This is a genomic window from Microbacterium sp. Marseille-Q6648 (assembly GCF_943181415.1).
Taxonomy (GTDB): domain Bacteria; phylum Actinomycetota; class Actinomycetes; order Actinomycetales; family Microbacteriaceae; genus Microbacterium.
Map to the genome: position 1 here is coordinate 287,589 of NZ_CALPBZ010000005.1, position 56,417 is coordinate 344,005.

52 protein-coding genes, 1 tRNA gene and 1 pseudogene (2 of these 54 cut by a window edge) are annotated in these 56,417 nt (G+C 69.5%); 20 read left to right on the top strand and 34 right to left on the bottom strand.

The annotated features are described in order from the left end of the window. The 4 genes and pseudogenes from NFR93_RS13455 to NFR93_RS13470 form a co-directional block, all read right to left on the bottom strand. Window positions 1–1,373, bottom strand: the 5' portion of a protein-coding gene (locus tag NFR93_RS13455) for a type I restriction-modification system subunit M (protein ID WP_251454156.1). The gene continues 679 nt to the left of window position 1, outside the view; the window shows 1,373 of its 2,052 coding nt (coding positions 1–1,373); the start codon lies at window positions 1,371–1,373; its stop codon lies off the left edge, out of view. 655 nt (window positions 1,374–2,028) lie between these two features. Continuing rightward, entirely contained in the window at window positions 2,029–2,394 is a 366-nt protein-coding gene (locus NFR93_RS13460; protein ID WP_251454159.1) for a DUF2255 family protein, read from the bottom strand. 15 nt (window positions 2,395–2,409) lie between these two features. Next, window positions 2,410–3,282 carry an aldo/keto reductase gene (locus NFR93_RS13465; RefSeq protein ID WP_251454162.1) on the bottom strand — a complete coding sequence of 291 codons (873 nt, stop codon included), beginning with the start codon at window positions 3,280–3,282 and terminating at the stop codon, window positions 2,410–2,412. 41 nt (window positions 3,283–3,323) lie between these two features. Continuing rightward, window positions 3,324–4,310: pseudogene (locus NFR93_RS13470) on the bottom strand (aldo/keto reductase). 123 nt (window positions 4,311–4,433) lie between these two features. On the opposite strand from NFR93_RS13470, the gene NFR93_RS13475 reads away from it, so the two are divergent. Further along, window positions 4,434–5,318 (top strand): helix-turn-helix transcriptional regulator, encoded by an 885-nt coding sequence (locus NFR93_RS13475; RefSeq protein WP_251454165.1) that lies wholly within the window; start codon window positions 4,434–4,436, stop codon window positions 5,316–5,318. A gap of 200 nt (window positions 5,319–5,518) precedes the next feature. On the opposite strand, the gene NFR93_RS13480 is transcribed toward NFR93_RS13475, so the two are convergent. Further along, complete coding sequence (locus NFR93_RS13480) at window positions 5,519–6,433, bottom strand: DUF2510 domain-containing protein (RefSeq protein ID WP_251454168.1); 915 nt, start codon at window positions 6,431–6,433, stop codon at window positions 5,519–5,521. Window positions 6,434–6,895: 462 nt separating this feature from the next. On the opposite strand from NFR93_RS13480, the gene NFR93_RS16075 reads away from it, so the two are divergent. Next, window positions 6,896–7,789 (top strand): G5 domain-containing protein, encoded by an 894-nt coding sequence (locus NFR93_RS16075; RefSeq protein WP_353049918.1) that lies wholly within the window; start codon window positions 6,896–6,898, stop codon window positions 7,787–7,789. Here the strand turns inward: NFR93_RS16075 and NFR93_RS13495 are convergent. Next, the gene (locus tag NFR93_RS13495) at window positions 7,717–8,436 is read right to left on the bottom strand and encodes a potassium channel family protein (RefSeq protein WP_251454181.1); all 720 of its coding nucleotides are present in this window, start codon (window positions 8,434–8,436) and stop codon (window positions 7,717–7,719) included. The two genes, NFR93_RS16075 and NFR93_RS13495, sit on opposite strands and share 73 nt — an antisense overlap. Window positions 8,437–8,594: 158 nt before the next feature. On the opposite strand from NFR93_RS13495, the gene panD reads away from it, so the two are divergent. The 3 genes from panD (at window position 8,595) to NFR93_RS13510 (ending at window position 10,307) form a co-directional block, all read left to right on the top strand. Further along, window positions 8,595–8,978, top strand: coding sequence for an aspartate 1-decarboxylase (gene panD / locus NFR93_RS13500; RefSeq protein WP_251454183.1), 384 nt, complete (start codon window positions 8,595–8,597; stop codon window positions 8,976–8,978). Window positions 8,979–9,087: 109 nt separating this feature from the next. Then, entirely contained in the window at window positions 9,088–9,336 is a 249-nt protein-coding gene (locus tag NFR93_RS13505) for a hypothetical protein (protein ID WP_251454185.1), read from the top strand. Beyond that, window positions 9,333–10,307 (top strand): zeta toxin family protein, encoded by a 975-nt coding sequence (locus NFR93_RS13510; RefSeq protein ID WP_251454187.1) that lies wholly within the window; start codon window positions 9,333–9,335, stop codon window positions 10,305–10,307. The genes NFR93_RS13505 and NFR93_RS13510 overlap by 4 nt, the downstream gene beginning before the upstream one ends. A gap of 293 nt (window positions 10,308–10,600) precedes the next feature. Here the strand turns inward: NFR93_RS13510 and NFR93_RS13515 are convergent, their stop codons facing one another. The 4 genes from NFR93_RS13515 to NFR93_RS13530 are packed head-to-tail and all read right to left on the bottom strand — an operon-like array spanning window position 10,601 to window position 12,409. Beyond that, on the bottom strand, window positions 10,601–10,852 hold the full coding sequence (locus NFR93_RS13515; RefSeq protein WP_251454189.1) for a hypothetical protein: 252 nt from the start codon (window positions 10,850–10,852) through the stop codon (window positions 10,601–10,603). 22 nt (window positions 10,853–10,874) lie between these two features. Further along, on the bottom strand, window positions 10,875–11,858 hold the full coding sequence (locus NFR93_RS13520; protein WP_251454191.1) for a hypothetical protein: 984 nt from the start codon (window positions 11,856–11,858) through the stop codon (window positions 10,875–10,877). Window positions 11,859–11,864: 6 nt separating this feature from the next. Next, complete coding sequence (locus tag NFR93_RS13525) at window positions 11,865–12,167, bottom strand: glutaredoxin domain-containing protein (protein ID WP_502846298.1); 303 nt, start codon at window positions 12,165–12,167, stop codon at window positions 11,865–11,867. Beyond that, complete coding sequence (locus NFR93_RS13530) at window positions 12,164–12,409, bottom strand: helix-turn-helix domain-containing protein (RefSeq protein ID WP_251454194.1); 246 nt, start codon at window positions 12,407–12,409, stop codon at window positions 12,164–12,166. The genes NFR93_RS13525 and NFR93_RS13530 overlap by 4 nt, the downstream gene beginning before the upstream one ends. Before the next feature lie 112 nt (window positions 12,410–12,521). On the opposite strand from NFR93_RS13530, the gene NFR93_RS13535 reads away from it, so the two are divergent. Together NFR93_RS13535 and NFR93_RS13540 are read left to right on the top strand one after the other, a co-directional pair. Then, window positions 12,522–13,124 (top strand): hypothetical protein, encoded by a 603-nt coding sequence (locus NFR93_RS13535; RefSeq protein ID WP_251454197.1) that lies wholly within the window; start codon window positions 12,522–12,524, stop codon window positions 13,122–13,124. Next, entirely contained in the window at window positions 13,117–14,283 is a 1,167-nt protein-coding gene (locus NFR93_RS13540) for a site-specific integrase (RefSeq protein ID WP_251454200.1), read from the top strand. The genes NFR93_RS13535 and NFR93_RS13540 overlap by 8 nt, the downstream gene beginning before the upstream one ends. A 109-nt stretch (window positions 14,284–14,392) precedes the next feature. Here NFR93_RS13540 and NFR93_RS13545 read toward each other — a convergent pair whose 3' ends face one another. From NFR93_RS13545 to NFR93_RS13560, 4 genes are all read right to left on the bottom strand, one after another. Further along, on the bottom strand, window positions 14,393–17,914 hold the full coding sequence (locus tag NFR93_RS13545; protein WP_251454203.1) for a DEAD/DEAH box helicase: 3,522 nt from the start codon (window positions 17,912–17,914) through the stop codon (window positions 14,393–14,395). A gap of 81 nt (window positions 17,915–17,995) precedes the next feature. Next, window positions 17,996–18,086 (bottom strand) — tRNA-Ser (locus NFR93_RS13550). A 57-nt stretch (window positions 18,087–18,143) separates the two neighbouring features. Next, a complete protein-coding gene (locus NFR93_RS13555; RefSeq protein WP_251454206.1) occupies window positions 18,144–18,599 on the bottom strand; it encodes a pyridoxamine 5'-phosphate oxidase family protein in 456 nt (151 codons plus the stop codon). Further along, window positions 18,599–19,351, bottom strand: coding sequence for an SDR family NAD(P)-dependent oxidoreductase (locus NFR93_RS13560; RefSeq protein ID WP_251454209.1), 753 nt, complete (start codon window positions 19,349–19,351; stop codon window positions 18,599–18,601). Before NFR93_RS13560 ends, NFR93_RS13555 begins: the two co-directional genes overlap by 1 nt. A gap of 172 nt (window positions 19,352–19,523) precedes the next feature. Between NFR93_RS13560 and NFR93_RS13565 the strand changes: the two genes are divergently transcribed. The 5 genes from NFR93_RS13565 (at window position 19,524) to radA (ending at window position 25,651) form a co-directional block, all read left to right on the top strand. Then, window positions 19,524–20,345 carry a universal stress protein gene (locus tag NFR93_RS13565; protein ID WP_251454211.1) on the top strand — a complete coding sequence of 274 codons (822 nt, stop codon included), beginning with the start codon at window positions 19,524–19,526 and terminating at the stop codon, window positions 20,343–20,345. A 70-nt stretch (window positions 20,346–20,415) separates the two neighbouring features. Then, complete coding sequence (locus NFR93_RS13570; RefSeq protein ID WP_251454214.1) at window positions 20,416–22,056, top strand: sensor histidine kinase; 1,641 nt, start codon at window positions 20,416–20,418, stop codon at window positions 22,054–22,056. Continuing rightward, a complete protein-coding gene (locus NFR93_RS13575) occupies window positions 22,053–22,703 on the top strand; it encodes a response regulator (protein WP_251454216.1) in 651 nt (216 codons plus the stop codon). The genes NFR93_RS13570 and NFR93_RS13575 overlap by 4 nt, the downstream gene beginning before the upstream one ends. Window positions 22,704–22,814: 111 nt before the next feature. Continuing rightward, window positions 22,815–23,768 carry an L-lactate dehydrogenase gene (locus NFR93_RS13580; RefSeq protein ID WP_251454218.1) on the top strand — a complete coding sequence of 318 codons (954 nt, stop codon included), beginning with the start codon at window positions 22,815–22,817 and terminating at the stop codon, window positions 23,766–23,768. A 515-nt stretch (window positions 23,769–24,283) separates the two neighbouring features. Then, on the top strand, window positions 24,284–25,651 hold the full coding sequence (radA, locus tag NFR93_RS13585) for a DNA repair protein RadA (protein ID WP_251454220.1): 1,368 nt from the start codon (window positions 24,284–24,286) through the stop codon (window positions 25,649–25,651). Window positions 25,652–25,710: 59 nt separating this feature from the next. Here the strand turns inward: radA and NFR93_RS13590 are convergent, their stop codons facing one another. The 4 genes from NFR93_RS13590 to NFR93_RS13605 form a co-directional block, all read right to left on the bottom strand. Continuing rightward, the gene (locus NFR93_RS13590; RefSeq protein WP_251454222.1) at window positions 25,711–26,115 is read right to left on the bottom strand and encodes a dehydrogenase; all 405 of its coding nucleotides are present in this window, start codon (window positions 26,113–26,115) and stop codon (window positions 25,711–25,713) included. Window positions 26,116–26,152: 37 nt separating this feature from the next. Beyond that, the gene (locus tag NFR93_RS13595; protein ID WP_251454224.1) at window positions 26,153–26,890 is read right to left on the bottom strand and encodes a hypothetical protein; all 738 of its coding nucleotides are present in this window, start codon (window positions 26,888–26,890) and stop codon (window positions 26,153–26,155) included. Window positions 26,891–26,939: 49 nt separating this feature from the next. After that, on the bottom strand, window positions 26,940–27,443 hold the full coding sequence (locus tag NFR93_RS13600) for an amino-acid N-acetyltransferase (RefSeq protein WP_251454226.1): 504 nt from the start codon (window positions 27,441–27,443) through the stop codon (window positions 26,940–26,942). A gap of 141 nt (window positions 27,444–27,584) precedes the next feature. Then, a complete protein-coding gene (locus NFR93_RS13605) occupies window positions 27,585–30,110 on the bottom strand; it encodes an ATP-dependent Clp protease ATP-binding subunit (protein WP_251454228.1) in 2,526 nt (841 codons plus the stop codon). A 178-nt stretch (window positions 30,111–30,288) separates the two neighbouring features. On the opposite strand from NFR93_RS13605, the gene NFR93_RS13610 reads away from it, so the two are divergent. Then, the gene (locus NFR93_RS13610) at window positions 30,289–30,906 is read left to right on the top strand and encodes a hypothetical protein (protein ID WP_251454231.1); all 618 of its coding nucleotides are present in this window, start codon (window positions 30,289–30,291) and stop codon (window positions 30,904–30,906) included. Further along, window positions 30,903–31,139, top strand: a complete 237-nt coding sequence (locus NFR93_RS13615; protein ID WP_251454248.1) for a helix-turn-helix domain-containing protein — start codon at window positions 30,903–30,905, stop codon at window positions 31,137–31,139. Before NFR93_RS13610 ends, NFR93_RS13615 begins: the two co-directional genes overlap by 4 nt. A 48-nt stretch (window positions 31,140–31,187) precedes the next feature. On the opposite strand, the gene NFR93_RS13620 is transcribed toward NFR93_RS13615, so the two are convergent. From NFR93_RS13620 to NFR93_RS13635, 4 genes are all read right to left on the bottom strand, one after another. Then, the gene (locus NFR93_RS13620) at window positions 31,188–31,937 is read right to left on the bottom strand and encodes a hypothetical protein (RefSeq protein ID WP_251454251.1); all 750 of its coding nucleotides are present in this window, start codon (window positions 31,935–31,937) and stop codon (window positions 31,188–31,190) included. Between the two features lie 115 nt (window positions 31,938–32,052). After that, window positions 32,053–33,069, bottom strand: coding sequence for a MauE/DoxX family redox-associated membrane protein (locus NFR93_RS13625; RefSeq protein WP_251454254.1), 1,017 nt, complete (start codon window positions 33,067–33,069; stop codon window positions 32,053–32,055). 26 nt (window positions 33,070–33,095) lie between these two features. Further along, the gene (locus NFR93_RS13630; protein ID WP_251454257.1) at window positions 33,096–34,331 is read right to left on the bottom strand and encodes a glycosyltransferase family 4 protein; all 1,236 of its coding nucleotides are present in this window, start codon (window positions 34,329–34,331) and stop codon (window positions 33,096–33,098) included. Next, entirely contained in the window at window positions 34,328–34,984 is a 657-nt protein-coding gene (locus NFR93_RS13635) for an arsenate reductase/protein-tyrosine-phosphatase family protein (RefSeq protein ID WP_251454260.1), read from the bottom strand. The genes NFR93_RS13630 and NFR93_RS13635 overlap by 4 nt, the downstream gene beginning before the upstream one ends. A gap of 82 nt (window positions 34,985–35,066) precedes the next feature. Between NFR93_RS13635 and NFR93_RS13640 the strand changes: the two genes are divergently transcribed. Genes NFR93_RS13640 through NFR93_RS13660 form a run of 4 tightly spaced genes read left to right on the top strand, consistent with a single transcriptional unit; the run spans window position 35,067 to window position 41,540 of the window. Beyond that, window positions 35,067–37,031 (top strand): glycosyltransferase, encoded by a 1,965-nt coding sequence (locus NFR93_RS13640; RefSeq protein ID WP_251454263.1) that lies wholly within the window; start codon window positions 35,067–35,069, stop codon window positions 37,029–37,031. Then, window positions 37,028–38,188, top strand: coding sequence for a glycosyltransferase (locus NFR93_RS13645; RefSeq protein WP_251454267.1), 1,161 nt, complete (start codon window positions 37,028–37,030; stop codon window positions 38,186–38,188). The genes NFR93_RS13640 and NFR93_RS13645 overlap by 4 nt, the downstream gene beginning before the upstream one ends. Then, window positions 38,185–40,416, top strand: coding sequence for a glycosyltransferase family 4 protein (locus NFR93_RS16010; RefSeq protein ID WP_285814605.1), 2,232 nt, complete (start codon window positions 38,185–38,187; stop codon window positions 40,414–40,416). The genes NFR93_RS13645 and NFR93_RS16010 overlap by 4 nt, the downstream gene beginning before the upstream one ends. Further along, window positions 40,416–41,540, top strand: coding sequence for a glycosyltransferase (locus NFR93_RS13660; RefSeq protein WP_251454596.1), 1,125 nt, complete (start codon window positions 40,416–40,418; stop codon window positions 41,538–41,540). Before NFR93_RS16010 ends, NFR93_RS13660 begins: the two co-directional genes overlap by 1 nt. Window positions 41,541–41,586: 46 nt before the next feature. On the opposite strand, the gene NFR93_RS13665 is transcribed toward NFR93_RS13660, so the two are convergent. Continuing rightward, complete coding sequence (locus tag NFR93_RS13665; RefSeq protein WP_251454270.1) at window positions 41,587–42,183, bottom strand: hypothetical protein; 597 nt, start codon at window positions 42,181–42,183, stop codon at window positions 41,587–41,589. A 199-nt stretch (window positions 42,184–42,382) separates the two neighbouring features. On the opposite strand from NFR93_RS13665, the gene NFR93_RS13670 reads away from it, so the two are divergent. Continuing rightward, entirely contained in the window at window positions 42,383–44,194 is a 1,812-nt protein-coding gene (locus NFR93_RS13670; protein ID WP_251454273.1) for an ABC transporter ATP-binding protein, read from the top strand. A 9-nt stretch (window positions 44,195–44,203) separates the two neighbouring features. Here the strand turns inward: NFR93_RS13670 and NFR93_RS13675 are convergent, their stop codons facing one another. From NFR93_RS13675 to NFR93_RS13725, 11 genes are all read right to left on the bottom strand, one after another. Then, window positions 44,204–45,175, bottom strand: coding sequence for a glycosyltransferase family 2 protein (locus NFR93_RS13675; protein WP_251454276.1), 972 nt, complete (start codon window positions 45,173–45,175; stop codon window positions 44,204–44,206). After that, a complete protein-coding gene (locus tag NFR93_RS13680; RefSeq protein ID WP_251454279.1) occupies window positions 45,172–46,131 on the bottom strand; it encodes a glycosyltransferase family 2 protein in 960 nt (319 codons plus the stop codon). The genes NFR93_RS13675 and NFR93_RS13680 overlap by 4 nt, the downstream gene beginning before the upstream one ends. After that, entirely contained in the window at window positions 46,121–47,176 is a 1,056-nt protein-coding gene (locus NFR93_RS13685) for a glycosyltransferase family 4 protein (protein ID WP_251454282.1), read from the bottom strand. The genes NFR93_RS13680 and NFR93_RS13685 overlap by 11 nt, the downstream gene beginning before the upstream one ends. After that, window positions 47,173–48,258: a glycosyltransferase WbsX family protein gene (locus NFR93_RS13690; protein WP_251454285.1), complete on the bottom strand. Its 1,086-nt coding sequence runs from the start codon at window positions 48,256–48,258 to the stop codon at window positions 47,173–47,175. The genes NFR93_RS13685 and NFR93_RS13690 overlap by 4 nt, the downstream gene beginning before the upstream one ends. Beyond that, window positions 48,255–49,283: a glycosyltransferase gene (locus NFR93_RS13695; protein ID WP_251454288.1), complete on the bottom strand. Its 1,029-nt coding sequence runs from the start codon at window positions 49,281–49,283 to the stop codon at window positions 48,255–48,257. The genes NFR93_RS13690 and NFR93_RS13695 overlap by 4 nt, the downstream gene beginning before the upstream one ends. A gap of 14 nt (window positions 49,284–49,297) precedes the next feature. Beyond that, window positions 49,298–50,902, bottom strand: a complete 1,605-nt coding sequence (locus NFR93_RS13700; RefSeq protein ID WP_251454299.1) for a tyrosine-protein kinase domain-containing protein — start codon at window positions 50,900–50,902, stop codon at window positions 49,298–49,300. Window positions 50,903–50,969: 67 nt separating this feature from the next. Beyond that, the gene (locus tag NFR93_RS13705) at window positions 50,970–52,337 is read right to left on the bottom strand and encodes an O-antigen ligase family protein (protein ID WP_251454301.1); all 1,368 of its coding nucleotides are present in this window, start codon (window positions 52,335–52,337) and stop codon (window positions 50,970–50,972) included. A 59-nt stretch (window positions 52,338–52,396) separates the two neighbouring features. After that, window positions 52,397–52,657 carry a hypothetical protein gene (locus NFR93_RS13710; RefSeq protein WP_251454303.1) on the bottom strand — a complete coding sequence of 87 codons (261 nt, stop codon included), beginning with the start codon at window positions 52,655–52,657 and terminating at the stop codon, window positions 52,397–52,399. Then, entirely contained in the window at window positions 52,654–53,529 is an 876-nt protein-coding gene (locus NFR93_RS13715) for a nucleotidyltransferase family protein (protein ID WP_251454305.1), read from the bottom strand. Before NFR93_RS13715 ends, NFR93_RS13710 begins: the two co-directional genes overlap by 4 nt. A gap of 6 nt (window positions 53,530–53,535) precedes the next feature. Next, complete coding sequence (gene cls / locus NFR93_RS13720; protein WP_251454598.1) at window positions 53,536–54,990, bottom strand: cardiolipin synthase; 1,455 nt, start codon at window positions 54,988–54,990, stop codon at window positions 53,536–53,538. 59 nt (window positions 54,991–55,049) lie between these two features. After that, window positions 55,050–55,265, bottom strand: coding sequence for a hypothetical protein (locus tag NFR93_RS13725; protein WP_251454308.1), 216 nt, complete (start codon window positions 55,263–55,265; stop codon window positions 55,050–55,052). Window positions 55,266–55,394: 129 nt separating this feature from the next. Between NFR93_RS13725 and NFR93_RS13730 the strand changes: the two genes are divergently transcribed. Beyond that, window positions 55,395–56,417 carry the 5' portion of a DUF4192 family protein gene (locus tag NFR93_RS13730; RefSeq protein WP_251454311.1) on the top strand. It continues 93 nt past the right edge of the window, so only the first 1,023 of its 1,116 coding nucleotides appear in the window; the start codon lies at window positions 55,395–55,397; its stop codon lies beyond the right edge, outside the window.

The following is a 56,417-nucleotide window of genomic DNA, read 5'->3' on the forward strand; positions in this document are numbered from 1 at the left end:
GCCTTAACGATCAGATCGCGGTGTCGCTCGCTGATCTGAACGGCCTTGTCGCCAAGCTTCTTTCGCATCTTCGTGCCGAAGCCCGTCGCGTCGACCAACCGCACTCGTCCGCGGCGCTCATCAGTCTTCGTGTTCGTCAGGATCCACAGGTATGTTGCGATTCCTGTGTTGTAGAACATGTCGTTCGGGAGCCCGACGATCGTCTCCACAAGGTCATTCTCCAGGAGCCATCCGCGTATGTTAGACGGCCCCGAACCTGCTGCGCCATTGGTCAGTGGCGAGCCGTTCAGGACAATTCCCACACGTCCTCCCCGGCCAAACTCGTCGACGGCCCGCATTTTAGAGATGGCATGCAAGAGGAACAACATGGCGCCGTCACTAACAGAAGGTAAGCCGGGGCCGAACCGACCCACGAAGGGCTGCTCAAGCACACCGGGCTGGAAGGACTGGCCGGCGTTCTCTTTACGGACCGCCACTTCCGACTTCTTCCAGTCCTGCCCGAACGGAGGATTGGACAGAACGTAGTCAAAATTCCGGTCTTCGTGCTGGTCAGACGAGAGCGTGTCGCCCTTAGCGATGCTCGCGATGTCCTGGCCCTTGATCAGCATGTCCGCCTTGCAAATCGCGTACGAATCGCCGTTGATCTCCTGCGCGTAAAGCCGCAGCTCCGCATCCGGGTTCATCAACTTGACGTGTTGCTCGGCTACCGAGAGCATTCCACCGGTCCCAGCTGCTGGGTCATATACACTCCGCACCGCATGACCGCGAAGCCCATCCGTATCCTCGGAAAAGACGAGATCGACAAGGAGCTGAACTGCGTCCCGCGGAGTGTAAAAGTCACCTGCCTCCTCATTGGACGCCTCAGCGAACTTAAAGATCAGGTGCTCAAACAGGTCACCCATTCCGGCGTTGTCTACTCTTGCCGGACTGAGGTCGAGCTCCGCAAACTCACGTGTGACCAGCGCGAGCAGCCCGTTCTCGTCCAGCTTCCGGATCGTGGGCTCGAAGCCGTCCTCCCCGAAATGCTTGAACATATCGACATCCGAAGAAAACCCGTTGATGTAGTCGATCAGGTTGGCGGCCAGGTTCTCTGGATCCTGCAACGCCTTGGCAAGTGTGTACGACGACGTGTTCCAGAAGGTGAGGCCGGGGTCCGCTTCACTCCGCGTTGCCTGTCGGAGCAACGACCGACGAGCAGTGTCGTTCCTCGCCTTGCGAAGCACCTCGCTCATCACGTTCCGATGGGGTTCAATCACACACTCGAGACGCCGAAGGACCGTGAACGGAAGGATGACGTTCCCGTACTGCTTGGGCTTGTACGGGCCGCGAAGCAGGTCCGCGATGCTCCAGACAAAGCCGCTCAGGTCACTCATGTTTTGTTGTCCTCCTGATCATGATGCCTGCACTATTCTCCCGACTGAGTGCAGATGCGTCGGCCGACGGTCCGAGCGACCACAGACTCATGCCTCGACAACTCCGCAGGGATCGCCGTGGACTCGGGTCCGGGGCGCGCACGCCGAGAACGCTGATGTCGTGGAGGCGGGCTGTGCCATTCTTCTTGGCGACGATGCGGACGTCCGTCATGTCTTGAGTGGGCTTAGTTCTGAGCAACGCGAGCAGATGGCGGGACGGCCAATCTGGGCGCTAACTGGGCTGCCCGATGATTCTGCGCTCGGTGCGGTGGCCGTCGTGTAGGTGCCTGGCTCGAACATTCGCTACCAAGGGCAGGTCTTCGACGGACGGATGGTGGAGAACTGCTCGTACCGTATTGCACGCCGTGCAAGGCACACGAGCGCGCGACTGTCAGCGACCTTGAGCAACTGGTCGCCGGGAGCGGAGTAGCGCTCGGATCCGTGTGCGACTCGTGCGCCAGGTTCCTGTTCGGGCAGGCCCGTGGGAACGATGTGTAGTGATCGTATGGTTACTGACGCTGAGTAACTCCGCCTCACCGACCGCGAGAAGCGCGATGCGCGATAGAGCTGCGGCTTTCGTCCGATGCCCGCTTGGGGATCGTCGTTCCGGGGAGGGTTATCGGGGGGCGACACGCAGTGTGGTCTGCCGTGCGAGCGCGCTGGTGATCGAGCGGGAGGGCGCGCCTCGGCCGTACTTGGCGAAGTAGGCGTCATCGATCGCGTTGTCGTGGGTGTGGTCGAGGGTGAAGACCACCGGGCGGGTGGTGCCGGCGCTGTGGAGGAAGCCTTCGAAGTGGCGGGCGACGCCCCGGTACCACTGCCCCTCGGGCCCTTTCACGGATCGCAGGTACAGGTTCCCGTCGACGACGACGTGCCACACGATCGTGAGGGTGCGCGATGAGCCGTCCGCGCGGCGCCCGGCGACCCGTACCTCGGACGCGCGGGCGAGCCCGGCCAGCTCGGTGGGAGTCCATGCGGTCATGACCGTCTCCGTGGTTCAGGCTTCGGGGATGTCGCGACCGAAGGTCTCGAGCGTGATGTCCGCGGGTTCGGGGCCGCGGCGGATCCCGGTGTCCAGTGCGTCGATGGCGTCGAGTTCGTCTGCGGTGAGTTCGAAGTCGAACACGTCGAAGTTCTCGCGGATCCGGTCCGGGCGCACCGACTTCGGGATCGCGGAACGGCCCTGCTGCAGGTGCCAGCGAAGCATCACCTGCGCGGGGGACTTACCGTGCGCGGCTCCGATCGCGGTGATCGTCGGGTCCTGGAGGGCGTTCGCGCCGCCGCCTCGGTAGGCGGTGATCCCGCCGATCGGGGACCAGGCTTGGGTGAGCACGCCGGCGGCAGCATCCGCGTCCTGCACCGCGCGCTGCGCGAAGTACGGGTGCACCTCGACCTGGTTCACCGCGGGCACGATGCTGGTCTGGTCCAGGAGGGCGGCGAGGTGGTCGGGCATGAAGTTGCTGACCCCGATCGACCGCACCCGCCCCTCGGCGAGGAGGGTCTCGAGGGCGTTGTACGCACCGCGGGTGAGGTCGAACCGGGACGGCAGTGCCTGGTGCAGCAGGAGCAGGTCGATCCGTTCGACGCCGAGCTTGCCGGCGCTCTTGTCGAAGGCGTGGAGCGTCTGGTCGTACCCGTAGTCGCTGATCCATACCTTCGTTTCGATGAACACATCGTCCCGTGCCAGACCCGAGCGGCGGATTCCTTCGCCGACCTCACGTTCGTTGCCGTACGCAGCGGCGGTGTCGATGAGCCGGTATCCGGTCTCCAGGGCGGCCTGCACCGCCGCGACGGTCTCGTCGGGCGGGGTCTGGAATACTCCGAACCCGAGTGCGGGCATCATGATGTCGTTGTTGAGCGTGAGTTCCATTTCTTCGCCTTCCCAGCAGTAGATGATCCTGTGGTCGCCGACTACCGGCCGACCATTCCCATGCCGGCGTCGTCGTATCGGTTTCCGGCGACCCCCAGCCGATCGACCAGGCTGTTCAGGTCGGCGATGTCATCTGCGGACAGCCCGACGGTGGTGGCTGCGGCGTTCTCATCGATCCGATCCCGCCGACGGGTCCCCGGGATCGGGAGGATGTACGGTCGCTGGGCGAGGAGTCATGCCAGCGCGACCTGCGCGGGGGATGCGGCGCGCGTGGCGGCGAGCGCCGTGACGTGGTCGATGAGAGTCTGGTTCGCGGCGAGGTTCTCCGCCTCGAACCGGGGCACCCGGGCTCTGATCTCGCCCGGCGCGAAAGTGGCGTCGGGTGTGACCGTCCCGGTGAAGAAGCCCTTGCCGAGCGGGCTGAACGGCACGAACCCGATGCCCAGCTCGTCGCACACCGGCAGCACCGCGGCCTCTGGGTCCCGGGTCCACAGCGAGTACTCGCTCTGGAGCGCCGTCACCGGAAACACCGCGTGCGCGCGGCGAATCGTGTCAGCGCCGGCCTCGGACAACCCGAAGTGCTTCACCTTCCCCGCCGCGACCAGCTCCCCGACCGTCCCGGCGACGTCCTCGATCGGGACGTCCGGGTCGACACGGTGCTGGTAGAACAGGTCGATCGCCTCAACGCCCAGGCGTTTCAGGGAAGCATCGGCGACGCGGCGGATCTGCTCCGGCCGCGAATCCGTGCCCTGCATCGTCCCGTCGACAATGCGCCACCCGAACTTGGTCGCAACCACGACCTCGTCCCGGACCGGGGCGATCGCATCACCCACGAGCTCTTCGTTCACGTACGGGCCGTACACCTCGGCGGTGTCGATGAAGGTGACGCCCTGCTCGACCGCGTACCGGAGCACGCCGATCATGTCGTCCCGGTCGCCCGGATTCGGGCCGTACGACATCGACATGCCCATCGCCCCCAACCCGATCGCCGAGACCTCAAGCCCCTGGCCCAGTGTCCTGGTGTGCATTCCGGTCCGCCTTTCGTCGGTGTGGTTCCAGACAACCGCGTCCGTGCGTCATGTGGGAGTGGCGGCCGTAACCGGTACTGCCAGCCCCTCCCTCGGCCACGGCGACCGGCGTACGGTCATGGCATGGACAATCGCAGCGAGGTGAAGGAATTCCTCACCACCCGCCGCGCACGCATCACCCCCGACGTCGCGGGGCTCCCCGCCTTCGGGGGCAACCGGCGCGTCCCCGGGCTGCGCCGCGAAGAAGTCGCCCTGCTATCCGGAATGAGCGTCGACTACTACACCCGCCTCGAACGCGGCGACCTTTCCGGCGTCTCCCCCGGCGTCCTCGACTCCCTCGCCCGCGCCCTCCACCTCGACGACGCCGAGACCGCGCACCTGCACGACCTCGCCCACGCCGCGAACACCTCCCCCGTCGCGCGGAAACCGCGCAAGAGCACCACAACGCTTCGACCCAGCATCCAGCGTCTTCTCGACGCCATCACCGAAGCACCCGCGATCATCCGCAACAACTACTACGACTACGTCGCAGCGAACCGCCTCGGCCGCGCCCTCTATTCACCCGTGTTCGCCGAACCCGCTCCCAACAGCGCCCGGTTCGCCTTCTTCAACCCTGCCGCGCACGACTTCTACCCCGACTGGGACAAAGTCGTGCAGGAATTCGTTGCCGCCATGCGCGGCGACGCCGGCCGCAACCCGTTCGACAAACGCCTCACCGACCTCGTCGGCGAACTCGCCACCCGCTCCGAAACGTTCCGGACCCTCTGGGCCGCACACGACGTCCGCTACCACCGCACCGGCGTCAAACGCATCCACCACCCCCTCGTCGGCGACCTCGAACTCACCTATGAAGCGTTCGAGCTGCCCGCCGACCCCGGCCTGCAACTCTCGACCTTCACCGCCGAACCCGGCTCACCATCCGAAGACGCCCTCACACTCCTCGCCACCTGGGCCGCCACCATCAAGACGCCAGCGGAACAAGCACCACCGTCCTCCCAGAGAACCTGACTCCCGAGCGCAAACAACCCCGCTCGATTCGACCGCTCGCCCGCCCTCGCCGGCCCCTCCACGTCCCCTCCACAGCGGCCAGAACCCACGGCCAACGGCAGCCCGCCCAGGTCCCGCATGCGCGCAATGCCCGCAAGGGGATCCCGCGTGGCGCGCGCTGGAGTGCTCTCTCGCACGTCTACAGAGCTCGGCGCGACGCCTCAACCGGATATGAGGCGAGCCTTCATAGCCTCAGCTTGCTCCGAGCTGATCTGACCGCTCTGCTGCAGCGCAACAATCCGCTCGATCTGCGCCACGAGGTCAATCTGCTCCGGCACTGATCGATGCTGGGCTTGCGCTCGATCCTGCATTGCCGACGCAATCTGGTTCACCTGCTGCGCCAGCATCCTCGGTCCTGAAACATTTCCGGGGTGAATGAGCATGGAGAACGACCAAGTCGTGCCTCCCACTTGGAACTCAGCCACGCGCATGTCGTTCACAGTCTTCTTCGCTGTCGCAAGGCCCGCCCCGAGGGTGCTTCCCGGAAGTGGCGAGAGCAGCGCCATGCGTGTCAGGGTGGGCCGAGTCGTGATCTGGGTCTGGCCGTCCACGTAGACCTGCGCTTGCGTGTAGGGGTCGATGCGGTGAGCAACACTCCCCTGCACGATTCGATCCTCGTAGACGACGATCGGTGGTCCAGGTACGTACCTCCACAATCCGATGGCACGTCTGCGCGCCTTACTCATCAACTCTGGCTGCACCTGGCCGATCAACCGCGGATACGGTACACCGGTCGGGAGTCTGGTCTCGTGGAGTTGAGTGTTGAGCCGGTCGAGTGCGTCTCGTCCGCCATGGAGCCGTGTGAACTCAAGCAAGTACGCGTAGATCTGCGCTTCACGTCCGACATCGCCCGATCTCAGAGCAGCGGCATAGTCGGGAAGGACACGTGCGACCGTCGTGCTGTACTCGTCGACAGCAGGCAGTGTTTCCGACCCCACGACAGCAAGATCGGCACCAGGGACGTTCGCCGGATGTCGGTGATCTGTCCACGCTGAACCGTCCCAGTAGCGGAGCCAACCGGGACGCTCAGAGTCGGGATACCAGTCGGATGGCGGATTCCCAGCCGATGCGGTCATGGTGCCTCGTTCTTCGTCGCGCGTCGAGTACTGACTGCACGTTATCGGTGCACCGCCCATTGCGGCATTATTCGTCCGCGTCGATGGCGGTTCCGCGAAACGGCTTATCGCCCAAACGGAAGGAATGGGGACCGCTCGGGGCGGGGACTTTGTCTCTCGAGTGTCTTCAGCGGGCATTTCGTTCGCCGCGACGACAATTCAGCCCGCAGAGGGATGAGGAGCGAACGAAGCGAGCGGGGGAATGCTTCGTCACGTGGCCGGCAACCGACCTGAACGGTAGGTTCGCTGAGGTGGACGAACCCTGCAGATTCTCGTACCTCTTCTGGTTGCCGTGGTCGGAGTAGGCGGGACGCTGGGCGGTATCCCGGCATTCTCTTCTTCTGCAAAGTCCAGATCGTCAGTGTCGAACGCCACCCCAAGCCCCAGTCTCCGCGCCCATCCTCAATGGATGCGCATAATCGCATGCTATCGGGGAGGCGGTGGGGTGCGGCTCGCGCACCGGCAAGCTGCCGTCAACTGCCCGCGGCATGCAACGGAATCAGTTTGCGAGGGGTGTCGGCAGCGGCGTTCTTGGTGTTCGGTGGGGCCGCAGCAGCAGTGCAACCCGACGGATCGGAAGCGCAGCTCGATGCTGCCCGGTTGGCGGACTCGGACTCCTTCACGAGTGGCCGGGACACCGAATCCGAAAGGGCGACGACCTCATCGCCAACGCCGACACCGACGCCGACACCGGTCGCGACGGTGGAGGAGGACATCGTCACGGAGTCAGTAGCGTTCGAAGAGACGACGATCGACGACGCCGACCTCCCGAAGGGGCAGACGCAGGTCACGACACCGGGGCGGGCGGGGGAAAGAACGCTGACCTACCGGGTTACTGTCGTCGACGGTGTCGAGACCGAGCGGGAGCTCGTTTCAGACGTCGTGACCACCGAGCCGGTCACGCAGGTCACCGCCGTCGGCACCTATGTTGAGCCGCCGCCTCCCCTCGCTCCGGAGCCAGAGCCAGCTCAACCGTCCGGTTGCGACCCGAACTACGCGAATGAGTGCGTCCCCGTCTCCAGCGACGTGGACTGTGCGGGTGAAGCGGGAACGGTCCGGCGTATTTCGACGGGATCGCGCACGTGGTCGGCTCAGACATCTACCAGCTCGACCGAGACGGCGACGGTTTCGCCTGCGAACCCAACTGAGCCAGCCTCGGTCCGCCGGCCTTCTCCAGACCACGGCGCCGCCGCTTCGCGACGACGAGGTCGCGATCCCTTGCCGAGGGGCTTTGTGGACCGTTGTCAGCGCGGTGCGCGAAGGTCGAGGATCAGATCCTTCAGTTCCGCGACCTCTTGGCGGAGTTGTTCGACCTGAGATTCCGTGGCCGCGGCCGTCTTCGTTGATTGGTCAGCGACTCGCTCAACGATCCACGATGCCAGCGTGGCTGTGACGACACCGATCAAGGCGATGCCCCCGACCATGAGTCCGACAGCGACCACCCGTCCTGTGACGGTGACGGGGTAAAGGTCCCCATACCCCACGGTGGTGATGGTGACGAAGGCCCACCAGATCGCGTCGGGGAAGCTCTCGATACTCCCGGCTTCACGTTCGGCGTCCAGCACCGCGAGCCCGGCGATGAGGATGGTGAGGGCCGTCGCTCCCACCGTGTACAGGACGACTCGGCCGCGCAGCATGTTGCCGGTGTTGCGTCCGATCAGCGCGAGCACCGTCAGGAATCTCATCAGCCGCAACGGTCGCAGCATCGGGAGCACGACGATGGCGAGGTCAAGCAGATGCCGGGAGAACCAGCGCGATCGGTTGTGCGCGATGGTGAGCCGCACGATATAGTCCGCCGCGAAAAGCGCCCACGTGACCACGAGGATCACCTCACACAAGGTGTTCAGCGGCCCGTTCGGGCGGGCGATGATCTGGGTGGCGTAAGCCAAGAGAAAGAGGATGGCGGTGATCGTGAGCGGCCACTCGACGCTCTTGTCCCACCTCTTGATGCGTTCGCCATACATCCGGCGATTATCCCAACGACTCCGGGCGCAGCAGCAGACGGCCCACTCGGCGACTTGCGCCGACCACGTTGGCGGCAACAATGTCCGCTCGCATTTCTTTGGACCGTCACGGTCCTGACATATTTGTTGAACTCGGTCAGAGAATTGAGGAGTTGCCCATGCTGCGCACGTTGTTGAAGTCCAAGCTGCATCGCGGCGTGGTGACCGGAAGCGACCTAAACTATGTCGGGTCGATCACGATCGATTCCGACCTCCTCGATCTGGCGGACATCGTCGAGCACGAGCAGGTCCATGTGGTTGACGTGAACAACGGCGCGCGGTTCGAGACCTACGCGATCGCGGGAGAGCGTGGGTCGGGAACGATGCAGATCAATGGTGCCGCCGCGCGACTGGTGCACGCCGGCGACATCGTCATCGTGATGTCCTACGCCACCTACGACTCCGCTGAAGCCGAAGGGCATCAGCCGATCGTCGTGGACCTGAGCACCTCCAGTCCTGACCAGCCCAACCTGGCCACGCGCGTTCTCAGCACCGCCGGCTGACAGCTCACGGCGTGGCGCCCTGTCTCCGCCGCTCGTCGCATTGGCGCGGACCCTCGTCCACCGCACTGGTCCAACCCCGAGAACGGCCGCCCAAAACTAGACTGGAGGGATGGGCCCTGTAGCGCGGAGTAACTCGATGGCGTGGCTCGTCGGGGATGTCGCCGCGTTCGACTCGGCCCGGGATCTCAGGGATCGTGTGATCGCGCGCACCGCAGCGCAGACCACGACGAACGAGTCGCTCGCGGACGACATCGTGGAGGTTCGCCGGGTTCTCCGCGAACTCGATCCGCAAGACCCGGATGCTGTGGCGGCTACGGTCGACGAGTTGCGGGCCAGGGAAGCGCAGCTGCCCGCGTGAGTGCCGTCGATCCGGTCTCTGTTGTCTTCGCGGGGGTTGAGCCGCGTTCAGATCCGGAGCTTGTGCTCGTGGTGGGACAGCCGGGCTCCGGCGCCACCCGCCTCGTGTCGACCCTTATGGATGGCGAAAGGAACGTGGGTGCTGTCGCGGCGGAGGACTTCGCCGCGTTCCACCCGTCGTTTCTCGAGGTGACGAGCCGGCGGCCCTTCGAAGCTCCCGGGGTGATGGCCCCGCAGGTCGCGGAGTGGATCGGGCGGACCCTCGATCATGCCCGTGAGACACGCCGGTCACTGCTGTTCCAGACAAGCGTCACCACCCCGGCACCGGTTATTGCCACTGCTGAACAGTTCCGAGAGGCCGGGTTCTCGACCCGGATCGTGGTGGTCGCGGAGCGCCGGCATGAGAGCCTGCTGGCCACAGCTTCCCGTTACCTGAACGCGCGTCGGCTGCGCCTCCCCACCCGGTTCACCGATCAGGCCACGCACGACCGCGGCTGGACAGGTACCCGACTCCTCGCCCACGAGGCCGAGACAGCCACTGCCCTGGACAGGCTCACGGTGCTCGACGGAACTGGCGCCGCCCTGTTCGACGCGTCCCGCCCCGGCAAGTTCACGGGCGCGGCGGCGGTGGTTGAGGCCGTCGACACCGCACCGGTGACGGTGTTGGAGGGCGCGCGATGGTTCGGGGAGCTGCGGGCGGTGACTGACTTCGCCCGTCGGTCGCGGGAGCTGGCGCCCCCGTTGGCCGAGGTGCTCCGCGAGCTGCACCAGCAGGCCCTTACGGATGTACTCCCTAAGATGCCTGTCCCACGGGAGTCATCGTTCGTTGCCGTGCAGGAGGAACGTCTGCGCAGTGAGATTCGCTGGCTGCAGACCGAGTTCGGCACCGCCCCACAGCCCCCGGCTCCGACACCGCAGCCGTCAGGCCCGGTTGCGACACCGACCCGCTCACCGGGCGGCCCCTCCCTCTGACTTCCTGCGGTGGCGGAGGGCCTCGAGCGCTGCAGGCTCCAACGCCCGCCCTCGCGACCCAATCTGGCAGCGCTTGCGCGTCGATCGCGGCGACGATTCTGGGGGTTTCCGGGACCGTTGCGGATTCTGCGAGTGCAGGGTCGCGTAGTGCCGGGACCGTGGAGTAGCGGACTGAGCGCAGCGAGGGAGCATACGCCGCGAAAGCCCGGCACGGAGCGGCGCGGAGCGAGCTACCATCGGGCGGCTCGGAGCCCCCCTTCCCACAGTCATGATCTACTTCGCTGTCGTCGAGGTTATTCGGCTTGTGCGTTGAGGTTGCGGATGAAGGCTTGTCGGTCGGCGTTCGGGTTGGTGATGAGCTGACGGATCTCCCGTTCCAGCGCCGCGAGGTCGATGTCGGGGTGGTCGGTGAGAGGGGCTGTGCACCAGCGGACGTCTTCGTCGACGGTGTAGCCGAGTTCCTTGGCGGGTTTGTCGACGTAGTAGCGGAAGGCACTGACGGCGACGCGGTAGATCACCTCTTCGACGTCTGCGCGGTCCAGCATCTGGCTCCTTGGGGAGTGGTGTTCATCGTGTCATTCCCTTGCTTGGAATTGCGGGTGGTGTGGACGGTGCGTCGCCGATTCCCGGGTGGGGGTGGGTGGGGCGGGGTCCGTGGCGGAGTTGGTCATTGATGGCGCGGGCGATCGCGTCAAGACGCTCCTCCTCCCGGGCACGTTCGGCTGCGCGGCGGGCCGCGGCCGTGTTGGGTTGTCGGCTGGGTCCGTGGGCGTTGCGGTAGGCGGCGCGGGCTCGTTCGCACTCCCGCACCCACGCCGCATACAGGTCCGGGGGCGTCCCCTCCTCGAACGGCGCCACCCCTTCCTGACGCACCGCGTCGAGCTGGACCGGGGTGTAGGTCCTGGTGAAGAACGTCTCTGCCGAGCGTGTGTTCTCGACGCGTTCGGCCTTCGGGACGCGGTGGATTCTGCGGGGTGGGAGGCCGGCGTCGCGGCGACGCTTCTCCCGCTCCCGCCATTGCCGCTGCTTCTCGAGTTCCTTCTCCCGGTTGGCGGCGTAGTAGGCCCGGCGACGGGCTTTCACGTCCTCCGCATGGGTCGCGTAGTACCGGGACGCTTGTTGCTGTTTGGCCTCGGGGTTGTCGCGGTATCTCTGTCGGAGCTTGGCGTTCTCCGCGTCACGGTGGGCGTCGCGCCACCGCTTGTTCCGCTCCTTCTTCGCCTCCCGGTAGCCCTCCGGATCTTCGGCACGTTTGCGGGCCCGGTACTGCCGCTGATACTCGAGGTGCCGGTCGGCGTTCTCCGTGTACCAGTCCCGCGCACGTTGCCTGGCGGCTTCCCGCTGAGCCTCCTCGGCCCTTTTCCGAGCCAGACGCGCCCGCTCCTGGTCACGGTGCTTTTTCCGCCACGCCTCCGGGTCCTTCGACCGGTGCTCTTCGCGGTACTTCTTCACCTTGTCCGGGTTCTTCAGCTTCCACTGTCGCTTCCACTCCGCCGCCGCCCGGCGACGTGCCTCTTCCTTCTCCGCCTCGCTCTTGCCGTCATCAGCCATGGCCGCTCACCTCATCCCGATCCCGCGCACCGGCTGCGGCGCCGTCGGCGGGTGGGAGGCGGACACCCGCTGGGCGAGCTGCGCGATCAGGTCGGGGCGGAACCCGGACCAGTGGAACTGCGGCTCCTGATCGAGGATCACCACCGGCGCCTGCGTGTACCCGAGCTCCTCGGCGACGAATTCCAACGCGGCGGCGGAGTCGCGGAGGTCTTCGATGTGGAAGCTGATGCCTTCGGCGGTGAGGGTGCGGCACGTCATCGTGCACTGCATGCAGTTAGGGCCGGTGGAGTAGACGGTGACGCTGATCATCGGCCCGGCCGCAGATGGTGGATCTCGGGCCGGCACACGATGGTGTTGGCCTCTTCGAAGTCGATGATGTCCTTGCCCCGGTACATCACACTTCGGCCCGCCTTGATGAACGTCAGCCCGCGACGGTAGTACCGCCAGATGGCCAGGGCGTTGGTGGTCACGCCCAGTCGGGCGGCGACCTGCGCGGGGCTGTAACGACCGTCGGGGTCGATGTGGTCGGGGATGGGCGCGAATGTCGTCATCATGTCCTCCTCTACGCATGCGTCCCACGTATTGACATGAGTAGAGCACTGTTTGCTATAGTCGGTCAAGAGCTTTCTGCTTATCCGTAACGCGGTCTGACAAACTAGGGAGGTGAAGGTCGACGTGCGCACCCCCGACGGCAAGCCCATGAGCTGGCAGGACGCGACGCTCCCCGTCGGTTCCGCGTTACGCATCGCCCCCGCCTTCACCGCGACCACCACCGACGAGGACGCCGGGCTCGAAACCACCATCCACGCCCACTACGACGCTGGTGAAGGCCGCTACCTCGTCGGCGAAGTCCGCAACCGCGCCACCCGCACCGACGTCGAGGTCAACAACCGGACCCTCCGCGACGTGCCGATCCAAAGCATCATGCAAACCGCCGCCCCGCAGTGCATCGCCCTCACCCTCGACGCCGAAGACGACCCCAACGCGTCCTGGACGACAGCCGCCGAACTCAGCTCCACCGAAGGACGCATCATCCCCGCCTGGCTCGCAGCCGAGGTCGTCAAACGCGGCAGCAAAGCCGAGCGGATGGACACCATCGAGATCCTCTACGGCACCGCAGCCCTCGCCGGACTCCCCCCGGTCAAAGCCGTCCAAACAGAACTCGACGTCCCCCACCGGACCGCCTCGGACTGGATCAAGAAAGCCCGCGCCGCAGGACGCCTGGAAGGCATGACGTACATCGTCGGCCGCCAGGCGGATGGGTAGCATTCACTCCTACTCGACCAAGGACGGCAAGCGGTACCTTGTCCGTTATCTGAAGCCCGACCGTTCGCAGGCAGGTAAGCGCGGCTTTCGCACCAAGCGGGATGCCGAGGCGTACCTGGCGTCAGTGGAAGTGGCGATCGGAAAGAACCAGTACATCGACCCCGGCGATGGACACGTCACTATCAGCGCCCTCGGCGCTGTGTGGTTGCAGGATCAGGCTGCCGTTCTGAAGCCTTCATCGATGCACCCGATCGAATCCTGCTGGCGGGTACACGTGGAGCCCCGCTGGGGATCCCTACGCGCCAGCGACATCCGCTACAGCGACGTCCGCAGCTGGGTCACCGAGCTCAGCGCCCGCCGCGGCGCCACCACAGTCATCCGCGCCTACGGCATCGTCGCGGCACTCCTGGACGTCGCCGTCCGCGACCGCCGACTGAGCGAGAACCCGATCCGCGGGATCAGGCTGCCACGAAAGCAGCCCAAGCGCCGGGTGTATCTCAGTCACCGGCAGGTCGAGCTTCTCGCCAGCGAATCCCAGCACCCCGAGCTCGTGCTGTTCCTCGCCTACACCGGTCTCCGCTGGGGAGAAGCCACCGGACTTCGAGTGAGAGACATCGATCCGCAACGCCGCCGCGTCTACGTCCAAGAGAACGCCGTCATGGTCAACGGCGCCATCCGCACCGGCACCCCCAAGACACATGCCACCCGGTCCGTGCCATATCCCGACTTCATCGAAGGACTCATCCGCATCGCCCTCCGCGGCAAAGCACCCGACCAACTCCTCTTCGGCAACGGCGTCGACCACCTACGGCAGCCGAACTCCCAAGACGGCTGGTTCGCTGCCGCCGTCCGACGATCACAACAGCGCGACCTCGACTTTCCGCGGATAACGCCACACGACCTCCGACACACGGCTGCAAGCCTGGCGATCAGCGCCGGCGCGAACGTCAAAGCCGTTCAACGCATGCTGGGTCACGCCAGCGCCGCAATGACTCTCGATACCTACGCCGACCTCTTCGACGACGACCTCGACTACGTCGCAGCCGCACTCAGCCGCGCTCGCAACTCAGATCGAATCATCACCGTCGCCGAGACCCCGTCAACCGGACCAGCGGGATACCGCAGCCCCGGAAGCACTCCCGGGATGCTCGGTCGGTGAATCGCCCGACCGAAAGTCCGCCCACGTCGGCACTGGATACGGTGGCTTGAGATGGACGTGATCGGGGCGCACACGTCACCTCGGCAACCCATCTGGCCCACCGCGAGACTCACCGAGTTGCACGCCCGCCACCGATGAACTCGGCCATCCACGTGCACCGTGGTTCGGCCTTGGTCGGAGAGACCGCCTTCGGCTGCGTCACCGCCTCGATCTGCCTTGGTAGGGGCGTCGGGAACAACGGCTCGATCCGCCCGAGCTGCGCGTGACGGGGTGCAGCGAGCATCCACCGGTCGTTCAGCTGGACGAGCGCGAGCGGCTGCCCCTCCGAAGTCGCGATACCGACATCCACCTGGAGGGATGCGAGCAACGCGGCAAGCGTGACCTGGACCTCCGCCTCCGAGGCTTCCCGTGAGAGCAGCACCGACATCGGCGGGCGGAAGTCGGGACGGCTCGACTCCCGCAGCATGGCGCGGAGGTTCGCGCGCATCGCGACGATGATGGCAGCCGGTTCGCTGTGATGCTCGGCGAGTGCGCGACCAAGTGGCTGCAGGCGCGGGTCGGGGGCGATCATCGGCAGGATGTTCTCGCGCAATCGCTTACGTTCACCCATGAACAGCCGCCGCACGCCGCGCGCGTGCGCGAGGACAGCATGTGTCGCGGGGAGCTGGTCCAGCAGCGCCGCCGCTTCCTCGAGCGGGTCCGCGGGGCGCGCGGACTGGGGTACGTCGGCGACCAGACTGCCGTACCCGTAGTCGCCGTCGCGAGTGTAGAGAAAGATGTCCGCGGCGAGCGGGCCCGCGGACCGGGGCGGCAAGACGAGGTCGATCGGTCCTGCAGCGGGGCGCATCGATGTGATGGCCCGACTGGTTCCGGTGTTGCTAAGCGCCGTCACCCGTGCGTGACGGTTCGGGGTGCGGTAGGTGAGTTCGAGCTCGACCACCGGGTCGAGTGCGATGTCCGCACGGGACCCAATGAGGTCCCTAAATCCGTCCGGCGAGACGTCAACATCCCGCGGGCGCGCGTTGACGGTGTCTGGCGAGGTGAACCCAGCCGCCCGAGCCCGACGCCAGAGATCCTGCATTCGGTGCCGACGGTTCTGAGGGTCCAGCGTCCGCTCGAGCATCCACAGGAGTCGGCCAGCGCCGCGCTCGGGATGCGGCGAGAGGTGCCACCATGACAGGCGACGGGTGAGGTCACCCGCAATAGCCGGAGGCCAAGTCGCGGCATCTGCATAGCCGAGTGCAGCGACCCATGCGAAATATCGGGCCATGTCATCTACCGCCCTGCGGAACTCCGCCATTGAAACTCCGGCTGGGAGGCTGTCCCGCACTCGGGAGGGTTCGCGCAGCACGATCTGCGCGGCCGCCATGCAGACGCGAGCGCCGAACCACTCACCGGTGCGGGCGACGACGCGAGGGGACCAGGTGCGGAGCAGCTCGTTGACGTAGTCGGTGTACGTGCGCTCGTTGACGGGCCGCTCGCGGAGCGCGGTGACGGCGGTCGTGATCGCCTGCAGAACAAGTTCTTCAGCCTCGTCCGCGGTCGTGGGCATGGGGAGCTCGCCGAGCGTGCGGATCATCTCTCCGGCGGATTCGACATCGATCATCAGCCGCGAGGTCAGCGCACCGATCTCCGTCGGGGCGAGTTCACCGTCGATCTCCGACGCGAACCCGCGGCGCACCAGGGTATCCACGGCGTCGTCGATGTCGACCGATGAGCGGTTCTGCGCAAACGCAAGGGTCTGCTCGAACCACGACCTCGCGCTGGCACGGTCGACGACTGAGCCGAGCAACAGTTCGGCGAGGATGGCGTCGCCGGCTTGGGTGGCGATGCGACTGTTGGCGGCGTACCCGTCGGCGAGCTTTACTTTCCACGTTGTCTCGTCGGCGCGCGGAACGAGCATGAACCCGAAGCCCTCCGGTTCCTGCCCCGCCCGGCCGGCGCGGCCGAACATTTGCTGCGCCTGGCTCACCTCGAGCGGGCTCATCCCCAGCTCGAGGTCGCGGATCACGACGAACTTGGCGGGTGTGTTCACCCCGGTCGACAGGCCTGAAGTCGCGACCAGGACGCGAAGCTCGCGGGCACGGAACGCGTCGAGCGCGCGGCCTGCACGCGGAGCATCCCGGAAATGGATGCCGACGCCACGTCGAAAGCAGGACTCGACGAGCGTGTCGATCTCGACGTTCCGGAAAGGCACTCCCGCGGCGCGCGCCGCAGTGCGGAGAACAGCCGCCTTGCTGCCGCAGAACACGACGGCGCTGGATGTCCTGTCCCCTTGATGAGGTTCGTTCGAACTGCCGAGGTCCGACCCGATGAGGGTTCTCAGGAGCGGGACGACGACATCGTCCTTGGCGCTCTCGTATGCCTCCCGCTTGCCGTGGGTGGGAAGGTCGTACGGGATGAGCTGGGTGGTGAGTACAGTCGGTCGCCACGTCGAACGCACGAGGTCTGCGTGGAACCACGCGGCAAGTTCGTCCGCGTTCGACACCGTCGCTGATAGGGCGACAATGCGAGTCCGACCCTCCGCGACCCGCAGCCGGGCAATCAACGATTCCAGTGTGGCGCCGCGGGTGGGATCACCCACGAGGTGGACTTCGTCGATGATGAGGCACCCGATTCGCCCGATCACGTCCTTGAGCGAGGCCCGCCGGTAGAGAGCCTCGAACTTCTCGGTCGTTGCCACCCAGAGCTGGGCCTGCTTGACGGCGTCGCTGGACATGTTCGTCTCGCCGGTCAGCTCAATCGTCCGGATACCGTGGGCGCTCCACCGCCGTGGGATCTCCGCCACTTCCGCGGCGAGGGCGCGGGCGGGGAGTAGCCAGACCGCGGGCTTGCCTTCCCCGACGATCGACCGCAGCGCCGCGACCTCGCCGATGAGCGTCTTCCCGGAGCTTGTCGGCGCGACCACCATCACGTGCCCCGACGTTGACAGCACCACCGGCACCGCCTTCGACTGAAGGGGGTTCAGTCGGTCGAACTTGTCGAGGTACTTCTGTAGCGGTGGCGGAATCAGCGTGGCGGCCGGAGTCCACACCTCGTCGCCGGTGGCCGCCGCGGTCGCGTTGTCGATCAGCGTCGCGAACCCGGCCACGACGGCCTCCACCATGATCGGGTCGACGTGTCGGAATCCGGAGTTCTGGTTGCGGCCGATCTCGGTCGCCGTGAAGTTCATGGAATGCGTGACGACCACCTGGTCTGCAAGCACTTCCTTCTCGTGGATGTACCGCACCGGAACGACGGTGATCCCGGCATCCCGCAGTTCGCGTACAACCGCGTCATTCGATGCCTCCGGCCGGCAGAGCACGGTGACATCGACACCGCGTCGCTTTGACGAAAGCACCGCATCGAGCAGCCGTCGGGCGGTCGGTGAGGCGTCCCACCAAGGAATTTTCACCCAGACCCGAGCGCGAGCAGACGTGATCACATCGATAAGGGTCGCGAGTAGGTCCGATCCCTCACCGTAGTTCGACAGCCGTCGAGGCTCCCCGGCCGCACTCACCAACGCTCCCCCATCTCCGGCACAGAGTATCGGTGACCTCCGACCCCGCTCACCGCGGCAGCGCGGCAGCGCGGCGATGATGCGATCAAACCGGAGCGGAGCTTGGCCTGTGGGAAGAACGAATCTTCCCATTTTCTTCCCACGAGGGCTTTGCGGGCCAAAGCGAAAGCCCCGCGATCCCAGTGTTTACAAGGGATCGCGGGGCTTCGACGATGGCGGTGACGGTGGGATTTGAACCCACGGTAGGGGGTTACCCTACACAACTTTTCGAGAGTTGCACCTTCGGCCGCTCGGACACGTCACCGCCGACTAGTTTACGACACCACGACGGATGCCGCGAATCGCGGCCGTGGCGGCATCCTCACCCCTTCGCGGGATAGTCGGTGCGGAACCGCCGCCCGCTCACCGTGGACGGCTCGATGCAGACGAAGTCGTCTTTCGGCGTCGGAGACAGGGAGACGAGCTCTGCCACCCCGGATGCCTCGATCTCGTCGTCCCTGTCGAGCCGTCGCGCCGCGCCGCGGATCACGACGCTCCACCGCCACGGCGGGTCGCCGCCGTCGAACTCGACGGCCACGCGCGGCTCGGCGGTCATCTGCACGAGCTTCATTCCCGGGCCGGAGCGGAAGTAGACGTTCCGCTCGTGCACGAGCGTGTTCACGGGGAAGATGTCGGGTCCGCCATCGGCCCCGATCGCCGCGAGCCGGCCGATCCCCCGATCTCCGAGCAGGCCCCAGCAGTCCTCTTCTCGCAGGGTCTCGACACTGTGCGCGGCGAGCGCCTGACGTTCGGGGGCGGGCCCGATGGCGTCGTTCATCAGATCGCCGCCCATCCGCCGTCGACGGGGAGGATGGCTCCCGAGACGTTCGACGACTCGTCGCTGAGCAGCCATGTGACGGCGGCGGCGAGCTGGTCGGGCTGGGCGACGGGCGGGATGTTGCTCTTGAAGAGCGGGCCCAGCCGCTCCCCCGCCCACTGCGAATGGAAAGGCGCCTCGATGTTGGTCTGCACCGGTCCCGGCGCGACCGCGTTGCAGCGGATGCCCTTCGGCGTATAGAAGAAGGCGGTGCTGAGCGTGAACCCGTTCACGGCGTGCTTCGAGGTCGTATAGGGGGTGCCGGCGGCGGAGCCGCGCTGGCCGGCTTCCGAACTGACGTTCACGATCGACCCGCGGCCCTGCTCCAGCATCCGCGTCAGCACGGCTCGGGTGAGGGTCATCACCGCCGTGACATTGACGGCCATGACGCGCGCCCACGTCTCGTCGGTGATCTCGGCGGTCGGCTCGAAGCCGTCCATGATGCCGGCGTTGTTGACGAGCCCGTCGATGGTGGCGCCGGCGGCCGCGACCGCGCGGTCGACGACCGCGGGATCGGTGAGGTCGCCCGCGACGGGAATGACGGCGTCGCCCAGAGATGCGGCGAGCGCGTCGAGCCGCTCGGCCGAGATGTCGACGGCCACGACGCGGCCCCCTTCGGCGACGATCCGCTCGACGGTGGCGAGACCGATCCCCGAGCCGCCTCCGGTGACGATGACGGTGCGTCCTGCGAATCGGTCTGTGGCGACGTTCATGGCACGTCCTTTCTCCTCCCCCATCCCATCCCGCCCCGCGCAGGCCGCGCAGGGTCGAAGGTCCCGCTGTCCGGCCGGGACCTTAGGCCCTCACCGGCAGCCGACCGCCCGCGTAGCGTCGGATCACCGAAGCTCGACGCACGTCCACAGCCTCGACCCGGAAGGAGCAGTCATGACCCACATCGCCCTCGGCTACGACGGCAGCGACGCGGCACGCACCGCGCTGGACTGGGTCGCACTGCGCGCGGCACGCGAAGGCGCCCGCGTCGACCTCATCACCGTGACGAACATGGTGACGACGAACTACGAGCATGCCGACCGCGAGCTGCACCGCGCCGAGAAGCTGCTCCACGACCTGGCACCCGGCGTCCTGGTCGAGTCGCACCGCGTGGACGGCAAGATGCCGAACGCCCTCGTCGAAGACGCCCGCACGGCCGACCTGCTGGTCATCGGCATGCACCGGGCTCGTCCCGTCCGCGATGCCCTTCGGGGATGGATGCCGCAACGCCTCAGTGCGCGCGCTCATTCACCCGTGTGCCTGGTGCCCCAGGACTGGAGCGCGAACGACCAGCCGGTGACCGTGGGCGTCGACGACGACCCGTCATCGGACGAGGCGATCATGGTCGCCGCGGCGGAGGCTGCGGCATCCGGTGTTCCGCTTCGCATGGTGCACGCGTGGTCGATGCCGACGCCGACGCTCGAGGGCGCTGCGGCGCTGCTGGCCTCACCGCTGCAGGTGAAAGAGGGGCACCGCAAGATCCTGCGCGACGCGGTGCACCGCGTGCAGCGGTCGTACCCCGACCTCGACATCGAGGAGATGCTCGTGGCCGACAACCCGGCCGCCGCGCTCCTGCATCGCGCCGACGCGACCTCGCTGCTGGTGATCGGCACGCATCGGCGCGGTGTGCTCACCGGCGGCCTGCTCGGATCGGTGGCGCAGGATGTCCTCGGCCAGGTCGCGTGCCCGGTGATGATCGTCTCGAACGAGCGGTGACCGGCCGTCCCGGCATCCCCGTGGCGGCGTCGCCTCGCCTGGCTAGACTCGCGACAGACGGGAGGCGCCGATGGCCATCGCTGACGAAGCCGTGCCCCAGCGCAGGTTCGACGACCTGCTGCGCGCGAGCACGGCCGTCGTCGAGCACCTCGACCTCGAAGAGGTGCTCGGGCGCATCGTCGAGACGGCGATGTCGCTCGTCGACGCCCGCTACGGCGCGCTCGGGGTGCTCGGCGCAGACGGGATGCTGGAGCGCTTCATCCACCGCGGGATCGCGCCCGAGACCGCCCGCCGCGTCGGCGACCTTCCGCGCGGCCACGGCATCCTGGGCGCGGTGATCACCGCGCACGGGCCGGTGCGGCTTCCGCACCTGTCCGACGACCCTCGCTCGGTCGGATTCCCCGCGCATCATCCGCCGATGGATTCGTTCCTGGGTGTGCCGATCCGGGTGCGCGACGCCGTGTACGGCGACCTCTATCTCACGGATGCCGCGACCGGCGTGTTCACGGCGGATGACGAGGCGCTGATGGTGTCACTCGCCGCGACCGCGGGCGTGGCCATCGAGAACGCCCGCCTCTACGAGCAGGCGCGGACGCGCCAGCAGTGGAGCGCGGCGCTCGCCGACGTGATGGGCGCCCTGCTCGACATCGACAGCGACGACGCCCTCGACGTCATCGTGGAGCGTGTCGCACCGCTCGTGCAGGCGGACGTCGCGACGGTGTCGGTGCCCTCGGGCGACGATGAGCTGAAGATCCTCGCCGCGTGGGGCGCCGCGGCGGCGGGCCTGCGCGGGCGCTCACTGCCCCGGCACGGCACCCCGGGCGCGCGGGCGCTGGAGTCCGGACGCGCGGTGAGCATCCCCGAGCAGGCGGCCGGCCGGCTCTTCCCCGAGCAGCCGGCACTCGGGCCCACAGTGGCCGTGCCGCTCATGGCCGGACCCGAACCGCTCGGGGTGCTGAGCATCGCGCGGCGCCCGGGAGCCCGTCCCTTCACGGACGCCGAACTCGAGATGGCCTTCGTCTTCGCCGGCCAGGCGGGCGTCGCGATCGAGGTGGTCCGCGGGCGCGACGACCGACGCCGCATCGAGCTCGCGCAGGACCGCGCCCGCATCGCGCGCGACCTCCACGACCACGTCATCCAGCGTCTGTTCGGCGCCGGACTGTCGCTGCAGGCCATCGCCTCGTCGACGTCACCGGCGACGGCGGCCGCTCTGGGCGAGCAGATCGACACGCTCGACGACGCGATCAAAGAGATCCGCACCGTCATCTACGCCCTGGGCAGCGACACCTCGGCCGTCCGCGGCACGCGCGACCGGCTGCTGGCGGTGACGTCGGCGACGATGGCCGGACTCCCCTCGGCACCGCGCCTGCGGTTCTCGGGCCCGGTCGACAGCCTCGTCTCGGCCGATCTCGCCGATGACCTCGCCGCCGTGCTGCGCGAGTGCCTCACGAACATCGTCAAGCATGCCGACGCGCGCGTCGTCGACGCCGCCGTCATGGTCGACGACGAGCGGGTCACGCTCACCGTCACCGACGACGGGCGCGGCATGCCCCCCGGCGCCGTGCACCGCGGGCTGGCCAACCTCGCCGAGCGGGCGCGGCTGCGCGGCGGCGAGTGCCGCATCGACTCCCCTCGCACCGAACCGGGGGCGGATGCCGGCACCGCCGTCACCTGGTCCGTCCCCCTCCCCGACGAAGAGGTGTCCGCATGACCCGCGTGTTCCTGGTCGACGACCACGAGATCGTCCGCCGCGGCATCGCCCAGCTGATCGATGCCTCGCCCGATCTGGAAGTCGCCGGCGAGGCGGCGTCGGTCAGCGAAGCCCTCCGCCGCATCGAGGCCGTCGCCCCCGATGTCGCGGTGCTGGACGTGCGACTTCCCGACGGAGACGGCATCGACCTCTGCCGCGAGGTCAGGTCGCGGCATCCGCACATCGCGTGCCTCATCCTCACGGCCTACGACGACGACGCGGCCCTGCGCACCGCGGCCCTGGCCGGCGCGAGCGGGTACGTGCTGAAGGACGTCCGCAGCGGACAGCTGCTCGACGCCATCCGCGCCGCCGCGGCAGGAAAGACCGTGCAGTCGTCCCGCTCGCTGCGCGCAGCGGCACAATCGCTCGTCCCGCGCACCCCCGAGCCAGCCGCCGGTGTGCACGACGACGCGGGCCTGTCGTACCGCGAGCGGCAGGTGCTCGACCTGATTGCCGAGGGGATGACGAACCGCGAGATCGGCGAACGCCTCGGGCTGGCCGAGAAGACGGTCAAGAACTACGTCAGCGGATTGCTGTCGAAGCTCGGCATGGAACGGCGCACCCAGGCCGCCGTCTACGGCGCCGAGCACCGCCACGACCCCCGCTGAGCCAGGAGGCCGGTCTGATCGAGGTCGGGCTCGACCTCTTGCTGCTGGGGGTGCTGCGCACGAATCGGATGCCGCTCGGCGAGCACTCGCGCGCCCTGGCAGACTGAGCGCATGACCGTCATCGAGAACTCGAAAGTCACCGTCGTCGGAGCCGGCAGCGTCGGCTCGAGCGTCGCGTACGCCGCGCTCATCCGGGGCTCGGCCCGCCACGTCGCCCTCTACGACATCGCCACGCAGAAGGTCGACGCCGAGGTGCTCGACCTCGCGCACGGCACGCAGTTCACCGGGTCGAGCGACATCATCGGCGGCAGCGACATCTCGGTGGTCGAGGGCTCGCACGTCGTGGTCATCACCGCCGGGGCGAAGCAGAACCCGGGCCAGACCCGCACCGAGCTCGCCGGAGTGAACGCCGGCATCATGCGGAAGATGATGCCGCAGCTGCTCGAGGCGGCTCCGAACGCGATCTACGTCGTCGTCACCAACCCGTGCGACGTACTGACCGTGCTGGCGCAGGAGGAGACCGGCCTGCCGCCCGAGCGGATCTTCGCGTCCGGCACCGTGCTCGACACGTCGCGTCTGCGGTGGAAGCTCGGCGAGCGCGCCGGCGTCTCGACCTCGAGCGTCCACGCGTACATCGTCGGCGAGCACGGCGACACCGAGTTCCCGCTGTGGTCGCACGCGACGATCGGCACCGTGCCGATCCTCGACTGGGTCACCCCGAAGGGCGACCGCATGACGGTCGAAGAGCTGGACCAGATCGCCGTGGATGTGCGGGATGCCGCGTACAAGGTCATCCAGGGCAAGGGTGCGACCAACTACGCCATCGGGCTCTCCAGCGCGCGCATCGTCGAGGCGATCCTCGGCGACCAGAACGCGGTGCTCCCGGTCTCGCCGGTCCTTCACAACTATCACGGCGTCGACGGGGTCGCACTGTCGGTCCCCTCCATCGTCAACGCCAAGGGCGCCCACCCGATCGGCCAGACCACGTTCTCCGAACAGGAGCTCGCGCTGCTGCACCGCTCGGCCGACGCCCTGCGCGACGTCGCGGCCTCGCTGCGGGGCTGACCCCGCGCGGACGGCGCGTCGCGGCATCCTGCCCTGCCTTTGGCCCTCCGGCGTCCGGATCACGTGATCTGGTCGGCTGGACGGACGAGCGCCCGCCCAGATCACGTGGTCTCACCGAGGGCACCCACCCCGTGCGCTGACAACGGGTGCGCTCGGCGACAACACGTGATCCGGACGCCACGCCCCGCCGTCGGGTGCGGCGACACGTGACGTGGGCGACAGCTCACCACCGGGCTCGTCCAGATCACGTGGTCTGGACGGCTGGACGGACGAGCGCCCGCCCAGATCACGTGGTCTCACCGAGCGCACCCGTCCCGTGCGCTCACAACGGGTGCGCTCGGCGATAACACGTGATCCGCACGCCACGCCCCGCCGTCGGGTGCCACAACACGTCATCTGGAACGGCTAGCGACGCATGCGAGCGCGCCACATCACGTCATCCGGGCAAGATCCGGGCCCATGACGCAGCCAGGTCGGATGCCGGGGTGTCGGGTGGCGCGCCTACGCTGGAGCGCATGGCATCCAAACGCGCGTCGACGACGGCGCCGTACCGCTGCACGGAGTGCGGCTGGACGACGATCAAGTGGGTCGGGCGCTGCGGCGAGTGCCAGCAGTGGGGAACGGTCGTCGAGGCGGCCGAGCCCACAGGTCTCCTGCGGGCGGTGACGCCGGTCGCACCCGGCGCGGGCCGCGCGGCACGGCCGATCACGAGCATCGACACCGCCGACGCCCCGCGGCGCACCAGCGGCGTCGGCGAGTTCGACCGCGTGCTCGGCGGCGGTGTGGTGCCGGGGGCGGCGATCCTGCTCTCGGGCGAACCCGGCGTCGGCAAGTCGACCCTGCTGCTCGAGGTCGCGGCGCAGTCCGCGAAGGCCGGGCGTCGCGTGCTCTACGCCAGCGCCGAGGAGTCCACCGCGCAGGTGCGACTGCGGGCCGAGCGCACCGGCGCCCTGCACGACGAGCTCTATCTCGCGAGCGAGACCGACCTCGCCACGATCCTCGGCCATGTCGACGAAGTCGCTCCCGAGCTGTTGATCGTGGACTCGGTGCAGACCGTCGCCTCGTCGCTGTCGGACGGCATGGCCGGACACCCCTCGCAGGTGCGCGAAGTCGCCTCGACACTCATCCGCGTCGCGAAGGAGCGCGGCCTTCCGGTGATCATCGTCGGCCACGTGACGAAGGACGGCTCCATCGCGGGCCCCCGCATCCTCGAGCACCTCGTCGACGTCGTCTGCCACTTCGAAGGCGACCGGCAGACGTCGCTGCGGTTCGTCCGCGCCCTCAAGAACCGCTTCGGCCCGACGGACGAAGTCGGATGCTTCGACATGACCGGCGCGGGGATCGCCGAGGTGCCCGACCCGAGTGCTCTGTTCCTCGGACACGGCGTCGCCGAGCCCGGCACGTGTGTGGCCATCGCGCTCGAGGGGCGCCGGGCGATGCCGGTGGAGGTGCAGGCGCTCACCATCAAGACGACGGCTCCCAACCCGCGTCGCATCGTCAACGGCGTGGACTCCGCCCGCGTTGCGATGGTGCTCGCCGTCCTCGAGAAGAAGGCCGGCGTCGTCACGAGCGATCAGGACGTCTACGTCTCGACGGTCGGCGGCGTGCGGTTCACCGAGCCCGCCGCCGATCTGGCGATCGCGGTCGCCGTCGCCGGGGCCGTGCGCAACTCCGCCACTCCCCGCACCCTCGCCGCGGTCGGTGAGCTGAGCCTGGCTGGAGAGGTGCGCCCGGTGACCCAGGCCGCACAGCGGCGCACCGAGGCCGCGCGCCTCGGCTACACCGACGTCATCGACAACCGTTCGAGCACGCTCCGCGGAGCGCTCGAGGACGTGCGCACACGGTTGCGGCCCGGCCGCGACGAGCACATCCCCGACTTCTGACCCGGCCGGGGCACGCCGGGCCCGCCCGGCCGAGGCCCACCCGGTGGCGACAGCCCGGATCAGGCGTCGAGCGCGGCGATCAGGTCGGTGGGTGTCGCCTGCAGCGGATGCGGGCCGGCGATGTCGAAGAAGACCGTGGTGATCTCGGACTCATGCGCGCCGAGGAACGCCCGCAGCCATGCCGGCGACTGCAGCGCGACGCCGGGCGGAAGCGTGGCGGGCTTGTGCGCGGCATCGCTGAAGAGCAGCAGCGCGATGTCGCCGGTCTTCGGATCGCGGTAGGTCCACACCTCGCCGACGTCGAGCGGGTTGTCGCGCTGACCGGGCCGCATGAGGGGCACGACGGTCGGCCCGTGGCGCAGGGCAAACGCGACGGCGGCCATGTCCTGGGTCTGCAGCGCGTCACTCAGCTGGGTGTTGCGGAACTCGAGCTGTTCCTTCTTCGCGCGCTTCTTTCCGGCCATCCGTCAAGGGTAGTCCGCGCGATCGCGCCCGCCGAGCTCAGTACAGCTGGAACGAGATGGCCTCGATCGCGGGGATGCCTGCGATCTCGACCTCGAGCCAGTACGTCGAGCCGCTGCCGGGGGCACGGGCACGGTCGCCGCGGCCGCAGGAATCCACCGACGAGCGCGTGCGGTCCCACTCCAGCGGTTCGGCGCTCTCGACGCTCTGCCCCGCAGCGAGGGTGACGAACATGTCACTGGGGTCATCCTGACAGTCGGTCGACCGCCACCAGGTGTCTTCGCCGCTGGTGATCGTGAACACCTGGGTCGTGGTTCCGACGTTGATGACGCAGTCGTCCACGCCGTCGTTGGTCAGCCGGATCGACAGCTGTGGGTTCTCGCCGGTGGGATAGGCGCCCTTGTCCGCAACCGCCTCCACCGTGATGTCCCGCGCGGCGCACGGCTCGGCGACGGGCTCGGCCACCGGGGACGGGGTGGCCTCGGCGTCGGTCGCGGCACCCGTCTCGCCGTTGTCCGCTTCATCGTCGGCGTCACCGTCCCCGGCCTGGCCCTCAGCCGTCCCGGTGCCGCCCTGTGGGATCGGCAGCGAGGTGGCGACGTCCAGCAGCGAGGGTCCGGTGACGGTGGGAGCATCGGTCTCGGCGGCGGCGCCGCGCCATGGCTGGGCGATCAGCAGCCAGATGCCGAGCACGATCGCAAGCAGCACGACGACGAACAGCAGGCGCCGCCGGCGGTAGACCGCCGGGGAATGCCGTCGCCGAGGAGTGCCGCTCATGCCACTCAGGGTACGTCGCGCTTCGGCGGGACCCGGGGGCGGCACGCGGTCAGAGCGTCTTCAGCATGCGCGTGTTGCCGAGGGTGTTCGGCTTCACATGAGCCAGGTCGAGGAACTCGGCGACGCCCTCGTCCGGGCTGCGGATGAGCTGCGAGTACACGTCGGGGTCGACCACCTGCTCGCCGATGGGCTCGAACCCACGGCGGGTGAAGAACTCCACCTCGAACGTGAGGCAGAACAGCCGCGTGAGCCCGAGGGCGCGAGCGTTGTCTTCGAGCCGCTCCACGATGGCCCGGCCGACGCCGTGGTGGAGCCACGCGTCCGAGACGATGAGGGTTCGGATCTCGCCGAGGTCTTCCCACATGACGTGCAGGGCGCCGCATCCGATCAGCTGTCCCGTGGCATCTTCGGCGACGACGAACTGCTGCACGGCTTCGTAGAGCACGACGAGGTCCTTGCCGAGCAGGATGCGCCGCTGGACGTACGGCTCGAGCATCTGCTGGATGCCGCGGACGTCGGCGGCGCGCGCGGTGCGCACCTGGAAGTCGCTCATCGCTCAAGACTACGACCGCGGGCCGGGCAATCCCGTCGCACCGGTCCGACCACGACGAAGAGCGGATGCCGCAGCAACCCGTGCTGCGGCATCCGCTCTTCGTCTAATCGAACTCTGCTTCTCGAACCCTGTCGCGAGGACTCAGTCCGAGGTGATCGCCAGGTCGGGGCTGGCGGTGATCTCGCCGCCGCCGACCACGCCGACCGCGACCTTCTCGCCGCGAGGACCGTGCTCGAACACGAACTGGCCGTTCTCGGCGTCCACCTTGACGTGGTCGCCGGCGTCCAGCTCGCCGTGCAGGATCTTCTCGGACAGACGGTCCTCGATCTCGTGCTGCATCGCGCGACGCAGCGGGCGAGCACCGAGAGCCGGGTCGAACCCGATCTCGATGAGCCGCTCCTTGGCGGGCAGGCTGAGCTCGATCGTCATGTCGCGGTCGAGCAGACGCTCTGCCAGGCGCTTGGTGAACAGATCCACGATCTGCACCAGCTCGGGCTTGCTCAGCTGCGGGAACACGATGATGTCGTCGACGCGGTTGAGGAACTCGGGCTTGAAGTGACGCTTGAGCTCTTCGTTGACCTTGCCCTTCATCCGGTCGTACGACGTCGCGGTGTCACCCTCGACCTGGAACCCGACCGGGCCGCCCGCGATGTCGCGCGCGCCGAGGTTGGTGGTCATGATGATGACCGTGTTCTTGAAGTCGACCACGCGGCCCTGACCGTCGGTCAGTCGACCCTCTTCGAGGATCTGCAGCAGCGAGTTGAAGATGTCGGGGTGGGCCTTCTCGATCTCGTCGAAGAGCACGACCGAGAACGGCTTGCGCCGCACCTTCTCGGTGAGCTGGCCGCCCTCTTCGAAGCCGACGAACCCGGGAGGGGCACCGAACAGCCGCGAGACGGTGTGCTTCTCACCGAACTCCGACATGTCGAGCGAGATCAGCGCACCCTCGTCGTCGAACAGGAACTCCGCGAGCGCCTTGGCGAGCTCGGTCTTTCCGACACCGGTCGGACCGGCGAAGATGAACGAGCCCGACGGGCGCTTGGGGTCCTTCAGACCCGCGCGCTGGCGGCGGATCGTCTTCGACAGCGCCGAAATCGCCTCTTCCTGGCCGATGACGCGCTGGTGCAGCGCCTTCTCCATGAAGACGAGACGGCTCGACTCCTCTTCGGTGAGCTTGAAGACCGGGATGCCGGTGGCCTGGGCGAGCACCTCGGCGATCAGTCCTTCGTCCACGACCGCGTGGGTCGCGACGTCACCGGAGCGCCACTGCTTCTCGAGACGCAGGCGCTCGGCGAGCAGCGACTTCTCCTCGTCGCGCAGCGACGCGGCCTTCTCGAAGTCCTGGTCTTCGCTCGCGCGCTCCTTGTCTTCACGGACCTTGGCGATCTTGTCGTCGAACTCGCGCAGCTCGGGCGGGCTCGACAGGATCGACAGGCGCAGGCGGGCGCCGGCCTCGTCGATCAGGTCGATCGCCTTGTCCGGCAGGAAGCGGTCCGAGATGTACCGGTCGGCCAGGTTCGCCGCGGCGACGATCGCGCCGTCGGTGATCTGCACCTTGTGGTGAGCCTCGTACCGGTCGCGCAGCCCCTTCAGGATGTTGATCGCGTGCGGGAGGCTCGGCTCGGCGACCTGGATCGGCTGGAAGCGACGCTCGAGAGCGGCATCCTTCTCGAAGTGCTTGCGGTACTCGTCGAGGGTCGTCGCGCCGATCGTCTGGAGCTCGCCGCGGGCGAGCAGCGGCTTCAGGATCGAGGCGGCGTCGATCGCGCCCTCGGCGGCGCCGGCACCCACGAGGGTGTGGATCTCGTCGATGAAGACGATGATGTCGCCGCGCGTGCGGATCTCCTTCGTGACCTTCTTGAGCCGCTCTTCGAAGTCACCGCGGTAACGGGAGCCGGCGATGAGCGAGCCGAGGTCGAGCGAATAGAGCTGCTTGTCCTTGAGCGTCTCGGGCACATCGCCCTTGACGATGGCCTGCGCGAGGCCCTCGACCACGGCGGTCTTGCCGACGCCGGGCTCGCCGATGAGGACGGGGTTGTTCTTCGAGCGGCGCGACAGGATCTGCATCACGCGCTCGATCTCCTTCTCGCGCCCGATGACGGGGTCGAGCTTGTTGTCGCGCGCGGCCTGCGTGAGGTTGCGGCCGAACTGGTCGAGCACCTGCGAGCCGCCCTGCGCGGACGCCTGGGACTCGTTCGCGGCTCCCGATACGGCGGCGGGCTCCTTGCCCTGGTAGCCCGAGAGCAGCTGGATGACCTGCTGGCGCACCTTGTTGAGGTCGGCGCCGAGCTTGACCAGCACCTGAGCGGCGACGCCCTCGCCCTCGCGGATGAGGCCGAGGAGGATGTGCTCGGTGCCGATGTAGTTGTGTCCGAGCTGCAGCGCTTCGCGCAGGCTCAGCTCGAGGACCTTCTTGGCGCGCGGCGTGAAGGGGATGTGGCCGGTCGGCTGCTGCTGACCCTGGCCGATGATGTCCTGCACCTGCTCGCGCACGGCGTCGAGCGAGATGCCCAGGGACTCCAGGGCCTTGGCGGCGACACCCTCGCCCTCGTGGATGAGACCGAGCAGGATGTGCTCGGTGCCGATGTAGTTGTGGTTGAGCATCTTCGCCTCTTCTTGGGCGAGGACGACCACACGACGGGCTCGGTCGGTGAATCTCTCGAACATCGCTCTTCCCTCCGGCTCGGGGCGATAGGCCCACTGCGGGCGCTGTACATAGAGGCTAACGAGCGGGGGGATGCCGCATGCCCGTGTTCGCCAGGGGCATACGCGGCGCCGCGGTTGACGTGCGCCTACCGGCGACGTATCGTTTTTCGATAACAACGTTTATCGATATGGAGTGATGATGAGCCAGACCCGCGAGAGAGTGATGTCACGATCGGATGCCGCAGCCATGGCCCTGTTCATGGTCGCCGGCGTGGTGATCGCGGTGTGGACGACGGTGGCCGCCATCGCGCGGATCATCGAGGTGCTGCCCAATCGCGACGTGCGGGTGTTCGCCGAGTTCGCCGGCACCACCGGCGAGGCCCCGATCGGCCCGAACGGAGCCGCCGCCACGGTGGAGCTCGACACGGCGTGGGTGATCGCACCGCAGCTGCCCGGCGCATCGCTGTGGGCGCTGGTGCTTCAGCAGGTGGTGATGGCGGCCGCGGTGTGGGCTGTGGTGGCGTGCCTGCTGGTGCTGACCTGGAACATGCTGCGCGGCCGCATGTTCAGCCGCACCAACACCCGGCTCGTGACCGCCGCCGGTCTCACGACGTTCTTCGGGGTCGCTTTCGTGCCGTTCCTCGGGAACATGGGCGCCAACGGCGCGTTCGCGTGGATCTCGGACCGCACGTTCGACAACGTCATCGTGGCCGTCGAGCCCTTCACGCTCGTGCTGCTGGCGTTCGTCTCGGCGCTCGCCAGCCTCGCGTTCACCGTCGGCGACCGCCTGCGTCGCGAGACCGAGGGGCTGGTATGACGCCGGCGGCGGTCGACGAGGACGGACCCACCGGCATCCACTGCCGCCTCGACGAGCTGCTCGCCGAGCGGAACATGACGGTGGCGCGGCTGTCGGAGCTCGTCGGGGTCTCGGTGGTGAACCTGTCGGTGCTGAAGAACGACCGCGCCCGCGCCATCCGCTACTCCACGCTGTCGGCGATCTGCCGCGCACTGGACTGCGAGGTGGGCGACCTGCTGGTGAGGTCGGACTGACCCTCGACCACGCGCCGGCCGCGCCGGCCGCGCCGGCCGCGGGGCGGGTCAGTCGGAGCCGGCGATCCTGACCTGGGCGTCGAACTCCGCCCCGGTGAGCACGAGCTCGGTGGCGTCATCGGCATCGTCGACGGGGATGACGGTGACGCGCGGGGCCATGTCCATCGTGCAGACCTGGTCGGCCGGCGGGTCCTGCACCGCGACGGTGACGGTACTGCCGCTCGCCTGGGCCGATGCGATCACCGGAACGCACCCGGACGAGCCCCACGTCAGAAGCAGGAGCAGGTCGTCGTCGGCCCACCCCGCGGTGGGCTCGTATGAGGTCTCGGATCCCGGCATCCCCTCGAGCGATGCGTCGCCGTCGAGGTCGAGGTCGTCCGGGTAGGTTCCAGTCACGCCGATCTCGAGGTCGGCGGCCGGGTCGACGCCCTCGGGGAGGCCGACGTACGTGCCCCGGGGCACGAGGTCGCGCGTGCAGGCCTCGCCTTCGCGGTCGTCGAGCTGCACGGTCAGCACGCCGTCGGCGTACTCAGCCTCCTGTGCGATGGGCGGGCACGACGAGCTGCCCGACGTGACGAGGCCGATCGCGCGGCCGTCGTCCAGCCACGCCGCCTCGACGTCACCGCCCTGGTCGTCGGCATCCGCGCTCGATGTGGGTGCCGGCGACGGTGACGCCGACGGACTCCCGTCGACCGCGCGCGGCGCGTCGACGACGCCGCCCGCGCCGGTCGAGGTCGAGCAGCCCGCCAGCCCCGCGGCGAGCGCCAGCGCGATGATCCCGGCTCCGATGCGCTTCATGTCGTCTCCTCGTCCTTCACCCGGGGTCGATCCCGGGTGCAGCCCCGCTGTGCCGCTGTGCCGCTGACCATCGAGTGTCGGCGACCCGCCCATCGTCTCGCTCCGCGTCCTCTGCCTACTCCGCGACCTGTGCGACGGCGGCGAGCTGCTCGTCGAGGGTCGCGCGGATATCGGCGACGAAGTCCGCGATCTTGAGATACCCGATCTCGGGTCCCCCGGCGAGGAGCCCGTCGATGCCCAGCAGCACCGCCGTCGGCGTCGGCCAGTCCTCGATCGACCCACTGACGTAGCCGTGCGGGTCGTGCAGCGACTGCGGCTCGCTCGTCTCGGTCAGGGTGCTGTCACCGGGCGGCCGGGCGATCAGCAGCCGGATGTCGACCTCGGGCAGGAGCGTCCGCCACTCGGGCACGCGCTCGATCACGGGCTCGCATCCGCCGCACGTCTCGGACACCGCCATCAGCAGCATCGGGCGCTTGGCCGCGAGGCGCCGCAGGTTCATCGTCGTTCCGTCGGCGAGCGTCACGGGCACGGCGGGGGTGCGCAGGCGCACGTACTCGTCCTCGCCGTCCTCGCCGACGGTCAGCGGGTGCGCCGGCGCTTCGACGACGGGGGATGCCGCAACCGGCCACAGGATGAGGGCGACCGTGGCCGCGGCGACCGCCGCGCCGACGAGCCAGAGCCATCCCGAACCGTCCGCCGCGGCGGCGACGGCCCCGCCGACGAGCGGAGTGGTCCACACCACCGTGGTCGTGATGACCGCGAGCAGCAGCAGCCAGGCGTTCCGAGCGATGGTGACGCCGGTGACGGGGGTCCGTGCCCCGAAGCAGGCACAGCTCGTGCCCAGGGCGCGGCGGTGGACGGCGACCACCATCCACAGGTACGCGCCCATCAGCGCGACCGCCACGAACGCGGCGAGAAGACCCAGCACCCCGCCGAGCACGGCGAGGGCGAGACCGAGCGCCAGCTCGGCCCACGGGTGGACGGCGAGCAGCCACGGTCTCCGCAGCGGACGGGGGACGCCCATCTCAGTCCAGCCGGCGAGGTCGTCGGGGGTTCGCAGCTTCGCGAACGCGCTGGCGATGAGCACACCCGCGAGCACGAGAGGCAGGACGATCGCGAGCGGGCCCGGCATGATTCCGATGATAGACCTGGGCGCCCTCAGCGCCGACGGTCCACTGCCACGCGTTCTCGGCGCGCGCCGGCGTGACCGGCGCGGTCGCGCACGGTGCGGAAGAAGGCCGCGTGCGCGGCGGCGACCTCGGCGTCCGAGAGCAGTCCCGGGGTCGTCAGCGCGTTGCGGGCGAGGCGGGCGCGCAGCGCGTCGTCCTCGGCGAGCCGGTGGAGCGCGGCGCTCAGGGCGGGCACGTCGCGAGGCGGCACGACGAGTCCGTTGCGCTCGTGCTCGACCCACTCCGCAGGCCCGCCCTCGCCCGCCACGACGGTGGTGCGTCCGGCGGCGAGGTACTGCAGCACGTTCTGCCCGAGCGGCTCGGGCCGGGTGGAGTACTGCACCGCGACGTCCCAGCGCCGCAGCACCTCGGCCGGCTGCTCCACGTGCCCGTGGAAGACGACGCGATCCGCCACCCCGAGCTCTTCGGCCCGTTCCCGCAGCCGGTCGAGGTGGTCGGCGTGGCCGAACAGGGCCGCACCGGCGAACTCCAGCACGGCGTCGGTGTCGCCGTGAGCGCGCGCGAAGGCTTCGAGCAGCAGCGACTGCCCCTTCCACGGATCGATGCGCGCCAGCATCCCGATGCGCAGCGGCCCGGCTGCCCGCACCGTGGTGTCACCGGGACGGCGATCGGATGCCGGATCTGCCGGTCGCAGCCCCGAGGCGCTCGGAATGACCACCGTCGCCGCGTCGGCTCGCAGGAACGGCCGGGCCGAATCGAGCGTCGCGCGCGAGTTCGCGATGACGCCGTCCGCCCGCGGCAGTGCGAGGCGCGACATGACCGAGAAGCCGAAGCCGCCGAGGGCCTCGGGGGTGACGAGGTCGCGCAGGTGCACCACGAAGGGCACGCGCGAGGTGACGGCGGCGAGCGCGCCGTACGCCGCCGCGCGGGCCGTGTTGGCGTTGACGACGTCGGCGGTGCGGAAGGCCGGGTCCAGGCGCGTGACCGCCGCCTGGACGAGGAGCCGCCCCGCCGCGAGCGCGGCCGCGCCGACCCCGCCCGCGCTCACCCCGGCGCGCTGAGCGACCCCGGCGATCCGCACCGGCACGCGACCGGCCAGGTCGGCGTACACGCCGCCCGCCGCGCTCGGCGGCAGCAGGAGCAGCGGCTTCCATTCCGGGTCGGCCTGCAGCAGGCGCAACAGCGCGAACTCCGCGCCGCCCGGCACCGACGTGTGGTCGAGGTGCACGACGCGCAGCATCCCGCGCACGGGCGCATCGCTCACCGCGGCTCCGCACCGGCGAGACGGGTCAGCATCGTCTCGCCGTCCGCCGCCGCCGCGAGGTAGGCGTCGCGGTCGGGGCGCGGCATCCCGAACAGCGCGTGGGCGAGGTGCGCGAGCGGCGCCACCTCTTCGGCGACCATCTGCACGTAGGCGGCGTCGTCGCGCCCCTGCGGGTCGATGACGTCGTCGGCGTCGCCGGCGGTCGCGCCGCGGTGGTCGGCGAGCTCGGCGACCACCCGCGCGAGATCGCGCACGACGAGGGGCCGGGATGCCGCATCCCGCGCCGCGGCGATGCGTCCGGCTTCGCGCATGGTGAACGTGCGGCGCAGCGCCGCGGGCACGCGCCCGAGCACCTCGTCGCGCTGGCGGCGCGTGGCGACGAGGACGAGGTCGGAGGCGGCGATGAGGCCGTCGGTGATCTGGGTGGCGGTGTGGGCGGAGCCGTCGGCGCCGAGGCTGCGGGCGATCCGCTGCGCGCGCTGCCCCATGGGCGCGCCGACCGGTGCCCCGAGCCCGGCGCTGCGGACGACGACGTGCCCCGACAGCGGCGCCGGAAGGTACCAGCCGACCCAGGTGCGCAAGAGCTCCGCGGCCAGCGGCGACCGGTGGATGTTGCCCGTGCAGACGGTGAGGATCGAGAACGAGACAGCCATCGTCACCCCCACAAGCGAACGAACCCCTCGCCGCACCCCCGCGACGAATAGGGTTACTGCGAAAGCATAGTCGGGAGGTGCGGTGCGCGTACTTCGGATCTCGCACAGCGCGACCGTGCCCGCGTGGCGGGGCCGGGAGCGCGCCCTCCGCGCGCTCGGCCTCGACGTCACGCTGCTCGCAGCCCGCTCCTGGCACGCCGGTGGCACGCCGGTCAGTCTCTCCCCCGGTGAAGAGCCCGACACGATGCCGGTGCGGACGTGGGGTCGCCACCCCGCGCTCTTCGTCTACGATCCGCGCCCGCTGTGGCGCGCCCTCGGGCGGCGGTGGGACGTCGTCGACATCCACGAGGAGCCGTTCGCGCTCGCGACGGCCGAGATCCTCGCCATCAAGGCGCTCCGCCGCTGCCGCGCGCCCTTCGTGCTGTACACGGCGCAGAACCTCGCCAAGCGCTACCCGATCCCCTTCCGCTGGCTCGAGCGCGCGGCGCTGCGCCGCGCGGCAGGCGTGTCGGCGTGCAACACCGCGGCCGCCCGCATCGCCGAGGGCAAGGGGTTCCCCGGTCGGGCTCGCGTCATCCCGCTCGGCGTCGACATGCCGGCCGACGACACGGCGACCGGCGTAGCCCCCGCGGCGGCGGACACGGCATCCGATGCCATCACGGTCGGCTTCGCCGGACGCCTGGTCGCCGAGAAGGGTCTCGAGGTGCTGCTGGATGCCGTCGCCCGCACCCCGGGCATCCGCGCGAAGATCGCGGGGTCGGGCCCGCTCGCCGCGGAGCTGCCCGCGCTCGCCCGTGGACGGGGCATCGCCGACCGCGTCGAGCTGGTCGGCGCTCTGGATCCGGACGCCCTGCCGACGTTCTACCGCTCCGTCGACGTCGTGGCGATGCCGTCGCTGGCCACCCCGAGCTGGACCGAGCAGTTCGGCCGCGTCGCCGTCGAAGCCATGGCCGTGGGCGTTCCGGTCGTCGCGAGCGACGCCGGGGCCCTGCCGGACGTCGTGGGCGGTGCCGGCATCGTGGTGCCCCAGGGCGATGCGGCCGCGCTCGCCGACGCGATCCTGCGCGCCGGCGGACCGGAGCGGGCGTCGCTGCGCGCCGCGGGGCTCGCACGCGCGGCGGAGTGCACGTGGGATGCGGTGGCCGCGCAGTACGTCGAGCTGTACCGCTCGCTCACTCACGAGCCGGGCGGCGCGGATCGTCCGGTGGAGATCGTCGTCGTCGCCTACGGCGCCCCCGCCCTGCTCCGCGCGGCGCTGGAGCCGGTCGCGTCGCTCGCCGTGACCGTGGTCGACAACTCGTCGCTGCCCGAGATCGCCGCTCTCTGCGACGAGCTGGGGGTGCGGTACATCGACGCCGGCGCGAACCGCGGATTCGGGGCGGGCGTGAACATCGCTCTCGCCGACCGGCTCATCCCCGGGGCGGACGTGCTGCTGCTGAATCCGGACGCCCGCGTCGAGCCCGCGCAGATCGCCGTGCTGCAGCGGGCGCTGCATGCGGCTGCCGACATCGCGAGCGTCGGGCCGGCCCAGGTCGACGAGGCCGGGGCGTCGGCCCGCGTGGAATGGGTCTTCCCCTCCCCCGCGAACGCGTGGCTGGAGGCGGTGGGGCTGGCACGCCTGCAGCGCGGCGCCCGTTTCGTCATCGGGTCGGTGCTCCTGCTGCGTGCCGAGGCGCTCGAACAGATCGGCGGCTTCGACGAGCGCTTCTTCCTCTACGCCGAGGAGACCGACTGGGCCTACCGCGCGCATCGGCTCGGGTGGCGGCACGCCGCCGTCCCCGGCGCGCGGGCGGTGCATGTCGGTGCGGGGACGAGCGGCGACGGCGCGCGGCGCGAGACGCACTTCCACGCATCGCAGGAGCGATACCTGCGCAAGCACTTCGGGGCGGCCGGATGGCACCTCGCGCGCGCGGCGGTGTGGGCGGGCGCCGTCGTGCGCGCCGTCGCCCTCCGCGGCGAGCGCGGTTCGCTCGCACGCCGTCGGGCGAGCCTGTACCGCCGCGGCCCCGTCCGCGCCGAGCTCCGCCTGGTGGAGGCGGCGCCGTGAGGGATCCGGGAACGCCGCCGTTGCGCATCGTGCAGATCGCCCCGTTCATCGGTCCCGGCAGCGGCGTGGCCGGGGTCGCGTGGAACCTCGAGCGCGAACTGCGCGAGCTCGGCGTCCGTGTCGAGCGGTTCACCTACGCCACGGCGCTGCGCGGCCGACGGATCACCTTCGGCAAGGGCCCCCGGCGCGAGCGGCTGTTGCAGGCGTGGCGGGTGATCTGGTTCAGCACGGTCGGCACCCTCCGCGCGCGACGGTTCCTGGCGGCGCGACCCGACGCGGTGGCGATCTGCCACAACAACGTGCTCGCCGGGGATGTCTACGTCAATCACGGCGTGCTCTACGCCGCCATGCGGGCGCGCGGGCACACCGCGTGGCGCATGATCCGCAACCCCACGCATCTGTTCACGTTCGCGCGCGACTTCGTCCGCTACCGCACCGACATCCATCGCGCGGTCGTCGCCCTCACCGCCGGAGAGGTCGAGACGATGCGCCGCACGTACGGGCGCATCCGCCCGCGGACCGTCGTGATCTCGAACGGCGTCGACCTCGACCGGTTCCGTCCCCCCACCGACGACGAGCGTCGACGCGCCCGCGAGCGCTTCGAGCTCGACGACGACGACCGCGTCGCGCTCTTCATCGGGCACGACTTCGAACGGAAGGGGCTGCCCGTCGCGATCGAGGCGCTGCGCCATGCGCCGACGGTGCTGCTCCTGGTCGTGGGCGGCAACGCCGGCATGGTCGAGGGCGCGCGCCGCCTCGCCGAACGTCACGGCGTCGCCGACCGGGTGCTGCTGGTCGGCGAGCAGCACGGCCTCGCCGCGTTCCTGGCCGCGGCCGACATGTTCGTCTTCCCGAGCGCGTACGAGTCGAGCGGGCTGGTCTTCCTCGAGGCCCTCGCGAGCGGGATCCCCATCATCGGGACCGCCGTGGGAGTCGCCGCCGACGTCGTCCGCGACGGCGAGAACGGCTATCTGGTGCCGCGCGACCCGGCCCGCATCGGCGATCGCCTCGAGAGCGTCGCCGCCGGCGACCGCGACCGGTGGCGCGAGAGGGCGCGCGCGAGCGTGGCCGACTACTCGTGGCGCGGGATCGCCGAGAAGTATCTGGCGCTCGCCCAGGAGCTCGCGGGCACCCGAGCCGCGGAGCCGCACCGATGACCCCACCGCAGGTGCCGCGGATCGTGCAGATCGCGCCCGAGATCGCGCCCGGCAGCGGCATCGCCGGTGTCGCTTTCGACCTCGAGCGCGAGCTCGCCGCCGCCGGCGTGGTCGTCGAGCGGTTCACCATGACCGAGGCACGGGGTGGCCGCCCGCTGCCGTCGCCCCGCTCGCGACTGGCCCACGCGTGGGACGTCGTGTGGTTCAGCACCGTCGGCACCGCCCGCGCGCGCCGATTCCTCGCCACCCGCCCCGAAGCCGTCTCGATCTGCCACAACGACGCCATGATCGGCGATGTCTACGTCAACCACGGCCTGCTGCAGGCGTCCATGCGGGCGCGCGGCAACTACATCTGGCGGATGCTGCGCAACCCCGTCCACGTGTTCACGGCAGTCCGCGACCGGGTCCGCTACCGCCGCGGCATCCACTCCGCGGTGGTGACCCTCAGCGCCGAAGAGACCCGGCGCCTGACCGAGACCTACGGCCGCGTCGCCGCACCCGTCACCGTGATCCCCAACGGCGTCGACCTCGACCGTTTCCGGCCGCCCACCGCAGAGGAGCGGGCGAGGGCGCGCGCCGGCCTCGGCGTCGACGACGAGACCGACGTCGTGGTCTTCATCGGCCACGAGTTCGACCGCAAGGGGCTTCCCCTCGTCCTCGACGCCCTCGCCGACCCCGGCCTGACCGACGTGGAGCTCGTGGTGATCGGGGGAGCGCCGGACGAGGTGCGACACGGCGAGCGCCTCGCCACGCACCGCGGGGTGGCGAGCCGGGTGCGCTTCCTCGGCATCCGCCCCGACCCGGCGCCCCTGCTGTGGGCCGCGGACGCCTTCGCGCTGCCGAGCGCCTACGAATCGAGCGGGCTGGTCTTCCTCGAGGCCCTCGCCGCGGGACTGCCGGTCGTGGCGAGCCGGGTCGGCGTCGCCCCCGAGCGGATCGTCGACGGACGCAACGGCCAGCTCGTCGAGCGCACCGGCCCGGATGTCGCCCGCGGTCTGCGGACCGTGCTCGACGGTGACCGCAGCGCCATGCGCGCCGAGGCCCGAGCGAGCGTCACCGACCTCGGATGGACGGGAATCGCCGAACGCTACCTCGACCTCGCGACCCGGCTCGCATCGGCAGCCGACTACGTGCGGCGCGACGACGCACCGCTGCGCATCGTCCACGCCGTGCGCAGCGACGGGTTCTCGGGTGTCGAGCGCTACATCGCGCAGCTCGCGCGGGCGCAGGCCGAAGCCGGACACAGGGTGCGGGTCATCGGGGGCGACCCGGCGCGCATGCGCGCTGCCCTCGCCGGGACCGGCATCGGCATCCCGCACCGCGCCGCCCGCACCACGGCCGGCGTCGCCCGCGCCCTGCGCCCCGCGCGCCACGACGCCGACGTCGTGAACACCCACATGACGGCGGCCGATCTCGGTGCTGTGCTCGCCTTCGCCGGTCGTCGCCGGCGGCCCGCGGTCGTGTCGACGCGGCACTTCGCCCGGTCCCGCGGAACGGTGGGCCCCCTGCCGTGGGACCGGGTCGTGAGCCTCGTCGTGGATCGCGAGCTGGCGATCAGCCAGGCGGTGGCCGGTACGACCGGCGTGCAGGCGAGGGTCGTCCGCACCGGACTGGATGCCGCAGCGCCGACGCTCGACGAGGCCGTCACCCCCCGGGCGCCGGTCGTGCTCATGGCGCAGCGGCTGCAGCCCGAGAAGCACACCGGCGACGGCATCCGCGCGTTCGCGGGATCCGGTCTCGCGGCCGACGGATGGACGCTGCGGATCGCCGGAGACGGCCCCGAGCGCGCGATGCTCGAGGAGCTCGCCCGCGATCTCGGGATCGGGAGGTCGGTGGAGTTCCTCGGCTACCGCACCGACGTTCCCGCGCTCATGGCAGCGGCCTCACTGCTTCTCGCGCCGTGCCCGGTCGAGGGGTTGGGCCTGACGGTGCTCGAGGCGCTCCGCGCGGGCCTGCCGGTCGTCGCAGCGCGCGGCGGCGGACACGTCGAGGTGCTCGACGGTCTCTCACCGCACGCACTGTACGACCCCGATGACGCCGTCGCCGGCGGGTCGGCCCTGCGCGCCCTCGCCCACGACCCGAGCGCGTGGTCGGCCTATGCCGAGGGAGCGCGGGCGCGCCAGCGAAGCGAGTACTCTCTCACCGCGCAGGTGATGGGCACCGACGCCGTCTACCGTGATGCTCTCGCCGGGCGGCACCCCCGAAGCGGAGTGAGGCGGCGGCCGTGATGGACCTCGTCGTGATCTCGCTCGAGCAGTGGGACGCCGTGTGGCGCCGGAACCAGCACCTGGTGTGGCGGCTGCTCGAGCGGGACGCCGAACTGCGCGTGCTCTTCGTCGAGCCACCCGCCGACCCCACCCACGACCTCCGCTCGCGGCGACGCCCCCAGCTCGGGCACCGACCCGACGACACGATCCTGCCCGGAAGGCTGTGGCGCATGCGCCCTCTGAAGCCGCTGCCGCGGCGGATCGACCTCCGGGCGGACGAGCGCCTGGCATCGCAGATCGAGCGCGCCGCCCGGGACATCGGGATGACGGCGCCCGTGCTATGGGTCAACGACCCGGGCGGCGCCGTGGTGGCGCGACGGACCGGGTGGCCGACGCTCTACGACATGACGGACGACTGGCTCGCCGCCGACCGCGCCCCCGGCGAGCTCGCCCGCGTCGCCGAGCAGGAGCGCTGGCTGCTGGCCCGGGCGGCGCAGGTGGTGGCGTGCTCACCCGAGCTATTACGCCGCAAACAGCCGCGGCGCGGGCCCGAGCACGACCCGGTCGCGCTCGTGCGCAACGCCGTCGACACGGCGGCCTACCGCGAGCCGCACGAGCGCCCGGCAGACCTGCCCCCGGGCGCCGTCGCGCTCTACGTCGGCACGCTGCATGCGGATCGGCTCGACGTCGGCCTCACCGTCCGTCTCGCCGGGGCGCTCACCGGGCGCGCGACGGTGGTACTCGTCGGCCCCGATGTGCTGAGCTCGAGTGCGCGCGAGCGACTGCGCGGCGCCGGCGTCGTGCTCCTCGGGCCGAAGCCGAGCGCGGCGGTCGTCGGCTATCTGCAGCACGCCGACGTGCTGATCGTGCCCCACGTCGTGACGGCCTTCACCGACAGCCTCGACCCCATCAAGCTCTACGAGTACCAGGCCGCTGACCGCCCTGTCGTGAGCACACCGGTCGCGGGGTTCAAGGACTCCGACGACTCTCGCATCCGCGTGGCCGAGCCCGATGAGTTCACGAAAGCCGTCCACCTGTCACTCGCGGCACCGGTCGCGCTCAATCCGATCCGGGGGTCGCTCGCAGACTGGGACGATAGGGCAACCCAGATGGCTGCCGTTCTCAACGCATTGGGGAACGGGTGAGGGCGTCGAAGTCGTAGCTTCGACGCCCTCACCCCTTCAGCACTACCTACTGCCCGCAGTTCGGCGGCAGAACGACATTGCATGCCGGATTCTGGACCGGCGGCGTATCGGCGTAGGAGAAAGGCGTCACGATCGGCGGGTGGTTGTCGGGGTCCGGCGGGGTCGGCGTGTGCCCCCAAGGAAGCGACATGGTACCCGCGAGGGACTGGTTCCTGCTGTCGCCGTTCTCACCCGCGTTGAGGATGATCGCGATCGACGCTTCCGGTTCCAGCAGATACGGGAAGGTGATCTCCTCGCCGGTCGTGGCGTCGACAGCGGCCTGGAAGAACAGACTGAGGTCGGGGTTGGTCTCGGTGAAAGTGATGAAGTAGCCGGCCTGGTTGTACAGGTAGAGCGGCTTGCTGGTGTTGTTCGTGATGGTCACGTCGAAGATGTAGCCCTTGACGAAGACGTTGCCGCACGAGTTGCCGGGCAACTTGCACGCGTCGCCGAACACCACGGAAGGTCCACCCCCGCTCGCGGCGTACGCCGGCACCGACGCCGCTACGGCGATGGCGGGCACCGACCAGGCCATGGCCTTGGTCACGGTGCGGCGGCTGATGCCCTTGGCGGGCGGTTCTGAACTGCTGGTCTCTTCGGTCACGGTAAGTTCCCTCCGTATACGTGGAGAGGGAAAGACGGTGTGTCGGCTCGAATTTCCCCAGTTCGAGCCCGAAGCTCCCCGCATTCAGGGAACATTGAGGATGTTACCGTACCAGCGAGTCTCCGCAAGAGGGTGTAACACAATCGACCCATACGCGTGGAATCGGCCGACGTCGATAGAGGCCGGCAGAAGGAGCAGGATGGCACGCGCGACGCGCGAGGACGGTCTCATCGGGCAGCTGCGATTGCTGCTGCGCATGGCCGGGGTGAGGCCCAAGCGCTGGATCGCGGCGACCATCACGGTGTCGATCCTGCTCGCCGCGCTCGACACCCTCGGGGTCGCCGCGATGATCCCGCTCACCCAGCTCGTCAGCGGCGTCGAGGTGGACGGCGGCGTGCTGGGATGGGTCGCCTCCGTCGTCGGAACGTCGTCGCCCTCCACCCTCATCCCCGTGGTGGCGGCCGCGATCGCGATCATCTTCGTCGGCAAGAGCATCGCGGCCATCGTCTTCCGCTGGTGGCTGCTCGGCCGCACCACCCGCATCTCGGCGCTGGTGTCGACCGAGCTGATGCGCCGGTACGTGCTCGCGCCCTACGCCGACCACCGCGGCCGGCGCATGAGCGAGATCTACCGCAACATCAACGACAGCACGAACCAATCGGCGTCGGTGCTCCTCGGCATCGTGAGCCTCGGCACCGACACGCTCATGCTCGCCGCGATCGTGACCGTGCTCGCGATCACCGCGCCCGTGATCACGCTCATGACCGTCGTCCTCTTCGTCGTCTTCGTGCTCGGCGTGCAGCGGCTGCTGCGCGGGCGTCAGTCCCGGATCGGCGAGGAGATGGCCGAGGCGGGCCTGCAGTCCTGGCAGTACCTGATGCCCGCCCTCGACGGCTTCCGCGAAGCACGTCTGACCTCGAGCGCCGCGTCGTTCGTCGACGGGTTCCGCGCCTCGCGGCTGCGCAGCGCCCGCGCGGCGCGGCAGATGGGCATCATCGCCGATTCACCGCGGTACGTGCTCGAGATCGGCTTCATCATCGCCATCATGGGGATCTCGGCCATCCTCTTCACCACGGGCACCCCGCAGCAGGCGCTGACCGTGCTCGGCGTGTTCGCCGCGGCATCCCTTCGCGCCCTGCCGACGCTCAACCGGGTGAGCGCGAACCTGGCCACCATCCGCACCGGGCAGGTCGGGCTCGGCATCCTCTCGCGCGCCGTCGCCGAACTCGACGCCGGCGGCACCCACGACGAGCGTCCCCGCGGCGATGTGCGCTACACCGGCGACATCGTGCTGCGCGACCTCACGTATCAGTACCCCGGTGCCGAGCGCCCCGCCGTCGACGCGGTGTCGCTCGTCATCCCCGAAAACACCACCACGGCGTTCGTCGGCTCCAGCGGCGCCGGCAAGAGCACCCTGCTGGATCTGCTGCTGGGCCTGCTCGAGCCCAGCGCCGGCACGATCGAGTGCGGTGGGCGCCCCATCCTCGACGACAAGGCCTCGTGGTACTCCAACCTGGGCGTCGTGCCCCAGGACGTCATCCTGATGAACGACACCCTCGCCGCCAACATCGCGTTCGGGCTGCGTCCGGCCGACCGCGACAGCGAGCGGATGCGCGAGGTCATCGCGATGGCTCAGCTCACCGACCTCGTGGCCGAACTCCCCGACGGGCTCGACACCGTCATCGGCGAGCGCGGCACACGGCTCTCGGGCGGGCAGCGTCAGCGGCTGGGCCTTGCCCGCGCCCTGTATCGCGCGCCCCGCGTGCTGGTGCTGGACGAGGCCACGTCGGCGCTCGACAACGTCACCGAGCACGAGATCGCCGAGACCCTCGCGCGTCTGGGCGGACGGATGACGATCATCATCGTCGCGCATCGCCTGTCCACCGTGCGCGGGGCGGACACGCTGGCCTTCCTCAAGGACGGCAGGTTGCAGGACACGGGAACGTTCGCCGAGGTGCGGGCCGCCAACGCCGACTTCGCGCGCCTGGTCGAGCTCGGGAAGCTCGACTGACGACGCCGGTCACCCCGCCGCGCGGGTGAGAGCGGCCCGGATCTCTCGGCCCGCGGCATCCGTCCGCTCGGGCGGCAGCGGGTTCCAGCGCGCCTGGCGCAGCATCGCGAGCGCACCCCACCCGATGCCCAGCACCGTCACTCCGAACCGCTGCAGCTTGCGGACCAGCCCGGGCACCTGTGCCGCCGAGCGGAGCTGCGCTGCGATCCAGGGCGCGAGCCGGCGCGAGCGGATGCCGCCCTCGCGCGCGAGCAGGACCATGTGGTTGCGTCGGCCGTAGAGCTTGTAGCGGGTGTCGAAGCGCGCACCCTTGACGTGGGGAGCGGGAAGGTGGTCGACAGCCGCGTCCGGCGAGAACACGGCGCGCCCGCCGATGGCGCGGATCCGCAGGTAGAGGTCGGTGTCTTCGCGGATCGCCGTCCCGGGGTAGTCGTCGCGGAACCCGCCCAGTCTCGCGAGGGTCGACGCCCGGAAGGACATGTTCGCGCCGATCCCGTGATCGACGTCGACCTGACCGTCCGGCAGCGACGCGAAACCCTCGGTGAGGGAGCCATCGTCGAGCAGTCGCCCGATCGGGGGTGCGTAGGTCTCTTCGCCGGGCAGTCCGTTGCAGGTGCGGCCGGCGACGGCGTCGACCGACGGGTCGGCGAACGCGGTGAGGACGGCGGACTGCCAGCCCGGCCGCAGCACGACGTCGTCGTCGAGGAACGTGATGATCTCGCCGCGCGCGGACAGCAGCGCCCGGTTTCGGGCGCGCGTCATCCACCCGGCCACGGAAGTGTCATGGATGTAGTCGACGGGCCGTCCCAACGCTTGAACGTCCTGTTCGGCGCTGACCGCGGAGGCGTCGACGACGACGACCTGGGTGTCTGCCGTGAGCTCGCTCCGGATCGACGTCAAACACCGGAGCAGGAAGGGCGTGCGCTCGAATGTGACGATGCACACCGTCAAGCGGGGTCTGGGAGTGTCGAAGAACGTCACGCTGCGCCCGTCCTCAGCAGTCGCGACAACGCGAAACGCACGGCGTGGGCGAGGAACGCGGAGGGCGCGCGGCGAAGAGCCCAGGCAGCGTCTCCCGCCGCGTCGCGAATCCGTCCACCCCGCGCGGCGCGCATCATCTCCTCGCCGCACTGGCGAGCCTGGGCCAGTTCGAATCGCCGACGCCTCTCACCGAGCAGCCGGGCGACTGTGGTGTCGCCGCGACCCTGCGCTGCCCAGACTTGGCGGTCGAGCATCATCTGCATCGCCGTTCGGCGCAGGCGCGCGTTCGCTGGCGCGGTCGACGTCATGTTGGCGTCATGCCGGCGGTAGCCGACAAGGGTTGCGTCGAGATAGCGAAGGTCGCCCAGCATCGCCAGGCGCAATGCCAGTTCGAAGTCCACCAGGATCGGGATCTCGGGGCTGAATCCTCCGATCGCGTTATAAGCCGACCGGCGGATCACGAGAGTGGGGCCCAGCGGCGTCTCGGCCCCACCGCGCAACATCTCAGCGGAGTCCGTTTGCCTAGACCGCCAATCGACACCGAAAGGGTGTCCCGCGGCATCCATATGCCAGTACCCCGAGAACGACGCGGGAGCTTCAGGATGCTCACGATGTACCTCGACGTGGAGCTGCAGCCTGTCTGTGCGCCACACGTCGTCGTCATCGAGGATCGTCACAAGTGCGCCTTCGGTACGTGCGACGCCGATGTTCCTGGCGCGGCCGGCCGTGGCTGTCGCATCGACTCGGATCACGGACATCCGTGGGTCGTCGCCGACAGCGTCCGTCAGCTGGGCGGTATCGGGGACGCCGTTGTCGACGACCAGGAGGTCCCAATGCGGATACGTCTGGTCGCGCACACTCTGCAGCGCCTCCGCGAGGTACGGACTGTTGCGATTGGTGGCGAGGACGATGCTCACCCGTATCGGTTCCTGCATCGCCTCGCCCTCACCCAGCACGGTCGCCTCCCCTGTATACCTGCTCGTAGCGATCAGCCACGGTCGTGAGGTCGAACTCGGGCGCTCGCCGCAGCGACGCCTCGGTGAGCCGCTCTCGCCGCTCCGGATCGTCGAGCACGAGCGCGAGCGCATCGCCCAGCCCCTCCAGGGGCGTGAGCACGCCGTAGAGACCTTCGTCCGTGACGTACCGGGCGCCGATGTTCGGGGTCGCCACGATGGGGAGTCCGGCTGTCATCGCCTCGGCGTAGGGGACGCCGAACCCCTCGTACGACGAGGGAAGGCAGAACGCCCAGGCACGGCGGTACTCGGCGGCGAGGTCGTCATCGCTCAGGCGCCCGAGCACCGTGACACCGGGCGGCAGGTCTTCGGGGGCGTCCTGCGTCACCATGCGGAGCGTCGCGTGCGGCATCCGCGGAATCACCTGCTCGGAGAAGATCCGCGCCAGTTCCGCCCCGCGCTTTCGGCCGCGCCACGTGCCGACGAACAGCACCGTCGGAGCGTCGGATCTGACGGCGTCGCCGCCCGCGAACACCCCGGCGTCGACGCCGTTCGGGATGACGGTCGAGACCCACGGCGTCCATCGGCGGGTCTGCGGCGAGATCAGGACCGTCCGGTCGGCAACGAGACTGGCGAGCACCTCCGAGAAGCCGAGCAGCACCATCCGGAGCTTCTCTTTCACGCCCCGGATGTGCCGCGCCTCTTCGAAGCACGAGCCGTGGAGCGTCCGCACATGGACGGGCACGCGACGTCGCCACATCCAGTAGTCCTCGCCGTGCGCGTGGAGCACGTCGTAGGACGACAGGTCGCGGGCGCGCATGACGAAGGCGAAGCGGAACGTGCGCAGCGGCCCGGTGAGCGGCAGGTGCACATGGCTGTACCGGGCGCCGGCCACCGGCGCGCACGGACTGTACATGTCGACGTGGTGACCGCGGCGGGCGAGTTCGTTCGCGAGGGCGTGCACCTGGTACCCGACGCCGATCTTGCTCTCACTCGGCAGGTAGTACGAGATCATCGCGATGCGCAGCGGCCGCTCGTCCTCGGTCATGTGAGGCCCCGCTGCAGCGCCTCGAGCCAGCGGTGGCCGTGACGCAGGTCGGGCTCGAGGTGGTTGCCCTCGGCCCACTCGTTCCACGACTTCACCCACAGCAGCCGTTCCTGCGGCGCCCGGTCGGCGAGCCGCTCGACGGCGTCGCGGACGTTGCGTTCGAACTTCTCGGGGGTCGCGTCCTGCAGCACGAGCCCGCGACGCCCCGCCCGGGGGCTGTTGTCCCAATTGGGGTACACGCACGGCTGCACGTGTGCGGCATCCGGGATCTCGTCGACGATGGCGTCGGAGTACGGCCAGATCTCGGGACCGCCGAGGCTCTTCCGCACGGCCCGCATCCGCAGCGTGCTCCACCGGTCCACGCGGGCGGGGATGCGCATGTAGACGCTCGCGTCGAAGCCGTCCGCGTCGCCGTTCGTGTAGCGCGCGCCACGCCCGAGCAGGTCGCTCATCTCGGCCACGAGGTACAGCCCCTCGAGCCCCGCCTCGCGCGCCATCCGCTGCCAGCGGTCCACGAAGGCCGCCGGCTCGGGCAGTTCCTCGGGGCGGAAGACGTAGAACACCGGACGCCCGTCGACGCGCAGGTAGCGCGCGTCGCGGAAGGCGGGCAGCAGCGTGGCGAAGTGCGCCGCGTCGTCCTCGGCGCCCGGGTAGGTCTGCTGTTTCAGGATCTTGTCGTGGGCGCCGTGCCATGCGCCGGTCCACGTCTGGTTCGCCCAGGCCAGGCAGAACGACACCTCGGGCTCTCCTCGTTCGAGGACCTCGCGGAAGGGGCGCTCGAGGATGCGCTCGCCGCCGCCGAACCAGTAGTGCCAGTATGCGAACGCCTCGACGCCGTACTGGCGCGCCAGATCGCTCTGCGCCTGGCGCGTCTCGGGCACCCGCAGGTCGTAGAAGCCGAGGTCGGCGGGCAGGGTCGGCTGCACGTGCCCGGGGAAGAGCCGCCGGGCACGGGCGGTGTTCGTCCACTCGGTGAACCCGGGGCCCCACCACTGGTCGTTCTCGGGGATGGGAAAGAACTGGGGCAGGTAGAAGGCGATCGCCCGCGCGCGCAGCTCTTCGCCGCTCGTACCGGTCGTCATCGGACTCCCCTCAGCCGCCGCGCGGCGGATCGAAGCCACGGCAGCCGCTGCGCCGCGAGGGCCCGCGCGCGCTGCCTCCGCCGCCCGTGCGGCGGCCACAGCAGTGCCGCGAGGTGACCGACCGCGCGCCGATACGACGCCGACCGCAGCTCCGGAGCAGCGAGCAGTTCGGTCAGCAGATGCCGGTGCAGCTTGCCGTCGAGCCCTCCGCGGAGACCCTCCTCCGCACCGATGAGGCCCCCGCCCAGGCGGAGCGCGATCGCCGACGAGAGGAAGGGCAACCCCAGCTTCGTCGTGCGCGAGGTCGCCGAGACGTGGACGCGGTAGAACACGGTGGGCTGGTCGAGGTGCGGGATCCCGTGCAGCCGCGCGACGTTCACGAGGAGCCAGTAGTCGTCCATCGCCAGCGCGTGGGGGGCGAAACCGCCCGCGGCCTGCAGCAGCGTCGGGTCGGCGACGAAACTCGTCGTGTCCGAGATCGGCCCCCGCAGCATCGCGCGCACGTCGTGACGCTCGATCGCGTCCGAGCCCGTCACATCGGCGTGGGCGACCAGATGGGCGAGGGTTCCCTCACGCGGGGCGAGGATGCTGGCCCAGCCGCCCGCCAGCGCATCCAGATCGGTCAGGTGGTCCTTCTCGTCGGCGACCGAGAAGGCGATCTCGCGGGCGAATACGATCCGCTCACCGGGGTGCAGCCGGAGCCACCCGAGCGTGCGCTCCAGGTGGCTCGGGTGCCACAGGTCGTCCTGGTCCACGAAGGCGACCCAGTCGCCCGATGACTCGGACATCCCCCGGTTGCGGGCGACAGCGACGCCGAGGTTGGCCTGCTCGAGGACTCGGGCGCCGACGGGGTGGGCGCGGACGATGTCGACGCCGTCGTCGGTCGAGCCGTCGTCCACGACGATCACCTCGAGCGGCGCGTGGGTCTGCGACTGGATCGCCGTCAGCGTCTCGGCGATGTAGCGCGCGCCGTTGTAGAGCGGGACGACGACGCTGACGCGTTCGCGGGCACCGGAGGAGTTCATCGCAGAGGAGGGCCTCAGTCGCGCCGCGCGCGCTGACGGCGGGCGCTGCCCGCCTCGAGGTCGCCCGCGTCGACGGCGTCGGAGTTGCCGTTGAAGAGCGCGTCGAGCCCCTCACCGGTGCTTCGGGCAGGACCGGGCGTCTTCTTCGCGACGCCCTTCTTGGGAGGGACGCCCGGAGCGCTCACGGCCACCTCGTCGAGGAGCGGGTCGTCGGCGGGCGCATCCGGCGACGCCGGCGATGCGGACGGGGCGGCGCCGTAGGTGCGCCGGTACTCGTACGAGTACGACGTGCTGTCGACACCGCGCATGGGGACCTTATTGATGACGATGCCGAGGGCGCGACCCCGGGACTTCTCGAGGGTGTCGATGGACTTGTCGAGAAGATCGTAGGTGGTCTTGCCGAGGCTCACGACGATCAGCGCGCCGTCGGCCTGATGGGTGAGCACCGCGCCGTCGGTCACCGGGATGAGCGGCGGAGCATCGATGATGACCATCGCGTGCCGCGCGAGGTCGGTGAGCAGGCTCCGCATGCGCGCGGAGCCCAGCACCTCGCTGGGGTTGGGCGGCGTACTCCCCGCGGTGAGCACGAAGAGGTTCTCGGACGCGGGCGAGCGTTGCAGCACGTCGGCGATCTCGGCGCGTCCCGACAGCACGTCGCTCAGTCCGGCACCGCCGGGCACGCCCATGGTCTTGGCGACCGTCGAACGACGCAGATCGCCGTCGACGATCACGACGGGCCGTCCGCTCGCCGCCAGCGTCAGCGCGAGGTTGCACGCGACCGTGGATTTGCCGTCGCTGGGAAGGGGGCTCGTCACCACGATCGTGCGGGGCGGGTTGTCGACATCCATGAACTGCAGATTGGTGCGCAGGGTCCGCAGCGACTCGGCCACGGCGAAGCCGCCGCGCTTGGACGACGAGGCGTCTCCGGTGAACAGGCGGTCGTCGCCGCCCATGTCGTCGGTGAGCGGGATGGTCCCCACCACCGAGAGCTGGGTGCGCGCCTCGACGTCCTCCGCGTTGCGGATGCGACGATCCGACACGGTGCGGATGAGCGCGAACGCGATGCCGAAGCCCAGGCCCAGCACCCCACCCACGATCAGCGAGGTCTGCAGATCGGGGAAGACGGGTTCGGTCGGAACGGCCGCCTGCGAGGCCACGATGATCTGCAGCGGCGCGGGAACCCCGTCGATGCTCTCGTACTCGTCGACGGTCTCACCGAGCGCGACGATCCACGCCTCGGCGAGGGCTGCGGCGTCTTCCGGGGTCTCGCCCTGTGCGGTCACCCGGAGAATGGCCGTGTTCGACGGGGCTTGGACCCTGATGCGGGATGCCGCCACCGACGGGCTCAGGCCGACGGCCTCGGCGGCGGTGTCGGCCGTGCGCTGCCACGTGGCCATGTCGAGGTAGGTGTCGACCTTCGACCGGGCCTGACTGTCACCGAACGACGAGTCCGCACCCTCGGGAAGGTCGCGGATCTGGATGAGTCCGCTGGCGGAGGACTCGTACACCGGGGTCTGCAGCTGGACCCAGCCGAACGATGCTCCCAGCCCGACCAGGGTCATGAGCGCGATGGCGAGCCAATGCCTGCGCAAACCGCGGAAATAGTCGCGCAGCTCCATGGCCCTCCCCCGGGTGCCGACCCCGCGCGCGCCGCCGCGCCCGGAGTCTCAGTGGCACCATCGTATGTCAACCGACCGCGCGCGCCGCGTCGCGTCTTCGCACCCGCATCCGCGGTGGCTCCGGCAGGCTCTTGCGGTCGCTCGCGCGGGCCATCGCCCCGAGGCAGATGCCGGCGACGACGAAGGGCACCGAGACCTGCGACGCGGCCCAGAAAAGGTCGAACTGTCCCTGCACGAACCGGCTGACGGTGATGGCGAGGGCGAGCGTGCCGTAGGCGGGGTCCACCCGCCAGAGGACGTAGACGATCCCCGCCCACATCGCCAGGAACCCGGCGAGACCGACGATTCCGGCGCTCGCCGCGACCTCCAGCTCCGCCTGCGGCGGCTGATACGGCACCGCGGGGTTGTAGTACCAGAACCGCAGACCATGGCCGAAGATCGGCGCGTGCTTCCAGAAGGCGTACACCTCCCGCAGCCAGTCCAGGCGCTGGAAGAGGGAGTTGTGCTGATTCTGCGACTCCACCTGATCGACCACGAGCGTGACGATGAGCCACGCCGCCGGGATGATCAGCAGCAGCGCCCACCGCGAGTGCGCGGTCGCCCCGCGCCGCATCACCACGATGATGATCGCGATGACGAGGCCGACGATCGCCTGCCGCGCCTGCGTCATGACGATGGCCACCAGCATCAGCCAGAAGAGGGGGCGGATCCACCGCTGCGGAAGCTCCGCCCACGAGGGGTTGATGTAGACGATGAGCACCGCCAGCGCCAAGGCGGTGCCGGCGAAGTTCTTGTGCATGGGCACCGGCCACGCCGGGTAGACGGGCGCGAAGTTCCCCGTCGCGAACTGCGCGATGCCGGTGCCGACGGTGCCGACGGCGATCACGGCGGCGGCACCGAGGATGAGCAGCAGCGCCGTCCGTGCATATCCGGCCCGTCCGAGGGACCAGCCGACCACGAGCGCGCCCGAGATCAGCAGCCAGGCGTGGAACCACTCCACCGTGTTCTGGATCTGCGGGTTCACGATCACGGTGAAGATCGTGGCGAACTGATACAGCATGTTCCACCACAGCAGATGGCGCATGGGGGCACTGTAGGGACGCTTCCCCAGCAGCAGCGCCGTGCCGAGCGCGGCTGCGAGCGCGGCATCCGACATCGACAGGTCGAGGCCGCCCAGGCCCACGCGCTGCACAACGAACAGCGCCGGCATGGCCATGAGGCACATCGCCATCGGCGTGGAGTACGTCGCGATCGCTGCGATGACGATGGCCGACAGAGCGATCGCCGTGGTGACGTTGTCGCTCGCGCCGACGTCGAGGAGCAGGTAGATGACCACGACCGCCCCGGCTGCCATGAGCACCCAGCGCCAGGCCCCGGCCCACCAGTCGGCCACGCGCGCGCGCCGGCGGATCGCCTGCGCGCTGCTGGATCCCATACCGTCCCCCCGGTGGAGTCGCTTCAGTATCGCAGGTGGCCGGGCACGCGGGACAGGTCTCAGGAACGTCGGACGAGCAGGCCGTCGGCGACCAGCGCGTCGACGAAAGCCGTGACCGTCCCGGCGATCTCATCGGACGCGCGTCCGGTGCGAGCAGCGACGTGCTCCACGACGCGGTCGCCGTCCGCACACGCCTCTTCCCAGATGACGGCCGAGACTCCCTCGAGCACGACGATCGGGCCGGACGGCAGGCGGGCGGCGTACACCGCGTCGTCGACGACCTCAGTCGCCAGATCGGATGCCGGCATGAAGCGCGTCATGACGATCGCCTCCGCGTCAGGCGGCGCACCAGCTCGATCGCGCCGCGCGCGGGACGCGCGAAGAACTCGCGGACGATCTCGCCCGGTGTGGGCCGACGGCCCAGTTCATGCTCGAGGTGCGGCACGTTCACCAGGGGCGCCCGCACGACGATGCGCGCGCGGGCGCCGAGACTGTCCGCGGCGCGAAGGCGTCCCCACCACTCCTCGAGCCGGCTGCCTCCCTCGGACACCACCCGCCAGAGGTGGTAGTCGCGGGCGGACCGGTACGTGCGCAGGCCGCCGGTCGCCGCGGCGAGGGCGACATGGGCGTCGAGCGCAGACACCTCGCGCTCGATGCTCGCGCGGGTTGCGGCATCCGCTCGTCGCCACAGCCGGTCGACGTCCGCGCGGGAACCGGGTCTGCTCCGTGCCGCGTTCAGGACCAGGATCGCCGCCTGCGCGGGGACGCTCGGCACGGGGCACGACACGCCGCCGAAGTCCATGGATCCGCGCGTACGCCAGAGCCGGTCGAACGCGTGGTCGGGGTCGAGCCCGACGCCGGGGAAGAACCGATGGACGTCGAGGTAGCCCCACAGCTCGTGCGTGTACGTCTGGGCGTGCTCGAACGGCGACCCGTAGGCGAACGTCGTGTACACGCGCCAGCCCTCCGCACGCAGCGCCGCGTCGAACCCGCTCAGGTGGCGGGGACGCACCAGCACGTCGATGTCGGTGCCGGGCGTGGGGTGCGGTCGCAGCGAGAGATCCACCGCGTCGCCCTTGATGTGCAGCAGGTCCAGGCCGTCTCGGTCGGCGATCGTCTGCGCCGCGGCGCGCCCCAGGCGCAGGCGCACCGGCAGCGGGATCGCGACCTCGGCGGGGACGTCGTGGTTCATGGGCGGCTACTGCAGGGCGGAGGTCAGGCGCGCCAGGTTGTCCAGCACGGTCGAGCGCAGCGGCTGCCTCATCCACTCTTCGAGGGTCAACTCGCGCGAGAGACCACGGTACATGTCCTCGACCCGGCGCATGTCCTGCACGAATTCCTCGCCGCGCACGAGCATCGAGATCTCGAGGTTCAGACCGAACGAGCGCATGTCCATGTTGCTGGAGCCGATGATCGCGGTCTCGTCGTCGATGGTCATGCACTTCGAGTGGAGGATGTACGGCTTGCGGTACATCCAGATCTTCACGCCCGCGCGCAGCAGCGCCTCGTAGTAGCTGCGCTGCGCGTGGTAGACCATCGCCTGGTCCCCCTCTTCCGAGACGAAGAGCTCGACGTGGATGCCGCGCTGACAGGCCGTGGTGACAGCCAGCAGCAGCGCCTCATCCGGCACGAAGTAGGGGCTCACGATGATGATGCGCTCTTGGGCGGCGTAGATCAGGCCGGCGAACAGCTTGAGATTGTTCTGGAACTCGAACCCGGGACCGGACGGCACGATCTGGCAGTCCAGATCGCCGGGGCCGGGCTTCACGTCGAAGAGGTTGATCTCGTCGGTGAGGATCTCCTCGGTCTCGCTGTACCAGTCCGAGAGGAACACGGCGTTGATCGATGCGACAACCGGACCCTGCACGCGCACCATCAGGTCGACCCAGTGCAGTCCGCGCTTGATGTTCTTGCGAAGGTTGTACGTGGAGTCGGTGACATTCTGCGAACCGGTGAACGCGATGCGGCCGTCGACGACGAGCAGTTTGCGGTGATTGCGCAGGTCGGGGCGCTGGTACTTGCCCTTGAGCGGCTGGACCGGGAGCATCAGGCGCCAGTGGGCGCCCATCCGGTCGAGGCGCCGTGTCGTGTCCTTATAGAACGGCTTGCCGCGGTTCGCCCAGTAGTCCAGGAGCACCCGCACCACGACGCCGCGCTCGGCGGCCTCCTCCATGGCACGGAAGAAGTTGTCAGTCGAGACATCGGACTGCAGGATGTAGAACTCGATGTGGACGTACGCCCTCGCCGACCGGATGGCATCGGCCATCGCGTCGAGGCTCTCCTGGTAGTCGGGGATGAGGGTGGCGGCGTTGTCGCCGGCGAGCGGGAGGGCGCCGAGGGTGCGGTTGAGCGTCACGAGCGAGCGGAACCAGACCGGCGCACCGGGCCGCAGCGTGCCGAAGTCGAGACCCCGGCTGGTCTCGCGGATGTAGTCGTTGATGCGGTCCTGCATCTGCCGGCGCTTGCGCGGCAGCCGCGGGTTCCCGATCAGCAGGAACAGGAACACCCCGATGATCGGGATGAAGTAGATCGCCAGCAGCCACGCCATGGCGGCCGTCGGGCGACGGTTGCGGGGGACGACGATCACGGCGGTGACGCGCACGATGACGTCGAACACGATGACCGCGATCAGCGCCCAGCTGGTGATCGTCAACTCCACCGCGCCTCCCCTCGACGCCGGACCGGCTGAGCCCAGCGTAGTGTGCGCGGGGGTCAGTTCTCGGAGGTGACCGGGGACGATTCGGATGCCGCTGTCGCCGGTGCGGGCGGAAGACCGCGCTTGGCGCGCTCCTGCGCCTCGATGCGGGCGTAGGCGCGGCGCTCGTTGCGGTCGGCCCGCACGGTGCTGCGCAGCACGTAGAAGAACAGCGCGCTCACGACCACGGTCGGCAGAAGCGACCACAGCACCGCGAGCCAGTATTCATCCACCCCCCAAGTGTACGTGCCGTGCGCTGTCCGGGTCTCAGGCTGCCCTCCCCAAGGGCCGCCGCGCGACCGATCGTCCCCAGCCGGCCCGTACCCTCGATCCGCCGTGCGTGCGCCGACCACAGTCGACGCATGACCACCATCGTCAAGGCCGCGAACGCGGCGGAATTCCTGTCACTCGTCCCGCGCCTGCTGGGCTACCACCCCACCGACAGCCTGGTGCTCGTCCCCTTCGACGGCGCGCGCACGTGCGGCGCCATGCGCTTCGACCTCCCGCGAGACGGCGACGAGATCGAACGCCTCGCGGCGACCTTCCTCGGCCTCGCGTGCAAGATCCCCGACGCGGACGGCATCGCGGTGGTCGCGTTCACCTCGGCGACGTTCGCGGACGGCATCCCGCACGCCGGGCTGGTGCGGGCGATCGAGACCCGGGCCGACGCGTGCGGGCTGCGCGTGGTCGACGCGCTCTGCGTCGCCGCCGATGCGTGGGGCTCGTATCTCACCGAGCATGGCGGGGCGCGGCCGCTCGCACAGCTGGGGGATGCCGCGGCCTGGGGCGACTTCCCCGAGCCCGCCGACGACCAGTCCGCCGGCGCGGAACTGCCCGTGATCGACGACGACACCGTCGGACGCGTCGCGGACGCGCTGCGTTCGCTCGGCGACGCGGTCACCCTCCTGTGCGAAACGGGCGCGCGCACGGATCGCCGCATCGACCCGCAGGCGCTCGCGACCGCGTGCGTGCTCGAGGATCTGCCCCGGCTCTTCGAACGGGCGCTCGGCTGGGACCCCCAGGCGCTCGCACCCTATGACGCCGCGGCGATGATCTGGTGTCTCGAGCGCCCGTCGCTGCGCGACATCGCCATGGTGGGGTGGTGCGGTGGTGTCGTCGCCGGCGACGAGGCGCTCGAGGCGCAGCTCAGATGGGAGCAGGGAGCGGAGTACCCCGCGCACCTGGCCATGGTCATGTGGGGCGAAGGCGATCGGCCCGAACCGGAGCGCCTCCAATCGGCGCTCGCGCTTACCCGCACCCTCGCGGCGCTCTGCCCCGAGCCGCGACGAGCGGGCGCGCTGGCGATGTGCGGGTGGCTGTCGTGGGCGCTCGGCAAGTCCACGCACGCCGCGCTCTACGCCGGATGGGCGTGCGAGATCGAGCCC

Excerpts from the sequence above, each read along its gene's own strand:
- NFR93_RS13575 (WP_251454216.1), top strand. The coding sequence starts at position 22,053 with ATGACCCGCGTGTTCCTGGTCGACGACCACGAGATCGTCCGCCGCGGC.
- NFR93_RS13615 (WP_251454248.1), top strand. The coding sequence starts at position 30,903 with ATGACGCCGGCGGCGGTCGACGAGGACGGACCCACCGGCATCCACTGC.
- NFR93_RS13555 (WP_251454206.1), bottom strand. The coding sequence starts at position 18,599 with ATGAACGACGCCATCGGGCCCGCCCCCGAACGTCAGGCGCTCGCCGCG.
- NFR93_RS13560 (WP_251454209.1), bottom strand. The coding sequence starts at position 19,351 with ATGAACGTCGCCACAGACCGATTCGCAGGACGCACCGTCATCGTCACC.
- NFR93_RS13705 (WP_251454301.1), bottom strand. The coding sequence starts at position 52,337 with ATGGGATCCAGCAGCGCGCAGGCGATCCGCCGGCGCGCGCGCGTGGCC.
- NFR93_RS13545 (WP_251454203.1), bottom strand. The coding sequence starts at position 17,914 with ATGGGAAGATTCGTTCTTCCCACAGGCCAAGCTCCGCTCCGGTTTGAT.
- NFR93_RS13710 (WP_251454303.1), bottom strand. The coding sequence starts at position 52,657 with ATGACGCGCTTCATGCCGGCATCCGATCTGGCGACTGAGGTCGTCGAC.
- NFR93_RS13610 (WP_251454231.1), top strand. The coding sequence starts at position 30,289 with ATGAGCCAGACCCGCGAGAGAGTGATGTCACGATCGGATGCCGCAGCC.
- NFR93_RS13600 (WP_251454226.1), bottom strand. The coding sequence starts at position 27,443 with ATGAGCGACTTCCAGGTGCGCACCGCGCGCGCCGCCGACGTCCGCGGC.
- NFR93_RS13625 (WP_251454254.1), bottom strand. The coding sequence starts at position 33,069 with ATGCCGGGCCCGCTCGCGATCGTCCTGCCTCTCGTGCTCGCGGGTGTG.
- NFR93_RS13620 (WP_251454251.1), bottom strand. The coding sequence starts at position 31,937 with ATGAAGCGCATCGGAGCCGGGATCATCGCGCTGGCGCTCGCCGCGGGG.
- NFR93_RS13590 (WP_251454222.1), bottom strand. The coding sequence starts at position 26,115 with ATGGCCGGAAAGAAGCGCGCGAAGAAGGAACAGCTCGAGTTCCGCAAC.
- NFR93_RS13695 (WP_251454288.1), bottom strand. The coding sequence starts at position 49,283 with ATGAACTCCTCCGGTGCCCGCGAACGCGTCAGCGTCGTCGTCCCGCTC.
- NFR93_RS13525 (WP_502846298.1), bottom strand. The coding sequence starts at position 12,167 with ATGATCAGCGTCACCGTCTACTCCACCGGCCCTAACTGCATGCAGTGC.
- NFR93_RS13480 (WP_251454168.1), bottom strand. The coding sequence starts at position 6,433 with ATGACCGCATCGGCTGGGAATCCGCCATCCGACTGGTATCCCGACTCT.
- NFR93_RS13595 (WP_251454224.1), bottom strand. The coding sequence starts at position 26,890 with ATGAGCGGCACTCCTCGGCGACGGCATTCCCCGGCGGTCTACCGCCGG.
- NFR93_RS13685 (WP_251454282.1), bottom strand. The coding sequence starts at position 47,176 with ATGACCGAGGACGAGCGGCCGCTGCGCATCGCGATGATCTCGTACTAC.
- NFR93_RS13635 (WP_251454260.1), bottom strand. The coding sequence starts at position 34,984 with ATGGCTGTCTCGTTCTCGATCCTCACCGTCTGCACGGGCAACATCCAC.
- NFR93_RS13690 (WP_251454285.1), bottom strand. The coding sequence starts at position 48,258 with ATGACGACCGGTACGAGCGGCGAAGAGCTGCGCGCGCGGGCGATCGCC.
- NFR93_RS13715 (WP_251454305.1), bottom strand. The coding sequence starts at position 53,529 with ATGAACCACGACGTCCCCGCCGAGGTCGCGATCCCGCTGCCGGTGCGC.
- NFR93_RS16075 (WP_353049918.1), top strand. The coding sequence starts at position 6,896 with ATGCTATCGGGGAGGCGGTGGGGTGCGGCTCGCGCACCGGCAAGCTGC.
- NFR93_RS13505 (WP_251454185.1), top strand. The coding sequence starts at position 9,088 with ATGGGCCCTGTAGCGCGGAGTAACTCGATGGCGTGGCTCGTCGGGGAT.
- panD (WP_251454183.1), top strand. The coding sequence starts at position 8,595 with ATGCTGCGCACGTTGTTGAAGTCCAAGCTGCATCGCGGCGTGGTGACC.
- NFR93_RS13580 (WP_251454218.1), top strand. The coding sequence starts at position 22,815 with ATGACCGTCATCGAGAACTCGAAAGTCACCGTCGTCGGAGCCGGCAGC.
- NFR93_RS13465 (WP_251454162.1), bottom strand. The coding sequence starts at position 3,282 with ATGGAACTCACGCTCAACAACGACATCATGATGCCCGCACTCGGGTTC.
- NFR93_RS13530 (WP_251454194.1), bottom strand. The coding sequence starts at position 12,409 with ATGACGACATTCGCGCCCATCCCCGACCACATCGACCCCGACGGTCGT.
- NFR93_RS13660 (WP_251454596.1), top strand. The coding sequence starts at position 40,416 with ATGGACCTCGTCGTGATCTCGCTCGAGCAGTGGGACGCCGTGTGGCGC.
- NFR93_RS13475 (WP_251454165.1), top strand. The coding sequence starts at position 4,434 with ATGGACAATCGCAGCGAGGTGAAGGAATTCCTCACCACCCGCCGCGCA.
- NFR93_RS13460 (WP_251454159.1), bottom strand. The coding sequence starts at position 2,394 with ATGACCGCATGGACTCCCACCGAGCTGGCCGGGCTCGCCCGCGCGTCC.
- NFR93_RS13565 (WP_251454211.1), top strand. The coding sequence starts at position 19,524 with ATGACCCACATCGCCCTCGGCTACGACGGCAGCGACGCGGCACGCACC.
- NFR93_RS13515 (WP_251454189.1), bottom strand. The coding sequence starts at position 10,852 with ATGCTGGACCGCGCAGACGTCGAAGAGGTGATCTACCGCGTCGCCGTC.
- NFR93_RS13570 (WP_251454214.1), top strand. The coding sequence starts at position 20,416 with ATGGCCATCGCTGACGAAGCCGTGCCCCAGCGCAGGTTCGACGACCTG.
- NFR93_RS13670 (WP_251454273.1), top strand. The coding sequence starts at position 42,383 with ATGGCACGCGCGACGCGCGAGGACGGTCTCATCGGGCAGCTGCGATTG.
- NFR93_RS13520 (WP_251454191.1), bottom strand. The coding sequence starts at position 11,858 with ATGGCTGATGACGGCAAGAGCGAGGCGGAGAAGGAAGAGGCACGTCGC.
- NFR93_RS13700 (WP_251454299.1), bottom strand. The coding sequence starts at position 50,902 with ATGGAGCTGCGCGACTATTTCCGCGGTTTGCGCAGGCATTGGCTCGCC.
- NFR93_RS13605 (WP_251454228.1), bottom strand. The coding sequence starts at position 30,110 with ATGTTCGAGAGATTCACCGACCGAGCCCGTCGTGTGGTCGTCCTCGCC.
- NFR93_RS16010 (WP_285814605.1), top strand. The coding sequence starts at position 38,185 with ATGACCCCACCGCAGGTGCCGCGGATCGTGCAGATCGCGCCCGAGATC.
- NFR93_RS13495 (WP_251454181.1), bottom strand. The coding sequence starts at position 8,436 with ATGTATGGCGAACGCATCAAGAGGTGGGACAAGAGCGTCGAGTGGCCG.
- radA (WP_251454220.1), top strand. The coding sequence starts at position 24,284 with ATGGCATCCAAACGCGCGTCGACGACGGCGCCGTACCGCTGCACGGAG.
- NFR93_RS13540 (WP_251454200.1), top strand. The coding sequence starts at position 13,117 with ATGGGTAGCATTCACTCCTACTCGACCAAGGACGGCAAGCGGTACCTT.